General features: G+C 34.6%; 59 protein-coding genes (2 of these 59 cut by a window edge). 46 read left to right on the forward strand and 13 right to left on the reverse strand.

Features of this window, described 5'->3' with window-relative positions:
- On the forward strand, positions 1-21 hold the 3' portion of the coding sequence (locus DMB68_RS18430) for a DUF4386 domain-containing protein (protein ID WP_110348111.1). The gene continues 702 nt to the left of window position 1, outside the view; only the last 21 of its 723 coding nucleotides appear in the window; the start codon falls outside the window, past its left edge; it ends in the stop codon at positions 19-21.
- A 93-nt stretch (positions 22-114) separates the two neighbouring features.
- On the opposite strand, the gene DMB68_RS18435 is transcribed toward DMB68_RS18430, so the two are convergent.
- Together DMB68_RS18435 and DMB68_RS18440 are read right to left on the reverse strand one after the other, a co-directional pair.
- Positions 115-822: a LytR/AlgR family response regulator transcription factor gene (locus DMB68_RS18435; RefSeq protein ID WP_110348112.1), complete on the reverse strand. Its 708-nt coding sequence runs from the start codon at positions 820-822 to the stop codon at positions 115-117.
- On the reverse strand, positions 822-1,856 hold the full coding sequence (locus DMB68_RS18440) for a sensor histidine kinase (RefSeq protein WP_110348113.1): 1,035 nt from the start codon (positions 1,854-1,856) through the stop codon (positions 822-824). The genes DMB68_RS18435 and DMB68_RS18440 overlap by 1 nt, the downstream gene beginning before the upstream one ends.
- A 162-nt stretch (positions 1,857-2,018) precedes the next feature.
- Between DMB68_RS18440 and DMB68_RS18445 the strand changes: the two genes are divergently transcribed.
- From DMB68_RS18445 to DMB68_RS18480, 8 genes are all read left to right on the forward strand, one after another.
- Entirely contained in the window at positions 2,019-3,404 is a 1,386-nt protein-coding gene (locus tag DMB68_RS18445) for a TolC family protein (RefSeq protein WP_110348392.1), read from the forward strand.
- A 12-nt stretch (positions 3,405-3,416) separates the two neighbouring features.
- Positions 3,417-6,710, forward strand: coding sequence for an efflux RND transporter permease subunit (locus tag DMB68_RS18450; protein ID WP_110348114.1), 3,294 nt, complete (start codon positions 3,417-3,419; stop codon positions 6,708-6,710).
- 111 nt (positions 6,711-6,821) lie between these two features.
- Positions 6,822-7,901, forward strand: coding sequence for an efflux RND transporter periplasmic adaptor subunit (locus DMB68_RS18455; RefSeq protein ID WP_110348115.1), 1,080 nt, complete (start codon positions 6,822-6,824; stop codon positions 7,899-7,901).
- A gap of 341 nt (positions 7,902-8,242) precedes the next feature.
- Complete coding sequence (locus tag DMB68_RS18460) at positions 8,243-8,854, forward strand: hypothetical protein (RefSeq protein WP_110348116.1); 612 nt, start codon at positions 8,243-8,245, stop codon at positions 8,852-8,854.
- A 161-nt stretch (positions 8,855-9,015) separates the two neighbouring features.
- Positions 9,016-9,579: a hypothetical protein gene (locus DMB68_RS18465; protein ID WP_110348117.1), complete on the forward strand. Its 564-nt coding sequence runs from the start codon at positions 9,016-9,018 to the stop codon at positions 9,577-9,579.
- 295 nt (positions 9,580-9,874) lie between these two features.
- Entirely contained in the window at positions 9,875-10,255 is a 381-nt protein-coding gene (locus DMB68_RS18470; protein ID WP_110348118.1) for a hypothetical protein, read from the forward strand.
- A 79-nt stretch (positions 10,256-10,334) separates the two neighbouring features.
- Positions 10,335-10,547, forward strand: a complete 213-nt coding sequence (locus DMB68_RS18475; protein WP_124019451.1) for a hypothetical protein — start codon at positions 10,335-10,337, stop codon at positions 10,545-10,547.
- A gap of 51 nt (positions 10,548-10,598) precedes the next feature.
- Complete coding sequence (locus DMB68_RS18480; RefSeq protein WP_110348120.1) at positions 10,599-11,018, forward strand: hypothetical protein; 420 nt, start codon at positions 10,599-10,601, stop codon at positions 11,016-11,018.
- Positions 11,019-11,152: 134 nt separating this feature from the next.
- Here the strand turns inward: DMB68_RS18480 and DMB68_RS18485 are convergent, their stop codons facing one another.
- Positions 11,153-12,181, reverse strand: coding sequence for a hypothetical protein (locus DMB68_RS18485; protein WP_110348121.1), 1,029 nt, complete (start codon positions 12,179-12,181; stop codon positions 11,153-11,155).
- Positions 12,182-12,590: 409 nt separating this feature from the next.
- Between DMB68_RS18485 and DMB68_RS18490 the strand changes: the two genes are divergently transcribed.
- From DMB68_RS18490 to DMB68_RS18505, 4 genes are all read left to right on the forward strand, one after another.
- Entirely contained in the window at positions 12,591-13,205 is a 615-nt protein-coding gene (locus DMB68_RS18490; RefSeq protein WP_110348393.1) for a Crp/Fnr family transcriptional regulator, read from the forward strand.
- Positions 13,206-13,292: 87 nt separating this feature from the next.
- Positions 13,293-14,081, forward strand: a complete 789-nt coding sequence (locus DMB68_RS18495) for an alpha/beta hydrolase (protein ID WP_110348122.1) — start codon at positions 13,293-13,295, stop codon at positions 14,079-14,081.
- Positions 14,065-14,646: a hypothetical protein gene (locus DMB68_RS18500; protein WP_110348123.1), complete on the forward strand. Its 582-nt coding sequence runs from the start codon at positions 14,065-14,067 to the stop codon at positions 14,644-14,646. Before DMB68_RS18495 ends, DMB68_RS18500 begins: the two co-directional genes overlap by 17 nt.
- A gap of 205 nt (positions 14,647-14,851) precedes the next feature.
- Positions 14,852-15,664 carry a hypothetical protein gene (locus DMB68_RS18505; protein WP_110348394.1) on the forward strand — a complete coding sequence of 271 codons (813 nt, stop codon included), beginning with the start codon at positions 14,852-14,854 and terminating at the stop codon, positions 15,662-15,664.
- A gap of 172 nt (positions 15,665-15,836) precedes the next feature.
- Here the strand turns inward: DMB68_RS18505 and DMB68_RS18510 are convergent, their stop codons facing one another.
- Positions 15,837-16,766: a sugar phosphate isomerase family gene (locus tag DMB68_RS18510; protein WP_110348124.1), complete on the reverse strand. Its 930-nt coding sequence runs from the start codon at positions 16,764-16,766 to the stop codon at positions 15,837-15,839.
- Between the two features lie 281 nt (positions 16,767-17,047).
- Here DMB68_RS18510 and DMB68_RS18515 point away from each other — a divergent pair, with 281 nt between their 5' ends.
- The 11 genes from DMB68_RS18515 (at position 17,048) to DMB68_RS18570 (ending at position 25,325) form a co-directional block, all read left to right on the forward strand.
- Positions 17,048-17,824 (forward strand): polysaccharide deacetylase family protein, encoded by a 777-nt coding sequence (locus DMB68_RS18515; protein WP_110348125.1) that lies wholly within the window; start codon positions 17,048-17,050, stop codon positions 17,822-17,824.
- Positions 17,825-17,976: 152 nt separating this feature from the next.
- Positions 17,977-18,354, forward strand: coding sequence for a nuclear transport factor 2 family protein (locus DMB68_RS18520; protein ID WP_110348126.1), 378 nt, complete (start codon positions 17,977-17,979; stop codon positions 18,352-18,354).
- Between the two features lie 183 nt (positions 18,355-18,537).
- Positions 18,538-19,407 (forward strand): TolB family protein, encoded by an 870-nt coding sequence (locus DMB68_RS18525; protein WP_110348127.1) that lies wholly within the window; start codon positions 18,538-18,540, stop codon positions 19,405-19,407.
- An 18-nt stretch (positions 19,408-19,425) separates the two neighbouring features.
- Positions 19,426-20,022 (forward strand): DJ-1/PfpI family protein, encoded by a 597-nt coding sequence (locus tag DMB68_RS18530; protein ID WP_110348128.1) that lies wholly within the window; start codon positions 19,426-19,428, stop codon positions 20,020-20,022.
- Positions 20,023-20,048: 26 nt separating this feature from the next.
- A complete protein-coding gene (locus tag DMB68_RS18535; protein ID WP_110348129.1) occupies positions 20,049-20,405 on the forward strand; it encodes a hypothetical protein in 357 nt (118 codons plus the stop codon).
- Between the two features lie 85 nt (positions 20,406-20,490).
- On the forward strand, positions 20,491-21,294 hold the full coding sequence (locus DMB68_RS18540) for a hypothetical protein (protein WP_110348130.1): 804 nt from the start codon (positions 20,491-20,493) through the stop codon (positions 21,292-21,294).
- A gap of 117 nt (positions 21,295-21,411) precedes the next feature.
- On the forward strand, positions 21,412-21,969 hold the full coding sequence (locus DMB68_RS18545; protein ID WP_110348131.1) for a hypothetical protein: 558 nt from the start codon (positions 21,412-21,414) through the stop codon (positions 21,967-21,969).
- 12 nt (positions 21,970-21,981) lie between these two features.
- Positions 21,982-22,878 carry a cyclase family protein gene (locus DMB68_RS18550; RefSeq protein ID WP_110348132.1) on the forward strand — a complete coding sequence of 299 codons (897 nt, stop codon included), beginning with the start codon at positions 21,982-21,984 and terminating at the stop codon, positions 22,876-22,878.
- Positions 22,879-22,897: 19 nt separating this feature from the next.
- Positions 22,898-23,257 (forward strand): bleomycin resistance protein, encoded by a 360-nt coding sequence (locus tag DMB68_RS18555; RefSeq protein ID WP_110348133.1) that lies wholly within the window; start codon positions 22,898-22,900, stop codon positions 23,255-23,257.
- 97 nt (positions 23,258-23,354) lie between these two features.
- The gene (locus DMB68_RS18560; protein ID WP_110348134.1) at positions 23,355-24,191 is read left to right on the forward strand and encodes an XAC2610-related protein; all 837 of its coding nucleotides are present in this window, start codon (positions 23,355-23,357) and stop codon (positions 24,189-24,191) included.
- 663 nt (positions 24,192-24,854) lie between these two features.
- A complete protein-coding gene (locus DMB68_RS18570; protein WP_110348135.1) occupies positions 24,855-25,325 on the forward strand; it encodes a hypothetical protein in 471 nt (156 codons plus the stop codon).
- 130 nt (positions 25,326-25,455) lie between these two features.
- Here DMB68_RS18570 and DMB68_RS18575 read toward each other — a convergent pair whose 3' ends face one another.
- Genes DMB68_RS18575 through DMB68_RS18585 form a run of 3 tightly spaced genes read right to left on the reverse strand, consistent with a single transcriptional unit; the run spans position 25,456 to position 29,478 of the window.
- Positions 25,456-26,823, reverse strand: coding sequence for a 3-keto-disaccharide hydrolase (locus tag DMB68_RS18575; protein WP_110348136.1), 1,368 nt, complete (start codon positions 26,821-26,823; stop codon positions 25,456-25,458).
- A gap of 18 nt (positions 26,824-26,841) precedes the next feature.
- Positions 26,842-28,050 carry a Gfo/Idh/MocA family protein gene (locus DMB68_RS18580; RefSeq protein WP_110348137.1) on the reverse strand — a complete coding sequence of 403 codons (1,209 nt, stop codon included), beginning with the start codon at positions 28,048-28,050 and terminating at the stop codon, positions 26,842-26,844.
- A 9-nt stretch (positions 28,051-28,059) separates the two neighbouring features.
- Positions 28,060-29,478, reverse strand: coding sequence for a Gfo/Idh/MocA family protein (locus DMB68_RS18585; protein ID WP_110348138.1), 1,419 nt, complete (start codon positions 29,476-29,478; stop codon positions 28,060-28,062).
- A gap of 281 nt (positions 29,479-29,759) precedes the next feature.
- On the opposite strand from DMB68_RS18585, the gene DMB68_RS18590 reads away from it, so the two are divergent.
- Positions 29,760-30,449 carry a YiiX family permuted papain-like enzyme gene (locus tag DMB68_RS18590; RefSeq protein WP_110348139.1) on the forward strand — a complete coding sequence of 230 codons (690 nt, stop codon included), beginning with the start codon at positions 29,760-29,762 and terminating at the stop codon, positions 30,447-30,449.
- A gap of 251 nt (positions 30,450-30,700) precedes the next feature.
- Here the strand turns inward: DMB68_RS18590 and DMB68_RS18595 are convergent, their stop codons facing one another.
- The 3 genes from DMB68_RS18595 to gnd form a co-directional block, all read right to left on the reverse strand.
- Positions 30,701-32,119, reverse strand: coding sequence for a gluconokinase (locus DMB68_RS18595; protein ID WP_110348140.1), 1,419 nt, complete (start codon positions 32,117-32,119; stop codon positions 30,701-30,703).
- 4 nt (positions 32,120-32,123) lie between these two features.
- Positions 32,124-33,443: a gluconate:H+ symporter gene (locus DMB68_RS18600; protein ID WP_110348141.1), complete on the reverse strand. Its 1,320-nt coding sequence runs from the start codon at positions 33,441-33,443 to the stop codon at positions 32,124-32,126.
- 63 nt (positions 33,444-33,506) lie between these two features.
- Positions 33,507-34,406 carry a phosphogluconate dehydrogenase (NAD(+)-dependent, decarboxylating) gene (gene gnd / locus DMB68_RS18605; protein WP_110348142.1) on the reverse strand — a complete coding sequence of 300 codons (900 nt, stop codon included), beginning with the start codon at positions 34,404-34,406 and terminating at the stop codon, positions 33,507-33,509.
- A 465-nt stretch (positions 34,407-34,871) separates the two neighbouring features.
- Here gnd and DMB68_RS18610 point away from each other — a divergent pair, with 465 nt between their 5' ends.
- The 6 genes from DMB68_RS18610 (at position 34,872) to DMB68_RS23810 (ending at position 38,531) form a co-directional block, all read left to right on the forward strand.
- Positions 34,872-35,861 carry a LamG-like jellyroll fold domain-containing protein gene (locus DMB68_RS18610; RefSeq protein ID WP_110348143.1) on the forward strand — a complete coding sequence of 330 codons (990 nt, stop codon included), beginning with the start codon at positions 34,872-34,874 and terminating at the stop codon, positions 35,859-35,861.
- A 318-nt stretch (positions 35,862-36,179) separates the two neighbouring features.
- Positions 36,180-37,016 (forward strand): SMP-30/gluconolactonase/LRE family protein, encoded by an 837-nt coding sequence (locus tag DMB68_RS18615; RefSeq protein WP_231131688.1) that lies wholly within the window; start codon positions 36,180-36,182, stop codon positions 37,014-37,016.
- A gap of 187 nt (positions 37,017-37,203) precedes the next feature.
- Positions 37,204-37,524 (forward strand): ArsR/SmtB family transcription factor, encoded by a 321-nt coding sequence (locus DMB68_RS18620; RefSeq protein ID WP_110348145.1) that lies wholly within the window; start codon positions 37,204-37,206, stop codon positions 37,522-37,524.
- Position 37,525: 1 nt separating this feature from the next.
- Positions 37,526-37,990, forward strand: coding sequence for an SRPBCC family protein (locus tag DMB68_RS18625; RefSeq protein WP_110348146.1), 465 nt, complete (start codon positions 37,526-37,528; stop codon positions 37,988-37,990).
- 7 nt (positions 37,991-37,997) lie between these two features.
- Positions 37,998-38,372: a DoxX family protein gene (locus DMB68_RS18630; protein WP_110348147.1), complete on the forward strand. Its 375-nt coding sequence runs from the start codon at positions 37,998-38,000 to the stop codon at positions 38,370-38,372.
- A gap of 3 nt (positions 38,373-38,375) precedes the next feature.
- Positions 38,376-38,531 carry a glycosyl-4,4'-diaponeurosporenoate acyltransferase CrtO family protein gene (locus DMB68_RS23810; protein WP_394335923.1) on the forward strand — a complete coding sequence of 52 codons (156 nt, stop codon included), beginning with the start codon at positions 38,376-38,378 and terminating at the stop codon, positions 38,529-38,531.
- A gap of 22 nt (positions 38,532-38,553) precedes the next feature.
- Here DMB68_RS23810 and DMB68_RS18635 read toward each other — a convergent pair whose 3' ends face one another.
- Complete coding sequence (locus tag DMB68_RS18635) at positions 38,554-39,102, reverse strand: hypothetical protein (protein ID WP_110348148.1); 549 nt, start codon at positions 39,100-39,102, stop codon at positions 38,554-38,556.
- Positions 39,103-39,157: 55 nt separating this feature from the next.
- Positions 39,158-39,598 carry a cupin domain-containing protein gene (locus tag DMB68_RS18640; protein WP_110348395.1) on the reverse strand — a complete coding sequence of 147 codons (441 nt, stop codon included), beginning with the start codon at positions 39,596-39,598 and terminating at the stop codon, positions 39,158-39,160.
- Between the two features lie 244 nt (positions 39,599-39,842).
- On the opposite strand from DMB68_RS18640, the gene DMB68_RS18645 reads away from it, so the two are divergent.
- The 13 genes from DMB68_RS18645 to DMB68_RS18705 all read left to right on the forward strand — a co-directional run bounded on the left by DMB68_RS18645 (position 39,843) and on the right by DMB68_RS18705 (position 53,169).
- The gene (locus DMB68_RS18645; RefSeq protein WP_110348149.1) at positions 39,843-40,268 is read left to right on the forward strand and encodes a response regulator; all 426 of its coding nucleotides are present in this window, start codon (positions 39,843-39,845) and stop codon (positions 40,266-40,268) included.
- Positions 40,269-40,651: 383 nt separating this feature from the next.
- On the forward strand, positions 40,652-41,245 hold the full coding sequence (locus DMB68_RS18650; RefSeq protein ID WP_110348150.1) for a TetR/AcrR family transcriptional regulator: 594 nt from the start codon (positions 40,652-40,654) through the stop codon (positions 41,243-41,245).
- Positions 41,246-41,556: 311 nt separating this feature from the next.
- The gene (locus tag DMB68_RS18655) at positions 41,557-42,705 is read left to right on the forward strand and encodes an efflux RND transporter periplasmic adaptor subunit (RefSeq protein WP_394335924.1); all 1,149 of its coding nucleotides are present in this window, start codon (positions 41,557-41,559) and stop codon (positions 42,703-42,705) included.
- Positions 42,706-42,716: 11 nt separating this feature from the next.
- Positions 42,717-45,881: an efflux RND transporter permease subunit gene (locus DMB68_RS18660; RefSeq protein WP_110348152.1), complete on the forward strand. Its 3,165-nt coding sequence runs from the start codon at positions 42,717-42,719 to the stop codon at positions 45,879-45,881.
- Positions 45,882-46,010: 129 nt separating this feature from the next.
- Positions 46,011-47,429 (forward strand): TolC family protein, encoded by a 1,419-nt coding sequence (locus DMB68_RS18665; protein ID WP_110348153.1) that lies wholly within the window; start codon positions 46,011-46,013, stop codon positions 47,427-47,429.
- A 153-nt stretch (positions 47,430-47,582) separates the two neighbouring features.
- Entirely contained in the window at positions 47,583-48,935 is a 1,353-nt protein-coding gene (locus DMB68_RS18670) for a hypothetical protein (RefSeq protein WP_110348154.1), read from the forward strand.
- A 214-nt stretch (positions 48,936-49,149) separates the two neighbouring features.
- Positions 49,150-49,836 (forward strand): hypothetical protein, encoded by a 687-nt coding sequence (locus DMB68_RS18675; RefSeq protein WP_110348155.1) that lies wholly within the window; start codon positions 49,150-49,152, stop codon positions 49,834-49,836.
- Positions 49,826-50,431, forward strand: a complete 606-nt coding sequence (locus tag DMB68_RS18680) for a Crp/Fnr family transcriptional regulator (RefSeq protein WP_110348156.1) — start codon at positions 49,826-49,828, stop codon at positions 50,429-50,431. The genes DMB68_RS18675 and DMB68_RS18680 overlap by 11 nt, the downstream gene beginning before the upstream one ends.
- Before the next feature lie 73 nt (positions 50,432-50,504).
- Entirely contained in the window at positions 50,505-51,242 is a 738-nt protein-coding gene (locus tag DMB68_RS18685) for a GNAT family N-acetyltransferase (protein ID WP_110348157.1), read from the forward strand.
- 345 nt (positions 51,243-51,587) lie between these two features.
- Complete coding sequence (locus tag DMB68_RS18690; RefSeq protein WP_110348158.1) at positions 51,588-51,968, forward strand: DoxX family protein; 381 nt, start codon at positions 51,588-51,590, stop codon at positions 51,966-51,968.
- An 11-nt stretch (positions 51,969-51,979) separates the two neighbouring features.
- A complete protein-coding gene (locus tag DMB68_RS18695) occupies positions 51,980-52,189 on the forward strand; it encodes a hypothetical protein (protein WP_110348159.1) in 210 nt (69 codons plus the stop codon).
- 76 nt (positions 52,190-52,265) lie between these two features.
- Positions 52,266-52,655 carry a VOC family protein gene (locus DMB68_RS18700; protein WP_110348160.1) on the forward strand — a complete coding sequence of 130 codons (390 nt, stop codon included), beginning with the start codon at positions 52,266-52,268 and terminating at the stop codon, positions 52,653-52,655.
- 4 nt (positions 52,656-52,659) lie between these two features.
- A complete protein-coding gene (locus DMB68_RS18705; protein ID WP_110348161.1) occupies positions 52,660-53,169 on the forward strand; it encodes a DinB family protein in 510 nt (169 codons plus the stop codon).
- Here the strand turns inward: DMB68_RS18705 and DMB68_RS18710 are convergent.
- On the reverse strand, positions 53,166-54,254 hold the full coding sequence (locus DMB68_RS18710) for a DNA topoisomerase IB (protein WP_110348162.1): 1,089 nt from the start codon (positions 54,252-54,254) through the stop codon (positions 53,166-53,168). The genes DMB68_RS18705 and DMB68_RS18710 overlap by 4 nt on opposite strands.
- A gap of 363 nt (positions 54,255-54,617) precedes the next feature.
- On the opposite strand from DMB68_RS18710, the gene DMB68_RS18715 reads away from it, so the two are divergent.
- Positions 54,618-56,891, forward strand: coding sequence for a glycosyltransferase (locus DMB68_RS18715; RefSeq protein ID WP_110348163.1), 2,274 nt, complete (start codon positions 54,618-54,620; stop codon positions 56,889-56,891).
- Positions 56,892-57,128: 237 nt separating this feature from the next.
- A protein-coding gene (locus tag DMB68_RS18720; RefSeq protein WP_110348164.1) for an MlaE family ABC transporter permease crosses the window boundary here: on the forward strand, positions 57,129-57,671 show its 5' portion. 216 nt of this gene lie beyond the right edge of the window; 543 of the gene's 759 nt are visible here — the first part of the coding sequence; its start codon is at positions 57,129-57,131; the stop codon falls past the right edge of the window.

The following is a 57,671-nucleotide window of genomic DNA, read 5'->3' on the forward strand; positions in this document are numbered from 1 at the left end:
GAAAAGTTAGCCGTTAATTAATTGGAAATAAAATCAAAAAAGCCTGCCGGAAATGAATCTGAACAGGCTTCTTTTTTGAAATAATTGAATTAGTAAGCACTTATTTCTGAACTTTTATATATTGTCTTTATTCTTCAGTCTGTCTGTCAACTCTCTTCGGTAGGTAATACCAACCGGAAGTTTTTCATTTTTTATCACCACAAAATCTTTTTCACTTTCTTCAATTTTATCCAATGCTACGATATACGATTTATGAATACGCATAAAACCTTTTTCAGGAAGGCATTTTTCTAATTCTGTAGTAGTAATTGAAGCCAGATACGTTCTTTTTAAAGTGTACAACTTAACATAATTGCCAAAACTTTGTGCAAACAAAAGCTGGTCTAATTCGATATCCATAAAGTAACCATCCACTTTTACAGTAACCGAATTAATTACTTCCTCTTCCCTGATTTTTACATTTTCTGTTGCAAAAAAACGGTCAATCGCTTTTAGAAATCGGGGAAAATAAATGGGTTTCAACAAATAATCAATTACGCCGTAGTCATAACTTTCTAAAGCGAATTCAGAATAGGCCGTAGTTAAAATCGTTTTGGGATGCGTTGGAATAATCTTAAGTAATTCCATTCCTGAGATTTCAGGCATATTGATATCCAAAAACATGAGATCAACTTTGTTTTCGCGGAGATAATCCATTGCTTCAACGCCATTATAGCCCTGAAAAACAAGTTCAAGCTGTGGATTCTGTTTGATGTAATTAGCCAGAACATAATGCGCTGCCGGCTCATCATCAACGATAATGCATTTTTTAGTCTCCTTCATTATACAAACTTTTTCAGTTGTATTTTCAAATCTGCGATATAAGTATTTTTATCCTCCTGAATATCTAATTTATACTCTTTCCCATAAATCAGATTCAGTCTTTCAATCGTATTTTTTAAGCCAATTTTAGTAGAAACCACATCGGTTTTCTTCGGAATAGAGTTGACGACATGCAGATGCAGCAGTCCGTTTTCAACGGTAATAATAATACGTACATAACATTTTTCGATGGCACAGGTTCCGTGTTTAAAGGCATTTTCTATGAAGGCAATCAGCAGCATTGGTGATACTTTATAGGCATTTTCGTTGTCAATCTTACAATCGTATGTAATATCGCAGCGATAGCCCACACGCTCTTTTTCCAGTTGAATATAACTGTTTATAAATTCCAGTTCTTCTTCCAGGGAAACACATTGTTTGTTATTGCTTTCGAGCTGATAACGCATCAATTGTGACACTTTCATAATCAGATCAGGCGTTCTTTCGGGAAATTCTAAACTGATTCCGTAAAGCGTATTGAAGGTATTGAATAAAAAATGCGGGTTCAGCTGTCCTTTCAGTGAATTAAGCTGCATTTGATTGAACAACAGCGTTTCGTCTGTCTGTTTTTTATTGATTCTGTAAAACTTAAAAACAATTATCGGACTCAAAATACAAACCAAAGTTCCTAATACACTGGCCAACTGATAGATATAACTGCGCTGATGCGAATTCTGATACAGATGACAGTTGCGAAACATGCTCAGGGAAGTGATCTGATATAAAACAATGGAAAATAAAAATACGGCAACAAGAGTCAGAAACACATACGTCAAAGGCCTTTTGCTTTTAAACAAAACCGGAAGTATAAAAAACCGGTTGAACTGAGCATGCATGTACAAAATACAGTAGAAAAAAATCCCCATTAAAATTGAAATGAAAGAACTGAAAAGCATCCAGTCATTTTTTAGGGTATAAACCGTAAATGAAAAAAGAACAACAGCAATTTCCTGCCACCATTTGTTTTCCATCATGTTATTTAACTTTTTATTCATTTTCTGCACTTAAATAGTTTACAAAGTACGAACAATTATTCAAATACTATTTCCAAAAAATGACAAATTCAATTGGTCATTTATTAGTGCAGTACATCACTTAACATGACTTTTATCAATAGAAGAGAAATAAATTTGGGCTATAATTTCACACTTTGGTTTATGTATTTCAAAAAAATTACTTTACTATTTTTTCTGATTTTTGCCCTAAACGGTCATTCTCAAACCTTGTCTTTAAAGGACGCCATAAAAACCGGGCTTGAAAATTACGGTTCAGTCAGAGCAAAAAACAACTATACGAATGCTTCGCGGGAGAGCCTTAAACAATCCCGTCGCGATTACCTGCCCAACCTTAATTTATCAGCGCAGCAGGATTACGGAACCGTAAACGGACAAAACGGTCCTTTGTATGGTTTTGGAGGTCTCGGAGTCGCTTCTTCGGGATTGCCGCTTCCGGAACAAAACTGGAATTCAGCTTTTGGAGCACTTTATTTAGTGAATATGAACTGGGATTTTTTCACTTTCGGAAAAGCAAAGGAAAAAATCAACCTGTCTAAAATTGACGTTCAGGCCAAAGAAAAAGACCTGAATCAGGAGAAATTCCAGCTGGAAATTAAAATCTCAGCCGCTTATCTCAATTTATTGGCAAGCCAAAGATTACTCATTTCACAACAGAAGAATTTAAACCGTGCCGAAGTTTTCAAAAGAACCGCCGCAGCCAGAGTCAAAAACGGATTACTGGCCGGAGTGGATTCGACATTGGCTACAGCCGAAGTTTCGAAAGCTAAAATGGCACTGAATCTGGCTAAAAATTTCGTTAAAGAACAAAACAATAAACTGGTCGATTTAATGGGCGTTGCGCCTCAGGATTTTGTCACTGATACCCTTTTTGTTACGCAGATTCCAAAAGAACTTATAAAACAAAATAGCGTAACTGATAGCCTTCACCCGTTATTGCAATTGTATAAAACGAGAATTGATTACAGCAACCAGCAGGTCAAATTGTACAAACGTTTTTATTATCCTACCATGAGTGCGTTTGGTGTGTTGCAAACCCGGGCTTCAGGATTTGATTCGTCCTATGCGACAGATCAGACTGCTTTTAACCGAAATTACTGGGATGGCGTAAATCCGGATCGTACGAATTATTTATTAGGAATTGGAATTACGTGGAATTTAACCACTCCGTTCCGCTCAAGCAAACAGGTCAGTGCCCAGAAATTTGTTTCTCAGGCTTTGCAGGAAGAATACAATCAGGCCGACAGGGAACTAAAATCACAATTGAATTTCGCCGAAGATAAAATTAGAATCACTCTTGAGAATTATGCTGAAGCGCCAATTCAGGTAAACGCAGCACAAAGGGCATATCTGCAAAAATCGACTTTATACAAAAACGGATTAACAGACCTGACCGATTTGACCCAGACGATTTACACGCTGAACCGCGCCGAAATCGACCGTGATATCGTCAACAATAATGTGTGGCAGTCGTATTTGCTAAAAGTAGCCGCAACAGGCAATTTTGACTTATTTATAAATGAATTTTAATTATAGAGCCTAATGAATTTAATACGTTTTGCACTCCGCAAACCCATCTCTATATTGGTATTGGTGGCCGGTTTATTTTTCTTCGGAATTGGTGCCATCAAAGACATCAAGGTAGATATTCTTCCGAAAATGAATTTGCCTGTAATTTATATTGCGCATCCTTTTGGAGGATATACTCCGGATCAGATGGAGGCTTATTTTGCTAAAAATTACGTAAACATCCTCCCTTTTGCCAATGGTATAAAATCGGTAGAAACCAAGAATATCCAGGGGTTGATGATTATGAAATTAACCTATTACGAAAATACCAACATGGCGCAGGCAGCTGCCGAATTAGGAGCGCTTTCGAACCGAATTCAGGCGGCTTTTCCTCCGGGAACACAACCTCCGTTTATCATTCGTTTTGATGCTTCTTCCCTGCCGATTGGGCAATTGGTTTTGAGCAGTAAAATACGTTCTAACAACGAATTACAGGATTTGGCGAACGTTTATGTACGTGCGTCGTTTACTTCGATTCCGGGTTTATTATCTCCGGCTCCCTTTGGCGGAAGCCCAAGAACAGTAGAGGTTAATGTAGATCCTGATTTATTGCGTTCACACAATATGACGCCCGATCAGATTGTGGAAGCGATTCGTATCAACAACCAGACAGCGCCATCAGGAAACGTGAGAATTGGCGATATCAATTACATTTCGCCAACCAATAATACGATTAAAGAAATTAAGGATTTTGAACAGATTCCGTTATTTAAAGGCGGTGTTCAAAACCTGAAATTAGGCGATGTTGCCACTGTAAAAGACGGTGCCGATGTGACCAACGGATATGCTTTGGTTAATGGAAAACGTTCGGTTTATATCAGTATTGCAAAGGCCGGAGACGCTTCGACCTGGGATGTGGTTCAGAAATTAAAGTCGGAATTGCCTAAAATTCAGAGCACACTTCCTGAAGATGTACAATTATCATACGAATTTGACCAGTCGGTTTATGTAATCAACTCCGTTAAAAGTTTGATTACCGAGGGAATCATCGGAGCGGTTTTAACCGGATTAATGGTTTTATTATTCTTAGGTGATAGACGTGCAGCGTTAATCGTAATCCTGACGATTCCAATTTCGATTATTTCGGGTGTTTTATTCCTGAAGTTATTCGGGCAAACCATCAACTTAATGTCCCTGAGCGGACTGGCTCTGGCGATTGGAATTCTGGTGGATGAAAGTACCGTAACGATAGAAAATATTCACCAGCATCTCGATATGGGCAAACCAAAAGCACTCGCGATTTGGGATGCCTGTCAGGAAATTGCCTTGCCAAAATTATTGATTCTGCTTTGTATTCTGGCGGTTTTTGCGCCAGCCTTTACGATGGTTGGAATTCCGGGGGCCTTGTTCTTACCGTTGGCTTTGGCGATTGGTTTTTCAATGGTAATTTCGTTTTTACTTTCACAGACTTTTGTACCTGTAATGGCAAACTGGTTGATGAAAGCGCATCCAAAACACGATCATACACCCGAAATCACAGACGATGAAGCCGAATTTAACGCCTGCGGATTAACACCGGAATCAGAGAAACAACTGATTACTCAGAAAAAAGATTATGTTGAAAGAACGGATACGGATGGAAACGGAAAAATCAGTGCTTTCGAGCGTTTCAGAATTCGTTTTATGCGAACTCTTGAACGATTGTTCCCATATAAAAAAGCAGCAGCTTTGACGTATTTGGTTCTGGCTACGACACTTGCTATTGTATTTATTTCGTTCATCGGAAAAGATGTTTTCCCGAAAGTAAATTCAAGTCAGTTTCAATTGAGAATGCGCGCTTCTGACGGAACACGTTTGGAACGTACGGAAGAAAAAGCCATTTTGGTACTGAAAGAACTGAAGAAAATGGTAGGCAGCGAACATATCGGAATATCATCTGTTTATGTGGGTCAGCACCCATCACTGTTCTCGATTAACCCAATTTATTTGTTCATGGCGGGCTCGCATGAAGCTGTTTTTCAGGTGAGTTTAAAAGATTACCATGCCGATATGGATGATTTTAAAGATGAATTCAGGGCGAGAATCAAAAAGGTGCTGCCTGATGTAAAACTGACTTTTGAACCGATCGAATTAACGGATAAGGTTTTGAGTCAGGGCTCTCCTACTCCAATCGAAATCCGAATTGCAGGAAAAGACAAAAAACGAAATGAAACCTATGCGAATCAAATCGTTGAAAAATTACAGAAAATAGATTATTTCCGTGATGTACAGATTGGTCAGCCGATACATTATCCGGCGATGAACATTGATATTGACAGAACCCGTGCTGCCGAATTAGGAGTGGATATGAATGATATTTCACGTTCGCTGATTGCTTCGACATCATCATCGCGATATACTGAAAAAAATACGTGGATTGACGAACGAACCGGTTTATCCGTAAACGTTCAGGTTCAGGTTCCGTTAAACCAAATGAAAAGCAAAACCGATATCGGCGAAATTCCGGTATTGAAAAACTCGCTTCGTCCTGTTTTAAGCGACGTAGCCAAAATTACACCCGGCTTTGTGAGCGGTGAAAATGACAATTTAGGGGCGATGCCATACATTACAGTTACAGCAAACATCAATCAAACCGATTTGGGGACGGCAACGAAAGATGTTGATGCTACAATCAGTTCATTGGGCGAATTACCACGTGGCTTATTTGTCACGCCTATTGGACTGAGTAAAGTATTGAGCGAAACATTAAGCAGTTTACAAGTAGGGTTATTGGTTGCTATTTTTGTAATCTTCTTAATGTTAGCCGCTAATTTCCAGTCATTCAAGGTTTCTCTGGTAATTTTAACCACGGTTCCGGCGGTAGTTTTGGGGGCATTGTTGATGCTGACCATTACAGGTTCAACCCTGAATTTACAATCGTACATGGGAATCATCATGTCGGTTGGGGTTTCGATTGCGAATGCCGTTTTACTGGTTACCAATGCCGAACAATTGCGAAAAATAAACGGAAACGCTTTAGAGTCGGCCCGTGAAGCTGCGGCACTCCGTCTTCGTCCGATCATCATGACTTCGGTGGCGATGATTGCGGGAATGCTGCCAATGGCAATTGGTCACGGCGAAGGAGGCGATCAGGTTTCTCCGTTGGGAAGAGCCGTAATTGGGGGATTATTGTTTTCGACCTTTGCCGTATTATTAATTTTACCGTTGATTTTCGCCTGGGCGCAGGAACATACCACAACACAATCTGTTTCTTTAGATCCCGAAGACGAAGAAAGCATCCATTATATCTCATCCTTAAATAAGTCTAAAGTGAAGAGTGAAAAGTAAAAAGTTATAAAGTCGAAAGTCACTTGGTGGCGCAAGTACTTCGATACACTTTCATCCTTTCGCTTATTTATTCAATAAGACATTATATCATATTTTATATAAAATCATAAAATGAAGACTAAAATACTCCAACCAACCGCGCTGTTTTTTGCAGCATTATTTTTCCTGAACAGCTGTAATTCTAAAAAGGAAGAAGTTGCTACGGCAGCAATCGAACCGAAAACGGAAACCTTTCTTCTGGCAAAAGAAAAACTGACTACCGAATTGCGTTTACCTGCCGAATTAACCGGATTCCAACAGGTAGATTTGTATGCCAAAGTGAGCAGTTTCGTAAAAACGCTGAAAGTAGATATTGGTTCAAAAGTAACCAAAGGACAGCTTTTGATCGTTCTGGAAGCACCGGAAATCAGTTCACAACTGGCTGCAGCCGAATCAAGACTGAAATCTATGGAAGCGATTTACGCCACCAGTAAAAGCACCTACAACCGTTTGTTCGAAACGAGCAAGGTCGAAGGAACGATTTCTAAAAACGATCTGGAAATGGCGAGCGGAAAAAAGAACTCTGACTACGCACAATATCAGGCAGCGATTGCAGCACATAAAGAAGTTTCGATCATGAGAGGTTATCTTGAAATCCGTGCGCCTTTTGATGGTGTTGTGGCATCCAGAAACGTGAATTTAGGAACCTTTGTTGGTCCTAGTTCAAGTTCGCCATTATTGACGATTCAGCAGCAAAACAAATTGCGTCTGGCTGTTTCAGTTCCCGAATTGTACACCGGCTATTTACACAATGGCGACGAAATGAGTTTTAACGTAAAATCATTGCCGGAAACGTTTAAAGCAACAATCACCAGAATGTCTGGCGCTTTGGATTTGAAATTACGTTCTGAAAGAGTCGAAATGGACGTTCACAACACCAAAGGCAATTTATTACCCGGAATGGTAGCCGAAGTTTCGTTACCGCTTAACGCGAAAGACAGCACGTTTGTAGTTCCAAAATCGGCTTTGGTGAATGCTGCCGAAGGGATGTTTGTGATCAAAGTAGTCAATCACAAAGCCACAAGAGTAGATGTAAAAAAAGGAAGGGAAATAGACGATAAAATTGAAATATTTGGAGACCTGAACCCGAAAGACAAACTGGTAAAAATCGCCAGCGAAGAAATTAAGGAAGGCGATGTCATAAACGAATAACCTGTACGCTTTAATTAATTATTGATTTGTTCGAAAGTGCTGTAAGACTTGGTTTTATAGCACTTTTTTTATTTAAGGAGCTGATTCCTGCTATACGCTATATCTTTTCCTGGCTAAAGGAGCCAGAAAAAGGATATCGCTGCTATCAGGGCTAGGGGTTTAGAATTCATTAAAATAAATCGGGTATAAGTACGTGGTTGTTTATATTTGTAAAAATGATATTTTTGAAAAAAAATAATACTAAACAAACTTCGTATATGCTCCAAAATTTGGGTAGATTGTCGCTATTTTGTAGCGAGTATATACAAGTTGTACGAAATGTTTAACGAAATCATCAACATATGGGAATAATCTATCAAGCGTCGAACATACATTGGAACTACTTTTTAGCTATCGAAAGTGATTTTGAGAAAATATCACGATATGTCGAATTTTCAGAAGCAAATAATTCTACCTTCTCAATCGAATTGGCAAGGATTATAATGGCTGGCACGCAAGAGATAGATGGTTTGATGAAAAAATTATGCAAATTAATAAGGCCTGGAAGTGATCCTCAAAACATTAAGCACTATAGAGACATTATTAAGCAAGATCTTCCAATCATTACCGAAGAAATTGTACAAATTCCAAGATTTGGAATGTCAAGCGTGCCATGGTTAAATTGGCAATCCAATGATGATAACAACAGTCCAGATTGGTGGATTGCTAATAATAATATTAAGCACAACAGAACTGAGAATTTCGAACAAGCGAATTTGAAAAACGCCTACAATTGTGTTGGAGCATTGTTAATGATTACACTTTATTATTATAAGTATAAAATTGAAAGCGAACAAAATCAACCTATTAATTGGCAAGAGTTAACTTCCATGCTAAAACCAAAAGCGACCCTTTTTACCTTAAGAGATGATTATTACTATGAACCTGGAACTTGGGCTGGAATAGAATGGTAATAACACTTCGCACAACCGCCGCTAACCGCCATTGCAGCATGTTGACAAACGGGAAGAGTTTCGTTCCGATTTCCGTATATTCACAAACCGAGAAAATAATCTCCACATGGCTGCCACGATCGGTTATCGGCCTAACGTTGTAGGCAATTATCAAACAAACTATGAGTGTAAAAAAGAGCGTTTTAGAATCTAAATCGGACAAAGAATTAGAAGAGTATATAAAGAAAGAGAATCGTTTTGTTCCTGAAGCGAATATTTTAGCCTTTGAAATTCTTAAATCAAGAGGAAGAGAATTTTCCGAAATAGAAACACAAAGAATATCGTCGATGATTTCTGAAAAATCAAAAGTTAAAGAGATAATTATTCATCCAAATCATAAAAAGGCAGCTAACCTTATTTATACATCTGCAGCTTTAGGTGTAATTAATGCATTTTTAAGTCCAGAAATATTTAATAATAATTTCGCAATTGTGGTAGCTGTATTTACTTTAGGAATAATAACTGGAATTGGTTATTTAGTAAGCAAAGGCAACGACTGGATAAAATATGTTTTGTTAGTTTTAATGATTTTTGGAGTGATTGGAATTCCATTTATAATTTTGAACATTTTAAATAATCCAATTGTTGGTGTAGTTAATATATTTCAGACAATACTTCAAATTTATGCAATCATTTTACTTTTCAGAATCCCATCTGGCGCTCGTTTGCAACGAGTGCCAGCATAAATTAAAAGATAAATTATAGCGTTTGTAACGCGGCTATTAAAACAAAAATTTCTTACAAAAATAATTAGCCAATCTACCTGAAAAGCCGCGTAAACGCTTTATCCTGTTTTCATAAATAAAAGACAGATACTCGTTGCAAACGAGCACCAGAGGGATTTAGAAAATGATTTAGATTTAGTGTGTGTTTTTAGATTTATTTTGATATTTTCACACAAACTAATGACAAATTATTTTGCTTTACTTTACGAGCACAAAATGTAATTCTGCGCTACGGTAAACAAAACACAATACAAAAATGGGAAAACTTGGTTGTATCTGCGGACATATTATTGTTGATCGAACTGATAACATTAGCTATAAGGCACATTTTATTCGTGACCAGGATCTTGACGCTATAAATTATAATGAGGATATCAATAGTTTTATAAATGCAATTAAAAATAGTGAGCGGGAAAAATGGTTAAAAAAATATTTTGACTCTGAGCTATATCAAAACTTACCAGACTCTGATGTTATCAATGATATCATTTTAAGATATAAATTGAAATACGAAAACGAAATGTTTTTATGTGAGAAATGTGGTCGTATTAAAATCCAAAAAGGAACTGAAAATAAATTTATTTCATTTTTACCTGAAGACAATCAATGGATAGATATTTTTAAAGGGCTTTCATAGAGGCTTGCATAAATTAAGAGATAAATTGTAGCGTTTGCAACTCGGCTCTACGAAGTCTTCTAATGAAAAGCTATCTGATTTGCCTGAAGTAAAACATCACGTTTCCAGAGGCGGTACGCCGAGAAATATAGCCGAGAAAAAAATTATTGCTTCATTAGATTATCTCATAAATGATATTGTTAACGACACACATGACAATGACACAGGCGGTTCAATATGCAAAAGCTGGAAAGAAAATTTAAAACAATTAATACTACAAAACAAATTCAAACTCCAACAATTTTTAACCTAATCAGTGAGAAATTCTTATCTTCGGAAAAACTAAAATATCGAATTAAAAATAATGGAGTTAATTGATGTAATGGTATTTATACCTTCATTCTCAAAAGACAAATTAATCTGCTTTAAGGAAAAGTTTCTTCAAGGGTATATTTCTTCTGATGAATTTTATGAATCACCAAAATATAGTTTGCCAGTTCTTTTTGAGACAGAAAACTTTCCGGAAATGTGGAATTATGTTTTGGACAAACAAGGCAGATCTTTTACTTTTTATTTTGAAAACACAAATAAAATATTTTGCCCAAAAGCAGCAATTCAGGTAAATATTGATGGTTCTATATGTTTAGTTCTAAGTGTTGTTGATTTAGATTGTGCAGAAGAATATGAGTCAAAACTTAAAAATAGTTTTCCAGATGATAAATGTGTTACTAGCTATTCTTATTTTATGCCTTCTTCAAGAGAAGATTTTTATAAGTCTCTCTAATAATAACCTTGATTTTTGTAAAATCGAATCTTAAATTTCATTTCTAATTTTAAAAAACATATTTATCCGTTCAAATCTGCACAACGTTAGTACAGAATTGCATTTAAAAATATATTGGAATACCCCCCTTCCAATTATAATTTATTTATCTGTCGTTTATTTTCTTCAAAGTATTTTTCAAATTGTTTCCATCTCGCCATATCAAAATCATTTCCATTCAAGTCATTTTTTTTAATGATAATCGCAATGTATTCATTTATAGCTTTAACCATGTCAGTAACGGTACTTTCATAACGATATATAAGATTATAACTTTTTGGTTCTGTAGCAAGTCCTTTGAAAATACTAAAAATGATTGAATTAAATTCATCATCAGAAATTTTATAATTATTACATAATTCAGCTGAAGTTTCGACCGTTCGAGTTAATAAATTATTCCAATTGTCATCATTCCTATAAGAAGTTAAAATATAATCAATATGCTTTTGAATTTCTGAAAAATTCTTCAGTCGCACCTGCAAATTACGATTCTTTAAATACTCCAGAAGGTGTATTCTGAGTAATTCGCCTCCTTTTGAAATATTTAAATATATATTATTATCTCTGATATTTTTTAAAGATAGTGTAAGCATACCCACATTTAATAATTCCTCGCCATCGTTTATCGTATAGTATCGCTTTATATCGTTATTTAAAAAAACTAACAAATCGTTAATAACACACTTTTCAATTATAGAACAACATCGGAGAAATTCATCATAAGCCATTTTTCTTTTCAAAAATTCTTTAAATAAATATCCGATTATTTCCGCTTTTTCGTGGTCGTCACATTTATCTACAATAAACAATAGCTTTTCACCAATTTTAACTCTATAATTTTTTGATTCATCTATTTCACTAATTACTTTTCCACGTTCTTCTGCTGGAACATCATTTATTTGAGCAATCAAGTGTAATATTTTTTTGAAAAATAATGCATCATTGATTTTGATTCCGGCTTTTACAAAACCAATAATTGTACTGATTATTGGAATATCCTTTAAAATTCCATCCTTAAATGATTTGTCGAGAATAACTTCCAATAAGTCACCTGTAACTCCATGTATATCAGAATCTTTTATGGTGGTGGTTAACGCAGTAGATATGTTGCTAAGATTAGACATAATTTGTTAATTTGGTTTATACAAAAAAAAAATAAATTCTTACATTTATCACAAAAAAAATTGATATCAAGCTTAATTAGATAAAACAGAATTCACACAAAAAGATATAGATGATATTATATCTTCAAGAACAGACGATTCATAAACATTGATTTAAAGATGTCTCCCTCTCTGGCGCTCGTTTGCAACGAGTACCTACATAAATTAAAAGATAAATTATAGCATTTGCAACGCGGCTATTAAAACAAAAGTTTCTTATAAATTTTATTATATAGTAATCTATCTGAACAGCCACCCCACTCCCGCATTTCTTAACACACCACTTTCACTTACATCAATACAATCATTATATTTGGGCAAAACTAACAGATTTTTTTCCAAAACATTTTTAGCGGACTATATAAACGAAATGAATCACAGCGACATTCAATCATCAGAAAAGGAAATTTTATTTAATTTTTTTAATCAGGTTCATTCTATTTCAAGCAAAAATTTTGAACCTATTGCAAATATTTGTAAAAAGAGAACCTATAAAAAAAATGAAATAATTTTAGATTTTGGGCAAATTGAAACTAAAACCAGTTTAGTATTAAAAGGAGTTGTTCATCAATATGTAATTGTAGATGACAATTTATGTACAATCGATTTTTCGCTTGCAGGCATGAGCTATAACTGTTTTACAAGCTATGTAGAAAATACCCCTTCAAACCAAATACAAGAAGCCCTTACCGATGTAGAAATCATATTTATAGAAAAATCTGATGCTGAAAGATTGTTACTGGAAAATCATGATTTCTGTTATATCTACACTAAATTATATGAACAGGTTCATTTGGAACGAGAAAAAAGATCCTTAGTACTACAACATAAAAATGCTTATAAAAAATTTGAGTTATTTTTACTTTCAATCGCAAAATCGGAAGATTTTTTAAAAGAAGTTCCTCAAAAACTAATTGCCAACTATCTCAGCATAACCCCGGAAACATATAGCAGAGTTAAAAAAAAGTACCTGAAAAAGACTTAGCATCTGATCTGAATTTCTTGATTTCGAATAAGTTTTACTGTATAAAGTTACTCTATGTTTGTAAAAAAAATATTAACTTTTATACACATGAAACACATTTCATTATTATTATTTTTATTAATCAGCTGCAGTAAAGCTGACGATTTTGAGATTACTGGGACAACTGAGCAGTTTGTCTTAAAATCAACTATACATAAAGAAGATTACGTTATTTATGTATATCTGCCACAAAATTACAGTCCGGAGCCAATTAATCAATTAGTAATTGGTTTGGATGGTGATTTGCATTTTAATACTATTTCTCAGTTAATTTCAAAGAAAGTGGTTAATGGCAGTATGCCGCCATCTGTATTTATTGGTATCGGTAACAGTAAAAAACGGAATAGAGATTACACACCCACAGTATATGACAAAGGTTCTGGTGGAGCTGACAATTTTTATTTGTTTTTAAAAGATGAATTAATTCCTGAATTAGAAGCAAGATATAATATAGACAAGTCTAACAATAAAACATTAATTGGTAACTCATTTGGCGGATTATTTACTCAGTATGTTATGGCTAAGGACAGAATATCAAACCCTTTTGACAAATTTGTGGCTATTGGAACATCCTACTGGTATGATTCAGGCATTATTTTCGAATACGAAAAAAAATATGCAGATACACATACTGATTTGCCCGTAAAATTTTTCAATGGTATGGGAACTCTGGAAGGAGGTGTTTCATTGGGATCGTTTGAGCAAATGAATAAAATATTAGACAGCCGGTCTTTTTCAAATTTTAAACACAAATCAGAATATATAAAGAAGAGTGGTCATTCAGGTGCAGCTAATAAAGGATTTAAAAAAGGATTAGATTATGTGTTTAGTAATTAGAAAAAGCGTTCTTGTTATTTTTACTTTATTGTATTGTAATTTTACTTTCTCTCAAAACGACAGAAAAAACAATAATTCACTAGAGGGCGGGGCAATTATTGCCGGTGATGAAGCCATCTATTATGGTGTGTATAGTAAGTATACGGTGCCCTTATACCAAAGCAAACATTATTTTACATTAGGAATGTCTCTTGCTGCTTATTTTGATTTTAAAGGTGAATCGGAACCATTAGCTTATTTAAAGAATGATGTTGACATGCGGTTAGTGCCTACAATAAACGTTGGTTATTCTTTAAATTTCTCCAAAATACAATTGAATTTCGAAGTTCCTGTAGGTGCCAGTTTTGCATATACAAAGGGAACCCTCGTAAATAAACGTGCAGGATTTGAAATAGATTACTCTAATCGTGAAGTTTTTATAAACTATGGTTTACTTTTTGCTCCAAAATACAAGATCAATCATGCCAATTATATAGGAGTATATGGTTTTTTACCTTTAATAGCTGACAAAGCGCAATCAGGTTATCAATTTGGAATAGGCTGGACTAAAACGTTGGCTAATTAATATTCTGATCCAAATTTCCTCAACATATCAAAAACAGGAACTTCCCCGCTCCTGCACGAATCCTTTCGTGTGGGAGCATATGTATTGTCTCTCAATCAGATTGAATGTACATATGCAAGCAAGAAAATTATATTCAATTTTATATTTTAGCCATTTTACGCAACCTTTTATAAAAAAAATCATCTATGTAAATAAACCAGTTATTATGAAAAAAATTACATTACTGATCCTGATTGGATTTATGATGAATGCCTGCAGTTCTGATGACAACAAGAACAATAGCTCCGATTATTATAACTATATTACCAAAAAGTCTGTTGTCTCAGCTATTAATTTTATGCCGGAGGAAATATATCCCGGTGCAGACGCCTCAAAATCGCCAGTTTTAAAATTAAAACTAATTACCGAAGAGGAATTTCCATGCATCAATTTTGGTATAAGTACGACTCAGTTTGCAAAAGGAAACGAACTCATCGTGCGAATTGACAAAATAGCAGAACCGGGTGGCTGTTTTACTGCAATTGGACCAGCAATATCTTATATTGACTTACCGGAAAACACAGATAAAATTACGTTTATAAACGGCGATAAAATTGATCAGTATTCCATAGACATTACTGCCCAAAAAATAGCTATTGCACTCATTGAAAAGCACTTTACAACCTCACTGTACAACAAAACTTTTAGGATTCCGACAAATTCATTTGCCTATGTGTGCGGAACAAATAAGAACAATACAGAAATTTATAATGCTTTTTATACGTTGGTAAAGCAAAACCCGGATTTTACAGAATTTGAATTCGAGGGCGAGGGAAGAATACCTTATCCTGAAACAACTAACGGAAACTGGGTCAATCATCCTTCGAAATTTTTTAAATATAAGGATGTTAAGGAATTCAACAAACTGGCGGCTATTTTAAACAATTATTCTGCTGCAAACATTGAAAAAAATTCTGGTGTCAGTATTTCCATTTATGGCTGGAATAATATCAAATTTCATAGCTGGCTTGAAAATTAGAGATTTTCATCGTTCGTCACTTCGAGTAATTTTTATTAATAATGCAATAGCTTTTTTAACAAAACACTCGAACTGACGAAATGTCCCGTAACTTAATGATACCGCCCAAACGAATGCTTATATTCTGGCTTTGAAACAAATTGACAATAAATTACACTAACCCTCCTCTATATTAAACACCTAAATTAGGCAATACGAAAGATCTGGCATTACCATGTAGCCTGATCCATAATCCCGGATTTGAATTTAATTGCTGTAACGCTTCCTCTTTATCTGAACTCAGGTTTGTTTTAAGGACATTAGCATACGTTTGAATTTTAGCTGGTGCAGAATCGGCATCTACTACAGACTGAACAATCTTTTTGGCTTGCAATATAGCAGCCGGTCCTAAAGTGAGAATATACTCTGCAGATCGACATTCCTTTTCATCGTTTTCATTTATAAGGCTTCCACCCGCTTTAAACTTATTAATATGATGTTCTAAAATACTGCCCGATATTGGAATTAACCCTGCAATATGATGATTCTTAGCTCCCGAGAAAGGTTTAATGTAAGCAAGGTGTGATGCCTGATTTTCTTCCGGGCCATGGCCGATGAAAAAGATATCCAAACCACCTAATTCTTCCAGTTTGGTCAAATATGCCACAAGCTTTGATTCTAAATCTTTTATATCTGTGCTATCGGTACGCATTGGTGTAAAACTTTTTATTTTTTTGAAAAAAGCATCACCTAAAATACGCTCAAAATCCCTGACAAAACTTAAACCATTATTCATGCTTAAAGGAGCAAGCGCATCCTGAGTAAACACGTTTAGCCTTGAAAGAAGCTCATCCTGATCGGCTGACTTGGCTAATTCACCCAATAAACGGTGCAACTCCTGCGCTCCTCGCCCGCCAAGAAGGGCAATATTAATATCACCTTCTTTTAATGCCGCAGTGCTGTAAAGCTCATTTAGCATTGCCTGGCCAACCTCAGCTTCACTGCTAAGAATAGTGGGTGTTATCCCATAATCTGTAAAATTAAATTCCTGGTCACTGTTTTGAGACAGCCACACATTATTGTTGTCTTCGTATCTTGTAAATTTTGAGTTGATTTTATTCATTCTAATTACTTATTTATTCTGATTTATTATTATCATATATCATGAGTGCTTAAAAATGGTCGTTTTAAATACAAAAACTTTCAGTTGAGCACTAAAAATCAAAAGTACAAAAAACAACTTTCAAATTTAGTTTTAAAATTCCATGCCAACCGCCCTGCACTAATTCTTTCGTGTAGCTGTTGAAAAGGGATATACAATTCTTTTGTTATATTTGCCGGCCATAAAACGGACGTTTTAGCAGACTGAAGTTGGCAGAATCGTAGGAAAACGAAAAGAATAATTTGAATACAAAAAAACACCTTCTATCAATTTTAAGTATAATACTATTTTCCTGCAGTGAAAGTGATGATAGTCCTATTGAACAATCAAATTTACAATCTGGCGTAGTTATAACTTTTGATGATGATTATGTAGATGAATGGTCTGACGTTAATCATATTTTAGAGTCATACGATTGGAAAGCAACATTTTTTATAACCCGATTTAATCAATTGTCGGCTGATAAAATTAATAAATTAAAAGATTTTAAAAGTTACGGACATGAGATTGGTGCACACGGTTTAAATCATTTAAATGCAACAACATTTGTTTCATCAAATGGAGGAAGTGCATATCTGAATCAGGAGATTTTTCCAATGGTTACTTTAATGAATAAAAGCAACTTACCAACTACCTCGTTTGCATACCCATACGGTTCAAGAAACACAACAACCGACAATTTACTTCTTAATGAATTTCAAATAATCCGGGGAACAACTTATGGTAAATCTGCTCCGTCTTCGCAAAATTGTTTTTATAATTATGACAGGATTGTGTATGGATTGGGAATTGATAAAAGTTATCCACATTTTAGTAATTCGTACTTTTTATCGCTTTTGGAATATGCAAAAAACAAAAATAAAATAGTTGTTTTTTATGGTCATAAACCAGTAACTGTTTGTAAAAATAATTATGAAACAGAATATCAGACACTAATTGAAATTTGTAAATATGTAAAAGATAACAATATGAAATTTTATACAATATCCGAATTGTATAATTTACAGAACGGCGTTTAAAGATGCCCCCTAAACTTTTCTTTTTACCACATTTTCAAACGATTACATTACAAAAACAACTATACATCGTTTTCTAAATCTATGTTAAAGTTCACTATATCTTTTCATTATTAGTTGAACTTTGTAAGACTGTTTAATCTAAATAAGTCATTATGGAAACGCAAATAATTGAATTAGAGAAAAAATATTGGCAGGGAATGGAAAACCACAACTATGAAGTTGTCAAAGAACTTACTCGTTTTCCGTGTATTATTGCAGGCAAACATGGTGTGCAAAATGTAGATGAAGCTTCTTTTAAAAAAATGTTTGAATCTGGTGAAGGAGCAAAAATAAAAGTTATAAATATCTCCGGAACCGAAACCCAGATGATTGGCGAAAATGCCGCAGTAATTGCCTATCTGATAGAGTTAGGAATAGCTGGCGATGAACAAAAACCTCCCATGAAATGTGCCTGCACTTCTACCTGGGTCAAAGAAAACGAAAACTGGGTTTGTGTACTTCATACAGAAGTTGAATTATCGCAGCAGTAAAACTAAATGTTGACAGAAAAAAGCCAGAGGGAAATAGAGCTTCTGGCATTTTTCATATAAGTTATTTTTTTCATCTTCCTTATTAAGATTAATAAGATAAAATTTGTTTATCTTTAAAACTAAATCATAAATATGGCTATGATTCAAATTCACAAGCAGTTGGTCTTTTAATACTTAACAAAAATGAAACTCACTTTTCCTTTTATCCTCTTATTTTTGACATCTTACATAAACGGACAGCAAACACCCGTCATATTTGAGCCTCACAATATCTCTAATAACGGTGAATTCGGTTTGACAATTTCACCGGATTCTAAAACCGCATTATGGGTTATGTCTAAAGGAAAAAGAGATACATTGACCATAATGGAATCTATTAAAGAAAATGGGAAATGGATTAAACCTCGTATTGCTTCTTTTTCGTCAGCTTCAGGTCAATGGAAAGATATTGATCCTATGTTTTCTCCTGACGGCAAAACAATCCTTTTTCAATCAAACAGAAACATAAACAGACCATCCGACAGAAAAGATTTTGATATCTGGGCAGTACGTCTTACTAATAAAGGCTGGTCACAACCATACAGGCTTGAAGGCAATATCAATTCTGAAGCCTCTGAGTCGTATGCTTCAATGACGAAAGACGGCACGATTTATTTCATGAAAGAGAACGACAACAAGACAGGATTGTCTGATATCTATTATTCTATATTAAAAGATGGAAAATACCAGGAACCTCAAAATATGGGCTTTCCGATTAACACCAAAGAAAGAGAATCTAATCCGTATATTTCGCCAGATGGAAAATACATTATCTATTTTTCTTCAGATAAATCCGGACTTGGAGAAGTTGACCTGTACATCTCATTTAAAAGAAAGGGTAAATGGACAGCTCCAAAAAATTTAGGCAGTCCCATTAACTCAAAATTTGCGGAGTTCTGTCCGTTTGTTCATGAAAAAGAGAAAAGGCTTTACTTTTCAAGGCAAGAAAAAGATGCTGATCGATTTAAGGAAAATCTATACTTCATTGACTTTGACACCAACAAATACAAATAAAACTGTAATAAAACCCGTATGACAAATAGATTAAACGTTGGAATATTTATTTTTAATGAAGTTGAAGTTCTTGACTTTGCCGGGCCATTTGAAGTTTTTTCAATCGCCGAAAATGAAAATGAAAAATTATTTAAAGTAATCACTATAACCGAGAACGGAGAAATGATTGCCGCAAGAAACGGTTTAAAAATACAGCCTAATGTCAGTTTTAATGAAACTCCTGATTTGGATATTTTGATTATTCCGGGAGGATACGGTGCAGAAGAAATTGAGATTAAAAATAAAAAAGTCATTGAGTGGATTAAAACACAAAATCAGAAAGTTAAAATTCTGGCTTCTGTCTGTACAGGTGCTTTTCTCTTAGCCGAAGCCGGCTTACTTGACCACAAAAAAGCCACCACACACTGGATGGACATTCCAAGACTGGAAAAAGAATATCCTAATATTACTGTAGTTAAAGATGTGAGATTTGTTGATCAAAATGTTATAATTACTTCAGGAGGAATTTCTTCAGGTATCAATATGTCTTTTCACATCATTAAAAAGCTTTACGGACTTGAAATTGCCGAAACTACAGCAAAGAGAATGGAATATGATATTGCTATTACAGCATAAATCATTTCATTTAGAATAGTAATCACATGGGGATTTTTAAAAACATTTTTGGACACCGTTCCAAACCAACTTCTACTTCTACACTTATAGCTTGCAGAGCTCGACATGAGCTCAATGCTTCCGGAGATTTCTATGTAGAAAAAAACGGCTGCACTTTATGCGGGGCACCTGAAGCTGAAGCAGAAGGTTTAATTGGACATTCTGAGAATGGCTGTTATTTCATTAGGCAGCCCCAAACAGAAGAAGAAATTGAACAGGCAATAAATGCAATTGCTGTTTCTTGTGTTTCTGCCGTTAGGTATGGCGGAACAGACCAAAAAATAATTAAAAGACTGTATGAACTTGATTTGGCAACTGAATGCGATCATAAACTAAAGGTATAAAATCGTATTTTCGTTTAGCAAACACTTACACAAGGCTGCAGAACGTTGACAAAAGCACAAAAAAAACTCTTAACTTATTAATTTTATGAAATTCACATTCTGTTGTCTTTTTACTGTATTATTTGGATTTAGCTGTCTGGGGCAATCAAAAATTGACAGTAAAACCACTGCTATTATTGAAGAAGGAAAAATGTTGTATAAATCCGAAATGGCCTCATGGTACGGAACCGATATTTTCATGGAAAAATATAGCGAAAAAGAAAAAATAGGCGGTTATCTCTCTTACACCCAAAATGAAACCTCAACCTGTATTTTCTATTCAAAAGATGAAAATCCAAAAGTCTTAGGAACAATCAGCTTCGATGCCAATTTTAAGGTTGAAACTGCAAAAACAGATTTGGCCGAAAGGGAGCTGACAGGAAATGAGCAGGATCTCTATAAAATAAGAACAGAAGCTTTAAAAATTATCAACTCAGACACATTATACAAAAGATATGATAATACTAACCTTAATTTGATTCCTCTAATAATCAATAAAGAGAAAAAAGTATTTGTTTTAACTGGTCCAAAAAATAATGGCGTTATGATTTTTGGAAATGATTATTTATTGACATTTGACAAAAACAGTAAATTAATAAAACAAAAACAATTACATAAAAGTCTCATCCCAATCGAATTTGGCAGTAAAGACGAAATAGAAGCTACAATCCACAGCCATATCATAGATGATTTAATAACATCGACAGATATTTGTACATTAATGTTATATGGAAAATTTGCAAAAATGAAAACTCATTATGTCATGTCAAAAAAGTATGTTTCTATCTGGGATTGCAAAAAAGAAATGTTAGCAGTAATGACAAGAGAAGACTTTGAAAAAATCAAATAGGAAATTGATGCTGCATAAGTGCCGGACTGTCACTCAATAGCAACTTACATAAAAACCGAATTGAACAAATATAATCAACTGAATATCTAAATAATTAAAAACCAACGTTTTACCAAAATGAAATATTTCCTTTTTATAATCTTTTTAGCAGTAACCTATTCTTGTTGTCCACGCTATAATAATTATCTGTCAATCAAACCTACGAATACCAGTTTAAAACAAGGAAAATGGCTTATTGATGAGCCTTTATTAGAAAGGTTTTATTTAAATACAGAAAGCGTAGTTTCAGAAATTTATAAAAATAAACTCACATCAAAATATGATAATATTAAGTATTTATCTGATTTGAACGAGGTTCCTTCATTTAACAAAGCGTTGGATAAATCTGTAAAAGCACTTGACTTTTATAAATCTAAAACCGGATTCAATTATTTAATTTCAACAAAGCTGGAAATTACAAACAGTAACTTCTCTGATAAAAAAATTTTGACGATTAGATTAATTGTTTACAATCTAGATACAAAATGTATAATATTAGACAAAGATTACTATTCCGCAAAAAGAATCAATAATTTCAATTCCAATATGTTTAAAGAATTTGTAGAAAAATCAATGAAAAAAGTGATTAAAGATTTTACAAAAAATGATAACTGGAAAGCAATCGAAGCTGTTTAAAACATTGATAACATGGAGAAACGAGTAAAATTTGATTTTGAACTGTACTTTACTAACGGAGGAAGCATAAAAGGCCAGGATTTTAGGCTTGATATTTTGGGCGATACTATCTCAGATAAAGAACTTGAAGACTATATTGTCGAAGATTTAAGACTCCTTATGGTTGGAGAAACCAAAATTCTGAACAAGGAAATAGTAACAGAACCTCATAAAAGAAAACCAATCAATCTTAATACCGAGAATGATATACTGATTGATTTAAGTCATACAATAGAACATGGGCTCATAACATACAAAGGTTTGCCCGCTCCAATTGTTTGTGATTATTTGAGCAGAGAAAACTCAAAACAGTTTTATGCAGAAGGAACTGAGTTTCAAATTGGAAAAATTGAAATGGTTACCAATACAGGAACTTACATTGACTGTCCGTTTCATAGATTTGAGAATGGTAAAGATCTTTCAGAAGTGGGGCTGGAATGTTTTACAGATCTTGACACAATTGTAATTCGCGTGCCGTTTTCAGAAACATTAGAAATAACAGAAGAACATTTAAAAAACTACGAGATCAGGAATAGGGCAGTTTTAATTCATACAGGCTGGGACAATAATTGGAATACTGAAAAATATTATGAAAACCATCCTTATCTTACAGAAGGTGCTGCCCAATATTTAAGGGATTGTTCAGTTAAATTAGTTGGGATTGACTCTCATAATATAGACAATACATCAGGCAAAACGAGACCTGTTCATACTATTCTTTTAGGTGCGGAGATATTGATAGTTGAACATCTTTGTAACCTTTATTTACTACCAGAAGATGGTTTTACGTTTAGTGCAATTCCGCCAAAATTTAAAGGTGTTGGGACATTTCCGGTAAGGGCAATGGCAAAATTGAAAAAAATGGATTAATAAACAAAAAAGAATAATTATGCTTACAGATGTTAACCCCAAATTACCTATGCGTGATAAAACTGCCTCCAGAGAGTTTTACATCAATAAACTTGGCTTTCATGAATTTGGAAATGCTGATTTTGATCATTATCTAATGCTGCAAAAAGATAGTATTCAAATTCATTTCTTTGAATTTAAAGAACTTGACCCAAAAGAAAATTACGGACAGGTTTACATTAGAACTGACGATATTGATTCTTTATATCAATCCCTTTTAGATAATAAAACAAGCATACATCCAAACGGCTATTTACAAGTTAAGCCCTGGGGTCAAAAAGAATTTTCACTGCTTGATCCTGATAATAACCTGCTTACTTTTGGACAGAGTATATCTTGATTACAGTTAAAAGCTTAAAACACTCAACTACTCTGTTTCACATTCCACAACCCCATCAATCACAACAACTTAAATTTATCATTTGGCCAAACAGAATATGAAACAACTAATTTATTTCATTATAATTTTTAGTTCAAAAAATTTATTTGGACAAATTAACTATTCAGGATTTATAGGTAAATATCCTATTGAATTATCTGCAGAAATCAACACTACCGGAAGTTCATACGGAGTTTATGTTTACTCTGCTTTTGATAGTCCAATAATTTTGGAAGGAAATCTGGAAAAAGAAAAACTAATTTTGTTTGAAAAAGATTCAAAAGGAAAGAAAAGTGCAAGCATGACTTTTGAAAAATTTAATTCTGAAAGTGAATCAATAGAAGGAATTTGGAAGGATCTTAAAAATGAAAAACAGTTAAAAATTACTTTATCCAAAAAAGCGAAAATTGATGATGGTATTATTCAATATGCTACTGTTGGCAATCATTATTTTAGAATAGTAACAGATTATCAGGCTGTGAGTGAAATTAAAATTTTTCAAAAAAAGACAGATAAACTCATTCAAAAATTTAATGTTGATTGTCAATTTAGGGGTTTATATTGTATTTCATCCGGAGATTTTAATTTTGACGGATTTACCGATTTCTCGATATTTGAATCCAGTTATGTAGGTCCAAATACTTCAAGTTTATATTTTCTTTATAATCCAAAGACAAAAAAATACTTTGAAAGTGCATTTTCCGGCACATCCTTAGAATTTGATCAGAAAAGAAAAAGAATTATTGAAACAAACCAATGCTGCGCAGGATCAAGTGTTACAACTGCAGAATACAAAGTCATTAAAAACAAAATGGTTTTAGAAAAAGAACGCTGTTTTAAATGGAGTGAAAAAAAACAAGCATTAGTCGAACAAAATCCGAGCAAGTGCAGATAATTCAGAAAGAAATGACATTCTGATAAACAGAAATCAAACATAAACAACTTAATTAAAAAAGGACTCATATGGCAAATTAATCGAAAGACATAATCAAAAAAGCATATACCGCTTTTAATGAGAGAAATATGACAATGCCCTATCAACAATGCAGGCAAATGTGCAATGGTCAAAAGCATGGGAAGGCGGCTATATAATTGGCCACGATGAAATGAAGGAATACTGAACAAGACAATAGGACAGAAATAAATCCAAATGTAGAACCTGTTGGTTTTGCCGAAAGAGAAAATGGAAGCTTAGAGGTTAAAGTGCATCAAAATGTAAAAGATTTACAAGGCAGCTTAGTGTTTGACGGAATAGTAAAGCACATTTATACGTTTCAGGATGGTCTGATCAAAACGATGAATATTTAACTGGTTAAAAATTAATTAGTTACATTATTCATTCAGGTGCTGTAAGACTTATGTTTTACAGCACTTTTTATATTAATCCATTTGCAACGATTTAAAACGTTTTATTTTAATAATCTTCTATCTAAAAAACTATTATTAAAAATCACTAAATATGGTGACAAATATTATTTGTTTTTGATTTTATATTTGTAGAACAAATCTTAATTATATAATTTCTTAAAACATTTAAAATTTATAAAACATGATAAATATGACTAAAAAAGTATTCTTAATTACAATGTTGACGCTCTTCGCTTTTATTACAGTATCAGCAAAAGTGAGGATTCCGTTTGGTAAAATTGATAAAATTGAAATCGTAGCAGATTTACCAGACAATGAAAAATATGCCGCTGCCGAAGGCTCAAAAGAATATCTGGATTTAGCAACCCTGCATCAGGAATACAATATAGCCTGGGTAATTCCGGCCTGGATTACACAGGAACCCAAATTAGTACTGGCTAAAAAAGATTCTGATGTATATTATGAACTTACAGATCAACAGCTTGCTGAAATTATAAAAGACAACAAATTAGACAAAGAAAGTCTCCTGCAATTAGGTCTTTATACCAGATATGGAGGAAAAGTAATTTTACTTTTGGTTATTGGCCTTATTATTTACGGTATTATTCCGGGCAAAGACGATGAAGAAGAAACCGAAAGAGTACAGCCAACTAACGTTTAAATAATAAGCGTAAACTACATCGCTCCATATTGTAACAATATTGTCAAATTAAGAGATGCAACTGAATTTAAAAGCCAACCCGAAAAGGTTGGCTTATTTATGTCTATAAAACCTGACACCAAATGATTTATTATTGCAACTCCCGGATTTTAATACTTCTAAAACTTACTTCATTGCCATGGTCCTGAATTAAAATATGCCCTTCCGGTGCTTCTCCAAAGTTAGGCCATACTTTATATTTACTGATAGCCACCAAATCACGGAAAGCCTGAGATCCACGGTCATATTCCAATACTTTAATTCCATTAAGATAGTGCTCGACATGATTATTAGGATAAACGACAATGCGTGCCGTGTTCCAATTGCCCGGCTGTTTGAAGAACCGTGCTGATTTTTGCGATTTTATAAGGTCGTATAATGAAGCGAGTGTCCTGTTTCCATCACGTCCTAATTTTGCATCTGGATGCAGTGTATCATCAAGCAATTGATATTCCGGACCAATAGCTGAACCGCTGCTCTTTTCATTAAGTGTTACGAAGTACTTTATACCACTATTTGCTCCTTTCGATAGCTTAAAATCAACTGACAAATCAAATGCTTTAAATATCTCTTTGGTCACAATATCTCCTCCGTTTGTAGATTCGCCACCCGATGATGGCAATACTTTCAAAACGCCGTCTTTTACTTCCCAGCCTTTTTCCGGAAAAGTAGTTTTGTGAGCTCCTACCCAGCCTGTTGTACTTTTACCATCAAATAATAATTTCCAGCCGCTTTCCTGTTCATACGAAATAAGCTTATTAGGTACCAAATTAACAACATACACTCCTTTTGGAAAAGGAAGTGGTTTTATATTTTTTGTCTGAATACGGATATTCTTCCAGCATATTTTAATACCCGCATGTTCCGGTTTTCCAATAGAATGTACCTGTAAAGCAAGAAGCCCCTCATTAACAGTTAAAGAATCAACCAGATAAGAAACCGGTACACCATCTAACCATGTTTTTACTGAGTTACCAATACATTCGATACGCATTTTATGAAACACATTCAAAGTAAAAAGCTGTTGCCCTTTTGGGTTATAAGACCCCGGATACAGCCATTCTCTTCTTCCTTCATCATAAATTCCCCCGCTCCATTTACGTTCTGACGGATCTAATTCATACTGGTATCCATAAACACGTCCTTTTCCATTATTTGCCTTAGGATCAAAATTACTTTTGAACTGTACACCAGAATTGGTATTGGCATCGGACAACATGGTTTCCATCTCCAATACAAAATCTCCGATAAATTTTTGATCGCTTACTAAAAATGAATTAGGTGATTTATCAATCGTTGTGCCCACAATCATTCCGTCTTCTACCTTGTAAGGTGCAGATCCTGTTACTTGCTTCCACCCGGTGAGTGTTTTTCCGTCAAATAAGGATTTCCATTCTTTGTTTTGTGCAACGCCAGTTGCTGCAATAAATAATAAAACTAGTATTGTGATTTTTTTCATAGTCGTTTTTGTTTTTCTTTATATAAGATTATATTCAGGTTTCCATTTTTCAATATCATCCTTATAAATTGCTTTATTCATCATATGTACGCAGCATGCTGTCCTGGCACCGGTTATAACATTTGATACCGGTTTAGAATTGGTTGTAATCGTTTTATAAAACTCTTGTAAAGCATACCAGCTGCCGTCTTTTGATTTTTCTTTAAGAATGGGAGTACCGCCATCTTTGTTCCATTCAATTTTTGAAGCACCGGTAACGCCATCTACCGTTTCAAGTTCTTTTCTGGTTTGTTTTTCAGGAAAAAAAAGCCCTTCATCCATCAATAATTCTATCGTTCCTTTTGTGCCTTTTAATTTAAAAAGATATCCGTCTTTTTCATTCGCGCAGGTAGCACCAAAATTCCCAATCATTCCTTCCTTCTTATAACGTAGAATAGTCTGTATGTTGTCAAAAGTTTCTCTTCCGTCCTTGTAATAATCAATACCGCCGGTTCCGTAAATTTCATCAGGATGGGTATCAAAAGCCCAATTAATAAAATCTACCTGATGTGATAATAACTCAGCCGGTAACCCTCCTGAATATTCTTTATACATCCGCCAGTTCACTTGTTTATCAGTATAACCGGAAGGTACCGGTCTTCGCCAGTTTGCATTACGGTCCCATCGGCAGTCAATCTGCGTTACTTTTCCCAGATAACCATTATCAATCATCTGTTTCACTTTGAAATAAAGAGGTGTGTACCGATATTGATGTCCTACCTGTAAAATTTGATTGGGATGCTGTTGCGCCAATTTAACCAAAGCAAGTGCCTGCTCTGCATTATAGGTCATTGTTTTTTCTAAATACACATGCTTTCCTGCCTGGATGGCCGCCGCTGCAATTTCGTAATGATTGTATAGTGGTGTAGCAATAATTACTGCGTCAATAGTCTTGTCATCGAGCAGCTTGCGATAGTCTTTTTCATAACTGATATTATTGTGTATATCCAGTCTCTTTGCCTGATCCAAACGGAAAGGCAATACATCACAAACGACCTTCAGTTGAAACTCTTCCGGCATACTGTTAATGACACTTCCAAGCCCCTTACCCCTGTCTCCGCAGCCAATTATTCCAACTGAAATAATTTTTGCAGTTTCACTAAAAGAATAGGCATGCAGCATCTGCTGATGCAATAACAGCCCAGCGGTAAATAATCCTGATTGACGGATAAAATTTCTGCGTTTCATAAGTGAAAATTAAACTTTATAATATTCTTCCCATCCTTTACGTGGTGGAGGTCCCATCAACAGTTGATTAGCCTTTTTACTGCTTGTAATCACTTTTTTTGTTCTGTCAAAAACAATTTTTTCACCAGTCCATTGTGCAAGAACACCAAGACAAAACACCTGGCTTAATGGTCCGGCAATTGCAAAAGGTGAACGTGTTTGTTCTTCACCTTTACATGCTTTGAGGAAGTTAGCGAAGTGATTAGAAGGACTTAAAGGAACATTGGGTAATTTAGAAGCCATTTCCTTTGCTTTTTCTTCAGGTATGATCGACAATGCACTCCCATGAGAACCTCCTTTGAAGGTTAGCTCTTTGCTGTAAATTATTTTGCCCGGGTTGAGCTTTGCCGGTTCAATCGCACCTGTACTCGGCGGCGGAATATTTGGATCAAGACCTTGTACGCCATATCCTTCCGGTATCGGAGGAAAGTTATCTAATCCATCATACCATTTTACTTCTACCGGAGGCATATCACCGCGTTTTGGAAATTTGAAGGAAAGCGTGGTGGACATCGGATAAAAGAAATTATTATGTCCCTCTAATTTCAAAGGATCAACTTCGTAGGGAAGTCCGAGATCCAGAAACTGATGCGCTGTATCCAGAATATGTGCCCCCCAATCGCCTAGTGCCCCCATTCCAAAATCGTACCAGCAGCGCCATTGCCCGTTTACAAAATCTTTGTTAAACTCATGTCCTTTTGTCTGCGCCTGCCAAAGATCCCAATCGAGAGTTGCCGGAATAGCTTCGGCCGGCGGGAACGAAGTAATCTTCGGATCCCATTTGTGCCAGCGTCTTGGAGAATTCATATGTGCGGTAATAGCGGTAACATCTTTAATGATGCCTGCTTCTTTCCATGCTTTAAACTGGAAATAATTTTCTTCTGAGTGTCCCTGATTTCCCATTTGTGTAACCACTTTAGGGTGTTTTGCAGCGGCCTTCATCATCAATTCTACTTCGTTAAAAGTACGTGCCATTGGTTTTTCTACGTACACATGTTTTCCTAAATTAATTGCCATCATCGTAATGGGGAAATGAGAAAAATCAGGCGTTCCAATAGACACAGCCTCAAACTGACTGCCCATTTTATCGAACATCTGTCTAAAATCCTTAAATCTTGGAACGTTCGGAAACATTTTTAATATATCCAATGTATGAGGCGCTTCCATATCCACATCACAAAGAGCTACTATATTTACTAATCCTGTAGCGTATAATGCTTTAATAATTTCTGCGCCACGGTTGCCAATACCAACACAGGCAAGGTTTACTTTATCAGCACTTGCAAAAGCCCGTCCTGCAGCCATTACCAAATCAGGTGTAGCAACAGCAACGGATGCCAGTAATGCATCCCTTAAAAATTTTCTTCTTGAATAATCATCATTAATCATATGTGTAAATTATTGAATTGAGAATTGTTTTTGCCTAAATATAGGAATTAATACTTTTGAAAGAATAAACCGTAAAAATATTTCACAAAAGAAACTAAAACGTTAAACTAATCATGTTTACAAATAGAAATGCTAAAAAACAATATTCTTTACATTCCAATCTAAATTTTTATTGAACAGTATAGTGTGACGATTAATTGATACATATTCGTCATCTTTAAATCTTAGTAATTGCTGATCTGTAAAAAATAAATAATACTTTTAAGCTTTAAAATCCAATAATGAAAAAGAAAAAATATCTCATACCCGCTATTTCCTTTTTGCTAAGCTTTTGTTGTGCGCTTTATATAACGATGCAGGTTTTTCCGAAGAACCAGAATCCATTTATAGCATCCGGAACAAAAGAAACAACAGGTTTACCTGAGAAAATTCAGGATGGAGATATTATCTTTCAAACATCAGAATCTCCTCAGTGTGAAGCAGTACGAATTGCAACCAATTCCAAGTTTTCGCATTGCGGGATTATTTATAAAATTAACGAAAACTTATTTGTTTTTGAAGCCGTTCAACCGGTAAAACTAACCCGTTTAGACGATTGGATTGCGCATGGAAGAAATCAAAATTATATGGTAAAAAGATTAAAAAATGCTGCTAAAGTATTGACTCCGGATACGCTTCAAAAAATGAAAGACTACAGCCAGCAATTTATGGGCAAAGAATACGATGCCTTTTTTGAATGGACCGATACCCGAATTTACTGCTCTGAATTAATCTGGAAAATCTATAAAAATGGAGCTAACATCCAATTATCGAAACTACAGCAACTGAAAGATTTCAATTTAACAGATGAAAGGGTTGAAAAAATTCTGAAAGAAAGATACGGTAATGACATTCCATTGGAAGAAAAAGTGGTTTCGCCTTCTAATTTGGCAGATTCTGATTTGTTGGTAACGGTGGTTGATACTTATTAAATTCAGAGCTATAAACTTTTTATTCAGCATTTAAAGAATTCTTAAAATTTAATTCTCTCAAAAAAGAAAGTCGCTCGAGTCATATTGTCATCCCGACAGAGGAGGGATCTCCATTAGCATATCCTCTATTTAATCATATAAAATGCCGAGTTTCTTGTGGGGATGCTTCCTTCGTCAGCATGACAAATTTGTGTGATTAACTGTGTTGTAAAACTAGATTCTGCCGATTCAAAATTAATCAGATCAAATCACTACAAATCCTTCAATACAGGATAAACCTTTTTAAACTTCACAAAAGCATCTTCATACACCTTTTTATGCACAGCATTCGGTAGAAAAGTCTTTCCGGTTTTGTTTTCGGTGGTTATATCAATTCCTAAAGATTTCATCCCTATCAAAACAGCTCCCCAGGCAGAACCTTCAATGGTTTGCGAAGTTTCTACTGCCATTTGAAAAATATCTGCAACCATTTGAAGCCACAATTCACTTTTTCCGAATCCGCCGCTTGACATGACTTTGGTTTGTTTTCTTTTTTCGGGATCAGGAAGCAAAATTTCTGTAATTTGGAATAATCCAAACAAAATACCTTCTAAAGTTGCCCTTACCAAATGTGCCTGTGTATGGGTAATCTGCATTCCTAAAAGAGATCCTTGTGCCGAAGCATCCCAGATTGGTGCTCTTTCGCCTAACAGATAGGGTACAAAAAGCAAACCTTCAGAACCGGCAGGGATTTTTTCTGCTTCTTCAAAAAGTACTTCAAAAGATTGATCTGTTTTTAATAACGTTTCTCGAAGCCATTGCAAAATAATAGCACCATTATTAACCGCTCCCAAAGTAAGATATTGATCATCCATTAAATGGTAACATTGGGTACGCATTTGTTCATCTACATACGGTTTGTCAATAGGTAATCGTACTGCACCGCTTGTACCAATGGTCAGCGCCATACAATTTTTGTTCATCGCTCCGGTTCCTAAATTGGCCAAAGCACCGTCTCCGCCTCCAATCACGTACAGAAAGTTATCTGAAATACCTTTGCATTGATGTGTGACTTCACAGACTTTCGATAATTGTTGAGGTTTTATGTTTAAAAAATCAAGTACTTCATAATCCCATTGCAAAGTATGGATATTCAACAATCCGGTTCCCGAAGCCATTGAAGTATCTATAGCATATTCCCCGGTCAGATGATGCCAGACATATTCTTTAATGCTAATGAATTTATATGTTTTTGAAAAAATATCTGAATCAAATTCCTTAAACCACGCTATTTTGGTCATGGGTGAAAAAGGATGAATAGGAATTCCGGTTTTCTTGTAAAAATGCTTTCCTTTTTCAGTTTTTTTTAGTTCTTCAGCAATTCCGCTGGCCCTGTTATCGGCCCATAAAACAGCATCTGTCAATGGGTTTCCGTTTTCATCAATGGCGATAATACTTTGCATGGCCGAACTAAAACTGATAAACTCCGGATGAATTCCTTTTGTAATTTCTTTGATGCATTCTAAAACCGTTTCTAAAATTTCCTGTAGATGCTGCACACTCCAATTCGGTTTTGGATGGTACATCTCATATGAGTGTGAAACCTGACTGATTACATTTCCGTGTACATCAAAACAGATTGCTTTTGTAGCGGTGGTGCCTATGTCGATTCCTATATAAAGTTTTTCCATTTTTTTATTTAATCCATAAATTCAGCAGTAATACGCCTATTAGTCCCATTACCCCAATAATGGTTTCCATTACGGTCCAGGTTTTAAAAGTATCTGAAACACTGATTCCGAAATATTCCTTGAACATCCAGAATCCGGTATCGTTGACATGCGAACACATCAAACTTCCGGCTCCAATCGAAAGTACCATCAATTCCGGATTTACACCCGAAGCGACTACCAAAGGCTGTACAATTCCTGCTGCTGTTAATCCCGCAACCGTGGCAGATCCTAAAGCAATCCGAATTATTGTCGCAATCAGCCAGCCCAGTACCAGCGGAGAAAGCGATGACTTTTCGAAAAACTGACTCAAATCTGTTCCCATTCCGCTATCAATCAGGACTTGTTTAAAAGCGCCTCCTGCCCCAATAATCAAAATAATCATCGTAGCAGAACTCATGGCACTACCCGACTTATCCATGATATCCTGCATTTTTCTTCCGCGAAAAATACCCAATGAAAATACAGCAAAAAGTACCGCAATCAGCATAGAAGTGGTTGGGTTTCCTATAAAAAGCAAAACAGAATGAAAGGAACTTTCTTCCGATAAAGCCAATTCGCTAAAGGTTGCCATTCCCATTAAAAACACCGGAACCAATGCAGTCAGAATACTGATTCCGAAAGAAGGCATCTCGGCTTCTGTAAATGTCTTGCTTTCGAATAATCCTTTTGGCGGAAAAGCATTGATCTTTTTGATGAATTCAGGAAACACAATTCCGGCAGTGAAAAGCGCAGGTAAGGCAACCAAAAGTCCGTATAAAAGTGTTTTGCCGATATTGGCTTTAAAAATTATCGCAATGGCTGTTGGTCCGGGATGCGGCGGTAAAAAACCGTGTGTAATCGAAAGTGCCGAAGCCATCGCAATACCGAGATAAATAATAGGCTGTTTAGTACTTTTCGCAACAGCAAAAACCATCGGAATCAAAATGATGAAACCCGCATTGTAAAACATCGAAATACCAACTGAGAAACCGGTAATAACCATCGCCCATTTGATGTGCCTGAACCCAAAAGAACGAATCATAACCGAACTTATTCGTTGTGCAGCGCCACTGTCTGAAAGCAGATTTCCTAATACAACACCAAAGGCAATAATCAAAATCAAAGAACCCAACGTGCTTCCAACTCCCTGCTGAATGGAATTAATCAAATCCGTAAAAGGCATTTCTTTTGCGATTCCCACAAAAAAGGCCGAAATAACCAAGGCAATAAAGGCATTAAGTTTAACCCCGGAAATCAGGATTAATAATAAAAAAATACTGGCAATCAGAATCAGTAATGACATGGTTTCAAATTAGAATGATAGTTAAACTCAGGAAATCAAGCTGTAATCTTTAAAAGCAGACCATCATTCGCTTTTTTCAACAGCATGTCCTCCAAACTCGTTTCGAAGTGCTGCTACGACTTTTCCTGAAAACGTATCCGACATTTGAGAACGGTAACGCATCATAATCGAAAGGGCAATTACCGGAGTTGGAACGCCTAAATCCAGGGCGGTTTCGAGTGTCCATTTCCCTTCGCCTGAGGAGTGCATAATTCCTTTGATTCCGTCTAGTCTGGCATCTTTTGAAAAGGCATTTTCTGTAAGTTCCATCAGCCAGCTGCGTACTACTGAACCATGATTGAAGAGTTTTGCCGTTTTTTGAAAATCGATATCAAATTCGGAATGTTCAAAAACCTCAAATCCTTCCGCAATAGACTGCATCATACCGTATTCGATACCGTTGTGAACCATTTTGGTAAAATGCCCGCTTCCGGCAGCTCCAGTGTACAGAAAGCCGTTTTCAACGGAAATATCCTTAAAAACGTTGGCTACATAATCAAACACGGCAGCATCTCCGCCAATCATGGTGCAAGCTCCGTTTAAAGCTCCAGAAGTTCCTCCCGAAGTTCCGCAGTCCAGAAAATCAATTCCGTGTTCTTTTAGTTGGACATATCGGCGTTTTGAATCGTTATAATTCGAATTTCCACCATCAATGATAATATCGTTTTTGGACAAATACGGAAGTAATGAAGTAATAACCCCATCAACGATTTCACCAGCCGGAACCATGAGCCAGATGACTCTTCTTTCAGTGAGTTTTTGGCAGAGTTCTTCAACAGTATAAGCGGTTTCAATTCCCTCCTGACCTATTTTTGAAACAAAATCGGTGTTGACATCCTGTGCCACAACCTGATAGTTGTTACGTTTTAAATTTAAGGCGAGATTAAATCCCATTTTTCCCAGTCCTATTATTCCTACTTGCATGTGTGTGGTTTTTGTATTTGTTTCGTAAAAATATTACTTTCAATTAATTATGGGTTGTTATTTGGGATTTTAATTTTTGTGATTTGGGGAAAAATATGTTAAATAATGTTTTTTAGTTGGTTAGTAGAATCAGGATAGTCGCAAGACGAATACAATTTAAACTCAAAATTCATAAATAAAATCATTCCCATTTTTTACCCATTAAAAAAACCTAAGAATAATCCTAAAACAACCTTGTAAATCACAAAAATATTTCAGATTCTGCATTTATTTACTTGATTATATGCTGGCTTAAGTTGTATTTTCGCCTACAAAAATTACGTTTTCATTTTTATTCTATAAAAATCCAGATTTTCAGCTAACAAAAACCTGAATTCATCTGTAGATTTTTATGCGTAAAAATTTAAAAGCGTTTGAAAAGCAAAATCATATCCTAATTACATTAAAATTAAAATTCTAAAATTTATGAAACAAAATTACATTTTGGCATCATTAGTCATGCTGCTATCTGTTACTCTACATGCACAATCGGGCAACGCAATAAATTTTGACGGTGTTAATGATGTTATTGCTATTAATAATGTCACAACTTCATCATTTACATTAGAAGCTAACCTTAAACTATTAGGCAATTCGCCTTCAGGCAGTGTTGCTTACCATGGTGCCGGAATCCTGGACTCAGATGTTGGAGGTGTTCATAACGATTTCATTTTCTCTGTTCTAAACAATAAATTAAGTTTTTGGGACGGAAGTATTAATGAAAACGTAAACGGTAATACTAATCTTTTTGATGGGAACTGGCATCATGTTGCAGTGGTCAGAGATGCCAATACTGGAGTAACTCTTTATGTTGACGGCGTACTGGATAATCAAAGAAGTATCCCCAGTTCGGTTGTTTTAAATGCAAATCCTAAAATATATATAGGATCAGCATTTGTGGATAACAGATTTCTGAATGCAGATATAACCGAAGTCCGTATTTGGAGCACAGCCAGAACATCAATTGAAATCAATTCCAACAAATCTAACCAACTGGCTCTGCCACAGACTGGTTTAATCTCTTATTATAAGTTCAATCAGGGAATAGCTAATGGAAATAATACTTCAGAAACTACTTTGATTGATGAATTGGGTTCTAATAATGGAATACTTAATAATTTTGCTTTGACCGGAATATCCTCAAACTGGGTAGGAAATAGTACAGTAACATTGTCAACAGACAAGTTTAACACAGCAAATAACACTTTACAATTATATCCAAATCCATCATCAGATTTTATTCAGATTTCAGAATTAACTCAAACTGGAAGTTATAAAATATATACTGTTTCTGGTACCGAAGTAAAAACCGGAACTGTTGACAGCAGTACAAAAATCAACATTCAAAGTCTGACTAACGGAGCTTACTTCTTAAAATTGAATAGTGGCAATACTCTCAAATTTATCAAAAAGTAAACGTTTATAAACAACAAAAAAACAGCCTCATTTAAGAAATTAAATGGGGCTGTTTTTTATAATGGTTCAAAAAACAGCTATTTTAATTTTTTTTACAACTAAGCTGTTCTCCCGGATTCTGATTTGTATTTTAATATGAAAACACTTTTCATTCTTTCTCCATGTTTTCGAATGACTTTAGTATATTTAGCAGATGAAATTATTTTCATTTCATAATAAACCTTTAAAAATTTCATTATGAATCACTCCAAACTTAAAATAAAAACACTTCCTTTCTTCGTAATCTGTTTCGCCTTTACAAATTTTATATACCCTCAGATGTCAAAAAATCACAACTTAATAGCAAAGGGGGCTGTTCTCACAAAATTATCTGATCAGTACAGTTTTACAGAAGGGCCTGCTGCAGACAAAAAGGGCAATATTTATTTTACCGACCAGCCTAATAACCGAATCATAAAATGGTCGGTTGATGGTGTACTTTCTGTTTATATGGAAAATGCGGGAAGAGCGAATGGTTTGTATTTTGATCGTGAAGGAAATCTTTTGGCCTGCGCCGATGAAAAAAATGAAATCTGGAAAATTGATCCTAACAAAAAAGTTACGGTATTGTTAAATGATTTTGAAGGCAAAAGACTTAACGGTCCTAATGATCTTTGGGTTGACCCTAAAGGCGGGATTTATTTTACAGATCCCTTTTACAAAAGAGAGTACTGGAAACATACTTCGAAAGAAATAGAAAAAGAATCTGTGTATTATTTATCTCCTGATAAAAGTAAAATTACCAATGTTGCCAGCGACCTCATAAAACCCAACGGCATTATTGGAACTTCGGATGGAAAAATACTATACGTTGCGGATATTGAAGCAAACAAAACCTACTCCTATAAAATCAATAATGACGGTTCTTTAGAAGAGAAAACACTTTTTACCGAATCAGGTTCTGATGGAATGACGATTGACGAATCCGGAAATATTTACTTGACCGGAAAAGGCATTTCAATTTTTAATCCAAAAGGAGAAAAAATTGCTCACATTGATGTAAATGAACCCTGGACAGCAAATGTGTGTTTTGGAGGAAAAAAATTTAAAACCTTATTTATTACTGCCGGGAAAAGTGTTTATACGCTAGAGATGAATGTTAGGGGAATGAAATAATTTATAAGACAGGCATTCAGTACTTTTTATTACTTTTAAGTAGCTTCCCTCCTTTCGAAATTTCAAACAGATCTTATCTTCTAAACTTCTGTAATTATTGAACTTATCCAAAAATTACATAAAATTTGCTGTAAAAATTTGCGTAGTCAAATAACTACACATATATTTGTAGTCAAATAACTTCATAATGAATTTAAGACGAGACGTATTTCAAGCCATTGCCGACCCGACAAGAAGGTCGATCCTGTTGCTGCTCACCACACAATCAATGACAGCCGGAGCCATTGCTTCTAATTTTAATACAGCAAGACCTACGGTTTCTAAACATCTGCAAATTTTAACCGAATGTGAATTACTAAGGCAAGAGCAGCAGGGCAGGGAAATTTATTATCATTTTAACCCCAATAAAATGAAAGAAATAGCCGAATTTATAGAGCCGTTTCGCAAAATGTGGGATACCAAGTTTAACAAATTGGAAGAAGTCATGAAAAATTATAAAAAAGACTAACATGGAAGAAAAAACAAAAGTACATGCCGAAGACGGCAAACAGGAATTAACTATAACCCGTGAATTTGATCTTCCTGTCGAATTAGTATTCAAAGCCTATTCAGAAGCTGAACTATTTGAACAATGGATGGGTACAAAGGTGCTGAAACTCGAAAGTAAAAAACACGGCAGTTATGCTTTTGAGACTTCATACGACGGAAATGTAGTATTTAGGGCAAACGGTGTAATTCATGAGTTTGTTTTAAACGAAAAAATCACAAGAACCTTTGAAATGGAAAACACACCGTTTCCGGTTCAGCTGGAATACCTCGAATTTGAAAAACTGACCGACACTACCAGCAAACTTACCATGCAAATTGTATTCAAGTCCATTGAATTTAGGGACCAGCTGCTTAAAATGCCGTTTGCTCAGGGAATCAATATGGCGCACAACCGACTTCAGGAGATTGTATCATCACTAAAATAATATTCTAATGACAAAAAGAAACAAAATTATTTACTGGATCGCTACCATTTGGTTAGCATTAGGAATGGTTTCAACCGGAATCGTACAGCTTATTAAACTGAAAGAGGAAGTAGATAAAACGACTTTGCACTTAGGTTACCCGGCTTACTTTTTGACTATTATTGGAATCTGGAAATTACTGGGCTCGGTTGCAGTACTTATTCCGAAAACAGGATTATTAAAAGAATGGGCTTATGCCGGATTTTTCTTTGTTATGACAGGAGCTATTTTCTCTCATTTTGCGGTTGGCGATGTTGCTATGGAATATTTTGGATCAACGTTACTTTTACTGCTTACCTTTTTATCCTGGCATTTCAGACCTGCTGACAGAAGAGTGATTTAGTTATTGATAAAATTCACATTTGCTGAGTCCTTATGGTTGTTAGTTTTAAATATAATTTTCAACGTTTATCCAATTCTTTTGCAGCGTTACAATCGGCCAAGGCTTCGGAGAGCTTTAGCGCTATTTCGGTATAAAGCAGAACAATCTGCCAATAATTAATAAACTTGATTTTTAGAGTATCTTAACTTTGGCTTTTATATTTTAAAATACCACAATCATGATTAATATCTAAAAAGAGTTGCCAGTTAGAAATACCTGACCATCTTTTTAAATTAAATACACTATAAAAACTGAATTTACTTAATTTTATTCGTAAATCATTTTTAGTTAATTTCTCTTTCAATCCAATAATTAATGAAAAATTAAACATTACAAATAATTCATAAAGTAAACTTTCATTCTTTAGAAAATCTTGTTTATCAATTATAAAATAGTATTCCACATAGGGCACTTTTTCGTTTCTAATTAATACATCTTTTAAAACATCAATTATTGTATCTATTGAAGATTCATACTCCAAAGTCCCTAAGTATTTTTTATACCCTTCATTTTCAGAAGATATAATAATTAAAATGGAATCTGAATAAATACATTCTCCAGATAAGAGGTATCTTTTATTTTGTAAATACCTCTCTAAATCCAAAATTTTGAAATAATTCTTTACAACAGAGAAGCTTTTCTTCTGAACTATTTTAGTTGATAAAATATTGGTATTATCTGATAATTTCATTTGAAATTTTGTTTTTGTATTTTTTCAAATTTGATTTAATGTGTTGATCAACTATTTACCTCAAATCCTTCTTAATCACCAAATATTTCAAATCTGTTTTTCCAACGTTGCTGATTCCGTGTTCCGCATTTGGCGGGCAATAAAAACTCGTATTTGGCCCAGCAACCACTGTTTTTCCGTCAAGAAAGAATTCGGCAGTACCTTCCAGTATATAGAAGAATTCTTCTTCAGGATGATGATGTGGAGCGTGAGTTGATTTTCCGGGTTCGACGATACTCATTTTGAGTGTGTTTTCCTGAGTGAAATTTTTATCGGCAAACCAATATTGATAGCCCACTTTTGTTTTTGTCGCCTTGTTTAGGTCAAAATGATTTACACAGTTTTCGATTGAATATTTTATTTCAGCAGGGGTTGTTTCTTTTTTTGTTTCCTGAGCTTGTGCTGATTGTATAATTAAAGTAACAATCGCAATTTTTATAATTGATGCTGTTTTCATTTTATTTTTTTTGTAATAATACAAAAAAATGAAATGGATAAATCCAAAACTTATAATACTGAAGCCAAAAGTTTTTTTAATCACTACAAAACACTACAACTTTTGAAGTCAGAAGCCTGGCAAAGCAAAATAAATAAAATCTCCCAGTATCATATAAAGCTATGAAAGTGATGATTAAATATATTCTTCAAAAAATTTAAAATTGAATACCAATTAATTGAACTACCTTTATCAAAAAACATAAATGAACAAAGGCGGCCCCATCATCATTATTGAAGACGATTTAGATGATCAGGAGATTTTAACTGACATATTTAATGAACTCAATTATAAAAATGAAATTATCTTTTTTGTTGAAGGTGAAAAAGCTTTAGAATATTTAATATCTACAGAAATTGAGCCTTTTATCATTTTTTCAGACATTAATATGCCTAAGCTAAGTGGAATTGAACTGCGGGAAAAAATCCATCAAAATGAAGATTTAAGACTGAAGTCCATTCCGTACTTGTTCTTTACTACAAGCGCAGAACAAAGGCATGTTGTGGATGCTTATTCTAAATCTATTCAGGGATTTTTTGTAAAGCCTACTGATTACAATGAAATCAAACAAACAATTAAAACAATTGTAAGCTACTGGGAAGCATGTGTATCCCCAAACTACGTTAAATAAATGCACCACAAATAAATAGAATACTAAAAATTTTATATTCCGAAGTGATTCATTTAAAGATAATGGATTGGATAGTTATTTTCTGTGTAAAATTATGAAAACAACAAGTCCTTTACCTAGTCCCGATCGAAATGGCATCCTTTTGTGGTGGAGTTCACCAGAAAAGATATAGTGAGGAGCGGGACAAAACGCCTTAAAAACGCCAAAATCTTTCTGCTTCAAAAAAAAATAAAACCCTAGACTTCAAACAATTCAATACCTCACAAGCTTTTTCAAGATCACTTATTGTACGATAAGAAAAAATTATGATAAAATTATAGCGTAATTCGAAAAACCACCATACATTTGCCTAACAGTGTTAAACAATTTAATACTTATTCAAAATGGCTAGTAAAGATCGTATTTTAAGACAGAAAGAAGAGACAAGAAATAATATTCTTGGCGCTGCTTATGATATCGTCAAAGAAGAAGGCTGGACTGGTTTGAGTATGCGTAAAATTGCCGACAGAATCGAATATACTGCTCCCATCATATATGAGTACTTTTCAAATAAAGATGCAATATTAAGAGAGCTAACAGGTAAAGGTTTCCTTAAATTAGGTAAAGAGCTGGAAGATGCCAAAGCTAAATTTGACAAACCGGAAGACCAGATTGAAGCCATGTGGATGGCCTATTGGGATTTTGCCTTTACAGATACCGAAATGTATCAGGTGATGTTTGGAGTACAAATGAATTGCTGTTCTGAACAATGTGATGCTGCAAAAACACCTTATAAATTATTTACTTCGGTCATTGCAGAAATAATGAAAAAAAGCAACCCGACTGAAGAAGTTATCAAACAAAAGTATTTTACTTTCTTTTCGGTCATTCATGGTTTGATTGCGATTAATATTATCAACAAAAGCATCTCGCTGGATACTATTAACGGACAGATTCTAAAAGATGCTATTGGCGGTATCATAAAATCAATACAATAAAAAAAATTTCATTTTAACTTAACAGTGGTAAATGATTTAATAGGTAATTTAGCAAATCCTTTTTTTTACTCTTTTACTTAACAGTGATAAATAATTTAATTAACATAAAAACGGGCTTCTTTAGCCTATTACTTAACACCGATAAATAATTTAATACCGATTTATGAAACAGAATTGGAACGCATTATTATTTGAATTTTTGCATCAATTTACTTAACGACGTTAGAAAATTTAATAGACTTAAAATGAATCTAGAGCATACCAGAAATAAAAATTTTAAAAACGAGAATGTCCAACAAATTAAAACCAATATGAAAATGAAAAATGTAATTATAACCAGCTTTATTCTTGCACTTGTACTAAGCAGTTGTGCAGATAAATCACAAGCTCCTGCTCCACCACCACCTCCTGTTTTACCTGTTGCAGCTATAACAAGCGAGAATACAACCACTGATAATGAATATCCGGCTTCGATACAAGGAACTGTAGATGTTGAGATTCGTCCACAGGTAAGCGGAAACCTTGACCGTGTTTTGGTAGATGAAGGAGCTTATGTAAGCAAAGGCCAGACTTTATTCAAAATAAACGAACGTCCTTTCCGCGAGCAGTTAAACAATGCTTTGGCCAGTCTTCATGCTGCTGAAGCTGCTTTAATTAACTCACAATTAGAAGTTGATAAATTAACTCCTTTAGTACAAAACAAAGTGGTTTCTGATTATCAGTTAAAAACGGCTAAAGCTTCTCAAAAAATTGCTGCTGCTAATATCGAGCAGGCAAAAGCGATAGTGGCTTCTGCAAAAATCAATTTAGGATATACCAATGTTACTGCTCCGGTAAGTGGCTACATCGGAAGATTGCCTAAAAAACAAGGAAGTTTAGTTTCTGCTTCAGATATTGAACCTTTAACTACACTTTCAGACGTTCATGAAGTTTTTGCTTATTTCTCTTTGGGAGAAACAGATTTCATCAACTTCAAATCACAATATGCAGGAAACAGCATTGGGGACAAAATCAAAAAATTACCTCCGGTTTCATTAATATTAGCTGATAACAACGCTTATCCGCAAACGGGAAAAATTGACATGGTAGACGGTCAGTTTGATAAAACTACAGGTGCTATTACGTTGAGAGCAACTTTTCCAAATGCAAACGGAACTTTACGTTCCGGAAACACAGGAAGAATCCGTTTGGGATTACAGCATGACGATGCCATTCTGGTTCCGCAATCGGCTACGATTGAAATGCAGGATAAAGTATTTGTCTTTACAGTAAGCAAAGACAACAAGGTTACCAAAATGCCAATTACAGTAGTTGGAAAAAGCGGTACAAACTATCTTATTAAAGATGGTGTAAAATCAGGCGACCAAATCGTATTAAGTGGTATTGACAAACTTCAGGAAGGACAAGTGATCCAGCCTGAGAAAGCTACTAAGGTTGCTCAAATAACTAACAAAAAATAATTTTTACGAAAATGTTCAAAATATTTATACAAAGACCCGTACTGGCAACCGTAATCTCCATCTTACTGGTGATTCTGGGAGTACTTGGACTTACGAAATTGCCTTTACAACAGTTTCCTGATATTGCGCCACCATCGGTTTTGGTAACGGCGGTATATCCCGGAGCTAACGCAGAAACGGTTTTACGTTCTGTGGCACCATCTCTGGAAGAATCTATAAATGGTGTTGAGAATATGACTTATATGAGTTCAACTGCCAGTAATGATGGTACGTTAGCTATTACTGTTTTCTTTAAATTAGGTACAGATGCCGATCAGGCTGCTGTAAACGTTCAGAACAGGGTTGCTCAGGCAACAAGCCAGTTGCCTGCAGAGGTTGTTCAGCAAGGTGTAATTACGGCAAAACAACAAAACAGTTTTATCATGGCAATCGGTATGTATACCGAAGATGAGTCTAAATACGATCAGACATTTGTTGCCAATTATGCACAAATCAATATTATTCCGGAGATTAAACGTATTCCGGGTGTAGGTTCTGCCGCTATTTTTGGTGGTGTAAAAGATTACTCTATGCGTGTTTGGCTGAATCCAACACAAATGTCAACTTATAATGTTACGCCAAACGAAGTTATGGCAGCAATTCAGGACAAAAGTCTGGAAGCTGCTCCGGGTAAATTTGGTGAAAGAAGTAAAGAGGTTTTCGAATATGTAATTAAATACAAAGGAAAACTAACCAAACCGGAAGATTACCAAAATATTGCGATTCGTTCTAATGCTGATGGTTCTATCCTTCGCTTGAAAGATGTGGCAAGAGTTGAATTGGGTGCTTACTCTTACAACAGTTTAACGCGTCTGAATGGTAAAAAAGGAATTGTAATCGGAGTTATTCAGTTAGCGGGTTCTAACTCAAATGATATTCAGATTGCGATCAATAAAATGATGGAAAAAGCTTCAAAAGATTTTCCAAATGGCATTAAACATAACATTTTCTATAGTACAAAAGTATCTTTAGATCAATCTATTGAGCAAGTAGAACATACCTTACTGGAAGCCTTTATCCTGGTATTTATCGTGGTATTTATCTTTTTACAGGATTTCAGATCAACATTAATCCCGGCTATTGCTGTACCTGTAGCAATTTTAGGAACGTTCTTCTTCATGCAGTTATTCGGATTCTCGATCAATCTTCTTACGCTTTTCGCATTAATTCTGGCGATTGGTATTGTGGTTGATGACGCAATTGTAGTCGTCGAGGCCGTGCATGCGAAAATGGAGCACAAACATCTGTCTCCAAAAGTCGCCACGCATGAAGCAATGCACGAAATAACGGGTGCTATTATCTCGATTACGCTGGTAATGGCTGCTGTATTCCTGCCGGTTGGTTTTATGGAAGGCTCAACAGGAGTTTTCTATCGTCAGTTTGCTTTCACAATGGCAATTGCAATTGTTATTTCGGCTGTAAATGCTTTGACTTTAAGCCCTGCCCTTGCCGCTTTATTCTTAAAAGATAATCACGGCGCACACGATGGTGAAACTCCATATGTAAAACAAGGTTTTAAACAAAAGTTCTTTAACGGATTTAATAACAGTTTTGAGAATTTGACCAACCGTTATGTTGGCGGATTAAAATTCTTAATCCGTAACAAATGGGTTAGTTTAGGAGGTTTGGCTTTAATTGCTTTCGCAACGGTTGTAATGGTAAAAACAACTCCGGCTGGATTTATCCCAACAGAAGATCAAGGGTTTATTGCAATTGCAGTTAACACTCCATCTGGAACATCTTTAGACGGAACTCAAAAAGTAATGACTGAAGCAGAAAATACTTTAAGAGGTTTAAGTTCATCACGATTTGTAACTGCAATTTCAGGTTTCAACTTATTGACGAATTCTACAAGTCCATCATCTGCAGTTGTTTTCGTATTGCTTAAACCAAACGAAGAGCGTGGAGACGTTAAAAATATTGACGAAATTATGAATGAAGTCCGCGGAAAATTAGGTGCGATTTCAGGAGGAAGTTTCTTCGTATTTAGTTTCCCAACTGTTCCCGGATTTAGTAACGTTGAGGCTTTAGATTTGGTTCTTCAGGATAAAACCGGAGGCAAACTGGATAAATTTAGCGGAATTTCTCAAAACTTTATTGGTGAAGTAATGAAACGTCCGGAAATTGCTGTAGCCTTTACCAGTTTCAAAGCCGATTATCCTCAATTGCAATTGGATATTAATGATGAAAAAGCAGATCAGTTAGGTGTTAAAGTAAAAGATATTTTGCAAACGATGCAGGCTTATTTTGGTAGTGCACAAGCTTCTGACTTTAACCGATTTGGTAAATATTACCGAGTTGTAGTTCAGGCAGATATTGCTGACAGGGCAGATCCTACTGCTATTGACCGTGTGTTTGTAAAAAACAAAGATGGCGAAATGGTTCCGTTAAATACTTTAGTAAAACTAAGTCGTATTTATGGTTCAGAAACCGCTTCGAGATACAACTTGTTTAATTCGATTTCGATTAATGCGATTCCGAAACCTGGATTTAGTTCCGGAGATGCCATTAAAGCAATTGAAGAAGTGGCAGCGCAACAATTACCTGCAGGATATAGTTATGAATGGTCAGGACAAACTCGTGAAGAAATTTCTTCCGGAGGTCAATCGGCAACTATTTTCTTACTGTGTTTGGTATTCATCTATTTCTTACTTGCTGCACAGTACGAAAGTTACATCTTGCCTCTTGCTGTAATCTTATCTATCCCTGCAGGTATATTTGGAGTTTTCGTAGCCATTGGATTAACTGGTATCGAAAACAACATTTATGTACAGGTTGCCTTAGTAATGCTTATTGGATTGCTGGCCAAAAATGCGATTCTTATTGTAGAGTTCGCAGTACAAAAAAGACGATCTGGTCAGGCGTTGGTAAAAGCTTCTATTGAAGCTGCAAAATTACGTTTGCGTCCTATTATCATGACGTCACTGGCTTTCGTTGTTGGATTGATTCCGATGATGAGTGCCAAAGGTCCATCGGCTCAGGGTAATCACTCTATTAGTATTGGTGCCGCCGGAGGAATGGTTTCGGGAGTAATTCTTGGGTTAATGATTATCCCGGTTTTATTTATCGTATTCCAACATTTACAAGAAAAAGTTTCCGGAAAACCGGTAGCTGTAATTCATAACGAAGAAAAATAAATGGAAAACTATATAACGACAATTCTGATGACAATCATCGGAACCCTAGCATACATATCGTATAAAGTTTCGAAAGACCTCGAAGCTAAAAAAGATAAATGTCCAGAAATTTAATTACGACAAAGTAAAATGAAAAATTATATAACCAAAATCGTGATGATTGCCATTTTGATCGTCACATTCATATCCTGTAAAGTTTCTAAGGATATTGAAACTCCAAAAGATGCATTTCCTGAAAATTTCAGGAGTGCATCGGTTTCATCCGACACCACTAGTATCGGAGATGTGGAGTGGAAAAAATTCTTTACAGAACAGGATATTGTCAAATTAATTGATAGTGCTGTAACACGTAATAACGATTTACAAATTGCACAGAAAAACATCGAGATTGCGCAATACAGATTTACACAATCAAAATGGGGAAATGTGCCGCAGGTAAATTTATTTGTAAATGCAAGCACCAGCAATCCGTCTGACAATAGTTTTACAGGATTAAATCTAAGTCAGGCGATTGGTGCCAAACATATTGACGATTATTCTGCAGGCGCTTCACTTTCGTGGGAAGCAGACATATGGGGAAAAATCAGAAATCAGAAAAAAGGTGCTTACGCCAGTTATCTTCAGTCATCAGAAGTAAAAAAAGCATTGCAGACTACTATTGTGGCAAATGTTTCTAAAGGTTATTACAATCTTCTAATGCTTGATGCACAATTGGAAATCGCTAAGAAAAATGTTCAGTTAAATGACAGTACAACCAATATCATCAAATTAAAATATGATGCAGGACAGGTTACTTCATTAGCCGTACAACAATCTGAAGCACAAAAATTAACTGCCGCTCAATTGGTTCCTTTATTAGAACAAAATATTGCGATTCAGGAAAATGCATTGAGTGTTTTAACAGGATCTTTTCCGGGTGCGAAAGAAAGAAATACACTTTTGACCAGTATTACGATTGAAAACAATACTAAAATCGGAATTCCTTCTTCTGTAGTAAGCAGAAGACCTGATGTAAAAAGTGCTGAATTGGCTTTGAAAGCTGCCAATGCCAATGTTGGAATCACAAAAGCAGATTTATACCCTGCTTTAAGAATCACAGCTCAGGGCGGATTAAACTCTTTTGAAACAAGTAACTGGTTTAATATTCCGGCTTCTTTATTTGGAACTGTAGCCGGTGGTCTGACTCAGCCAATATTCAATAATAAAAAAGTAAGAACGCAATATAATATTGCTGTAGCAGAAAGAGAAAAAGCAGTTTTAAACTTCAGACAACAGGTTTTGGTTGCTGTAAGCGAAGTAGCTGATGCTATGGTTAAAGTAGAAAAATTGCAACAACAGCAAACGCTGCTGCAGGAACGTGTAAAAACATTGCAAACTGCTATCAGAAATGCCAATTTATTATTTAAAAATGGTATGGCTGAATATCTTGAAGTAATTACTGCACAATCAAATTTGTTACAAAGCGAATTGGAGCTTGCCGACATAAAAAGACAACAGTTATCTGCTAATACCGATTTATATCGCGCATTGGGCGGGGGTTGGAGATAATACCCGTTTTTTTAATTATTTATTTCTGAAAGCGCTGTGAGACTTTTGTTTCATGGCGTTTTTTGTTGATAATCTACAAATAAATTTGTAAGATTATTATTTCTTATTTTTAAAAATCGCTATATTTGTAAAAAATTAATTACAAATATAAAAATGAAACATTTATTAACGCTACTTTTTCTACTAACAACATTATTTCAGGGCTATTCTCAACAAAAAGGCAAAAAAAAGCCAATATCTAAAGCTAAAACTACAGCTGTTCAGGAAGCACCAATGGCAGCACCAACTATTGAAAAAATAATACCCGATACTTTGCAAATAAAAAAAGGTAAAAAATATATTTTCTTAGTCGATGTAAACGAATATTCTTCACTGGGAAATACTGTGTATGCAGGCAATGATGACAATTCTGAAAAAACAGAACTCAAACGTAATTTCCCAAAAGAAAACCTTGAAATCATAAATATTACCAAATATACATATGTCCTTTTCGAAAACAAACAGACATTAGATATTACGGGACAAGGCCAATCTTTTCAGGCATTTGCTTACTGGAGTGGAAAATTGGATGACAAAGTACAGGTTAAGGAAGGCACAAGAATGGCAACTGAATTTGTAGCAGAACAATTGAAATCGAAAAAAGAATCTTCATACGTTGTTAATACCAAAAAGTATAGAAAAGAAGTTGCTTCATTGCAAGGCAAAAACAAAATTACTTCCAAATCCAAAGAAGTTATAAAAGTGTTGTTGAGCGAGCACTCTCTTCCTATTCCTGATATTAAATTAGATGATGAAGCCATTTTTAAGCAGGGAACAGCAAAATTAAAAACACTGGATTCTTATTTCCTTAAAAAGAAAGGTATCCGAATTCCTTTAAAAAGTGTTTCTTTTAATAACGAAGGACTTCCCACAGCCATAACATACTACGATGATGAAGGAAAAAACAGAAGTAAAAAAGAGTTCATCTACAAAGATGGCGTGCTCACAAAAATCATTAAAGAAGATCAGACTACCTCTTCTATTAACTATGATGATAACAAAGTAATATTTACCGCGAATATTGGCGATGCCAATGAAACAACAGTATATTGGCTTGAAAATGGTAAACTGCTACAAAAATCATATACCCTTATGGCAGATGACAAGTTTTCTTATATGAATACTTTTACAGAAGAAAAATATGAAAACAATTGTATCTCGTATTATATCAATAATGTAGTGTGGTCAAATAACTGTGGAGGTACAGAAAACAAGTTTCCGTTTATTCATACCTACACCTCCTATCAGGATAAAGAAGTCCTACAATACAGAAAATCCAAAATAGAGAAAAAAGACAACAGAACCTTTGAAAAATATTATTCCGCGGCAGAACGCGCCGATCAAAATGATGATTACAAATTGTTTGGAACCATTCATTTAGATGACTTTAATTTAGTAGACTCTTACAGTTTCACAAAAGATAATGAAGCCAAAACCATTAAGGTAGATTACACCTGTTACGAATAACACATTCAGATAAAAATTTAAAAACGCTGTGGGACTTTTAGTTTCATGGCGTTTTCTTTTAGGAGCTGTTTCCTGCTATCCGTTACAATATTTTGTGCCGAACCCCGGCACAAAATGATTTTCACTACTATCAGGGCTATGGCATTAGTTTTATAACGAAGTTTGCTTTTTATATATTTACACATGGAAATTGACTAATTTATTATCATAAAATATGAAAAAACTTTCTGTCCTTATATTACTTTTCACTTTTAATTTTTGCTTGTCCCAATTTGCCATTATAAATGATAAAGATGGATTTGTTAATGTTAGAAGTTCCGCAGAAAAAGCGAATAATATATTAGATAAATTAGAAAACAGCTTTGTTGTTTACTGTTTTGACCCCAAAGTAAACTGGATAAATATTGATTATATAAAAAACGGAAAATACCTAAACGGATATATTTACAAAGACAGAATAAAATACATAACAGATTTCAAAAAAATTGCTTTAAAATCAGTTAGGAACGGTATTGCAAAATTAGAAAATCATTCAATAATATTAGAAATTAGTGAAACTGATTTTGTAAAAACAAAACATCAATTAAAATTTCACAACAATAATTTAACCCAATTAAATACTATTGACAATTTACATTTTTTTGGCACAGACGGAGATATTCCTAAAAGAGAATACAAATCAATCAAAGTAGTAATAAACAATGTACTATTAGAGTTACCAAATAGTGCGCTCAAAAATCTTTATGAACCTAATTTATTTAATTCAAAGGCAAATTATGATGAAGCAAATGATATTTTATATATTCATTCTTCAAATAGTGACGGAGCTGGAGGATATGAAATAATATGGATTATTGAAAAAAAGAAATTCAAATCTAGAATTGAAGCATATGGTTTCTAATCATAATAAGCACCTCCAAGCGTTAAAATCAAAATTCAAAAGTTACTCCCCTATTTCCGAAAAATCCTGGAAATTTATTGAGGAAATCGCAGAATTCCAGACTTTAAAAAAAGGTCAAACACTTTTGCAAAACGGCGAAATCGCTAAAAACCTTCATTTTATAGCAAAAGGAATTCTGAGAGCATTCATTACAGACCAACAGGGAAATTTCTACAACAAAAATCTCTTTTTCGAAAATTCATTCGCAGGTTCTAAAGTTTCATTAATGCTACAAACCCCTTCAGATTTTACAATTGAAGCTTTGGAAGACTGTATTTTAGTCAACATCAATTATAAAAAATATATGAGGCTGATTAGTGAAAATGACGATCTCAAAAATTTCTATATCGCTCATATGGAAAAAAACTGGATCATAGAAAAAGAGCAAAGAGAAGTCGCACTCGTTATGCAAAATGCTACCGAAAGGTATGTTAAGCTTCTGGAAAAACATCCTGACATTGCTCACCGTATTCCGCTATTACATATTGCATCGCATTTGGGAATCACACCCACTCAATTAAGCCGAATCAGGAAAATTTTGGAAAAAGATCTATAAATCAACATATGTAAAGGTTTTCCTGAAAAGCTAAATTTATCTTTGACCTATTATTTAAATTCATCCTCTCAAAATGAAAAATATAAACCTCATCAAAGATAATATTGACAATCTAACCGGCTTCTGGAAAACTGTAGGCATTACTTTTCTCTCCTGTCATAAAAAAAATGCTTACGAATATTGCAAAATCAATAACTCAGGCTGGCCTGATAAATTGTGGTTTAGAGAAGATCTCACCGCTGAAACTCTTCCGGAAATTATTAAAACAGTAGAAAATAATCCGGGATTGGTGATTCCGTATTGGGATATTTTTGATAGTAATTCTAATCAGCTTCTGGAACAAAACGGGTTTGAAATCAAAACAGAACAGGTTGGGATGTTTTTAAAATTGGATCAGAAATTTATACTTCAAGGCAATTTGAAATTCACAAGAGTTTTAAACAAGGAAGATGCAAAAGCTTGGTCTGATGTCTATCCGAATGCTTTTGGTTATATAATCAGTGAGGAAATCCTGATTCAGGATTATGAAAAAACTTCTTTTTACTTAGTTTTCTTCCAGCAAAAACCAATTGGAACCTTCATGCTTTTCGAAACCGAAAATAACATCGGAATTCATGGCGTAGCTGTAATTCCTGAAATGCGAAGAAAAGGTTTTGCTGAAGAAATCATGAAATTTGCACTTAACCTGGCAATAGATTCCAATCTTGAATATGCGCATCTTCAGGCATCAGTAATGGGAAAAGACATTTACACCCGATTGGGTTTTGAGGATTTGTTTGTGATTAGAAATTATATTTTGAAAAGCGAGTGAATGGGAAACAGGTAATACGGATTCGCTAAGCAAAAAAACGCGATAAAAAACGGATTTTTTGTCATTTCGACGAGAGTAGAAATCACTGAGGGAGAGCAACGCACTGCTGTCGAGTTACTAGTGTGATTTCTCGTTTCGTCGAAATGACATTCTTTGTCTAAAATTTCACGCAGATGATACAGATTTAAGCACATCTATTGTCTTTCTTCTTTCTTCTAAAAAATAAAAAAATCATCAATATGTCTTAAATGACCCTAAAATAGGCAGAAATACGTATTTCATTAAAAAAATAACAATGGTAGATTTGTCTGAATAATTAACTAATAACTATTTTAAAACAAACCTATGAAAAAAGCAAAAATTATCTTTTGGACCACCACCATTCTTATTTTTCTGTTTGAAGGTGTTATGCCTGCACTGACCTCACAAACTGAACTGGCTAAAGAAGGAATCAGACATTTGGGATATCCTGAATATTTCGGAAATGCATTAGTCGTTTTCAAAATTTTGGGCGTATTGGCATTAGTAATTCCGAAAGTACCAAATCGTATTAAGGAGTGGGCTTATGCCGGTTTTGCTTTCGACTTTATATTCGCATCAATAAGTCATTTTGCAGTTGACGGAGTTGATTTTCAGGGCTTCTTTCCTTTAATCGTTTTGGCTATTTTAATGACTTCTTATATCTATCACCATAAAATAGAACATTATAAAAACAATTCCATATAATTAATATTGTGATGATAGAGGTTTTTAAAACAAATGTTCAGGAAGCAGCGCATTCAGAGATGATTGTAGGGAGGCTTCTTGAGCATTTCCCAAACAGCGTCATCAGTTTTGATTTGGAAGACTGCGATAAAATTCTGCGAATTCATGCCGCAGTAATTTCAAATCACAAAATAATTGAAGTTTTAAATTCACATGGTTTTCATTGTGAAGTACTTCCATAAATAGTTATTTCACTGATTAACAAAACAATAAAATAAAAAATCGTATTTTTAAGATTCAACTTTTAAAATATCAAAAATGAATATACCTGCACAACATCAGACTATAATGCCTTATTTGATTTTACAGGGCGCATCAAAATTCATCGATTTTACAAAAAAAGTTTTTGGCGCTACTGAAACCAATACAAAATCTCTTCGCGAAGACGGAACTATTATGCATACCGAAATTACACTGAATGGCAGCACGATAATGGTAACTGATGAAACTACAGACTGGGCAAAACAAACCGCTAACTTGTTTGTATATGTCCATAATACAGATGAAACCTATAAAAAAGCAATAGAAAACGGTGCAGTTTCTTTAATGGGATTAAGCAATCAGGATTACGGAAGAACCTGCGGAGTGACAGATCCTTTTGGAAATGTCTGGTGGATCACTTCTGTAAATAACTCACATTTAAATTGAAATTATGACAACTGAACTTCAAGCCAATATTGTCGGGACATTTAAAAAATTAAATGAAATTGTTTTAAAGTTTTCTGAAACCGGGTTTAATACTATACCCTCCCAAGGTCGGTGGACGGCCGGACAAACTGCTCAGCATATCATTCTTGCCTGTTCCGGTTTCCCTAAACTATTTAAAGGAAGAACCGAAAAAACTACCAGAAAACCTGATGAATACATTAAACAACTTAAAAGTATTTTTCTTGATTTTAATACCAAAATGGATTCTCCTGAGTTTTTAAAGCCTGAAATTACTGATTACAATAAAAACTCTTTAACGCTGAAGCTGCTTACTATTGAGTCTGATTTATTACTGGCAGCCGAAACTTATGATGTAACTCTCACATGCCTGGATTTTGAGCTTCCGGGTTTTGAAAAATTCACAATTTTAGAATGGATAAATTTTGCACTTATCCATACGCAAAGACATACAAAACAGTTGAATGATATTTATCGTTATACAAACAATCTTTAAACAGATAAAGGTTGATAATCCTGAATTAAATCTAAAAATGCTCGCTCTGTATGTGAGAAATATTGTTCGTTGCTGCGGCATTTTTTTATCTTTTCAAAATATTCTTTAATAGTTCCCTCTTCATACGTGGAAATTAATAAAGGATGTACATAATAATTTTTACAAACATTTCGGGTATTTCCTAAAGCTTCTGCGGTAATATCAAAAGCGGTTAAAATGTTTTTTTTGATTTCTTTTTCGTCCTCTGTACTTCCTAATTCCATTAAAGCCTCAAAGAAAATAACCGATGCAGACCATGTCCTGAAATCTTTGGCACTGAAATATTCACCCGAAATTTCATGAAGGTATACATTGACCATATGACTGTCCAGAATTTTCCGCTCTCCATTTTCATCATAATATTTAAAAACTTCCCAACCCGGAATTTCCTCGCATTTACTGACTAATTTAATCAGCTTTTTATTTCTGATCGTAATGGTATGCTGTATGCCTTTTTTTCCGGTAAATTCAAATTTTATAGCATCTTTATTAATGTTAATGTGTCTTTTTCGCAAGGTAGAAAGTCCGTAAGATTTATTGTCTTTGGCATATTTTTCATTACCTATCCTGATGTGGGTTTCTTCCATTAGACGAATTACCAGTGCTACCACTTTATTTTTTGACCATCCTTTTTCCTCTAAATCAGCATCTACCTGTTTTCTTATCGAAGGCAATTTTCTTCCAAAATCGGCTATTTTGTAAAATTTGGTCTGATTCCGAATTAAATTCCATTTTGGATGGTATCGGTATTGTTTTCTGTTTTTCTGGTCTAATCCAACCGCCTGAAGATGTCCGTTCGATAATTCAGAAATCCTGACATTTTCCCATGCAGGCGGAAGCACAAGACTATGTATGCGTTTTAGTTCGTTTTTTTGTTTAATACATCTTCCATTTTTTTTATAAACAAAAGCATCTCCTTCCTTGCATCTTTCTATTGGCATCGATTTATCACTAACATAAACCAGATCCAGCTTTTCTATAGCCAATTGAGGTTGTGTAATTAAAAGTTTCATCAATCTTTCCTGAGATTTTACTTTTGTATTCATATTACTTCTATAATAAAGGGGTGCTGTTTTTCAAGTATACTCAAAATTCAAACTATTGATTTACAGTTTTTTAAACTAAACACAAAAATCATCAAATAAAAAATACAGTATTAATCCTATTGATTTTTTTTTTAACTTTAAAACACTTCCTCAAATCATATTTCCTTATATAATTCCCACATATAACCTTTTGAGTTAACTTTTTAACCGATTGGATTAAACGCAGCTTTGCTTCTGAAATAATTTTATACAAAATAAATTAAGTAAAAAAATCTGGTCACAAAAACATGTTTTGAAACCTTAATATATTTCTTATCCATATAAACCGAAAATGATTTATTAAACGAAATAAAAATGATCCCAATGAAAACGCTACAAACTATTAAATCGAAAATTATTTTTATGTCCACTTATCCGCCAACTCAATGTGGTATTGCCACTTATACGCAAGATACCATCAAAGGGATTATGGATGTTTACGGAAATTCCATAAGCTGTGAAATTTGTGATCTGGTAAAATCTCCAAAAGAAAATCCAACTCAGGCTTTTACCTTAAATACAAGCGATAAAGATGATTATGCAAGGGTTGCCGAAGAAATCAATAACGATGATTTGGTTAAACTAGTGCATATTCAGCATGAATTTGGCTTATTTTCCGGTAACTACGGAGACTATTTATTAGAGTTTTTGAATGTAATAAAAAAGCCGGTAACCTTTACTTTTCACAGTGTTATCCAAAATCCAAATAAAGAATTAAAAACTTTTGTAAAACTATTGCTTTCATACAGTAATTCAGCTTTTGTAATGACAAATCAATCTCAGGAAATCCTTGTGAAAGATTATGACATTCCACAAGAAATGATTACCTGCGTTTCACACGGAACCCATGTTGTTATTTACGAAACTCCTGCACAGGCAAAACAAAAATTTAATATTGAGAATAAAAAAGTACTTTCAACTTTCGGGCTTTTAGGCGAAGGAAAAAATATTGAGACGGGTTTACAGGCTTTGTCTAAAATTGTAGAAAAAGAACCCAATGTTCTTTATCTGATCATTGGCAGAACACATCCAAATTTAATTGTTGATGGTGTCGATGCATATCGTGATAAATTAGAAGCGCTTGTTGACGAATTAAATTTGCGTGACAACGTTCGTTTTATTAATCAATATTTAGACACAAACGAACTTTTGGATTACCTGAAGGCAACAGATATTTATCTGTTTACATCAAAAGATCCAAATCAGGCTGTCAGCGGCACTTTTGCCTACGCAATGAGTTGTGCATGTCCGCTTGTTGCATCAAAAATTCCTCATACAGTAGAAGTTTTAACTTCAGATTGCGGTGTTTTAGTTGATATTGGAAATGTAGATCAATTTGCTGAAGCTGCCCTAAAATTGCTTTCTGATGATGATTTAAGAGAAGAAATGGGTAAAAATGCTTTCCGTAAAATGAGAGCATCGTCCTGGGAAAACGTAGGTATTACTCATATGAATACTTATAAAGATCTAATTGAAAGCGATACTGCAATTGACTTTGATTATCCTGAAATTCAATTGTCACACGTTAAAAAATTAACTACAGAATTAGGAATGATTCAATTTAGCAACATTTCTATTCCGGATTTATCTACCGGTTATACTTTAGATGATAATGCGAGGGCTTTGGTAGCTGTTGGAATGCATTATAAATTAACCGGAGACAAGGATGATTTGCCTTATATGTTGATTTATCTTGATTTTATTCATCGTTGTCAAAAACCGGACGGAAGTTTCATTAATTATGTTGACGAACATAACAGAGAACATATTGAGCAAAATGCAGAGGTAAATCTGGAAGACTCAAATGCCAGGGGTATCTGGGCTTTAGGAAGTGTAATTGCGATGAAAGATATTTTGCCTGAGAATATTGTTCATACAGCTTCAGAATGTTTTCTAAAAAGTCTCCCATGGGCAGAAACAATTCAATCACCCCGTTCAATCGGATTTGCTACAAAAGGCTTGTACTTGTATAATTCTGTACTTCCAAACTTATATGTATCGGCAATTATCAATAAGCTAAATGCCAAATTAGTTTCGAATTACGAAATTCATGCCACCAAAGACTGGAAATGGTTCGAGAATTATTTAACCTATGGAAATGGCATTCTTCCGGAATCTATGCTGTATGCTTATTTAGTAACCAACAAACCGATTTACAAAAAAATTGCATTAGAATCTCTTGATTTTCTTCTTTCAAAAATGTTTACTAAAAATGGCTTTAAGGTAATTTCTAATAATGGATGGTGTCATAAAGGTCAGGATGCTAAGGAATACGGGGAACAGCCAATAGATGTTTCATACATTATTCAAACTTTGAATAGCTTTTACAATGCATTCAAAAATCCATTATATAAAGAGCATATGAAAACAGCTTTTAACTGGTTCTTAGGTAAAAATCATTTAAATCAGATTATGTACAATCCTGTTAGTGGCGGTGGTTATGATGGTCTTGAAAAAGAAAATATAAACCTGAATCAGGGAGCAGAATCAACAGTTTGCTATCTGACGGCCAGATTAATCATGGAAAATTTTAAAGATGCAGAATGTAAGGTAATCGACCTTATTAAAACAAAAGCAGATCTGATCATAAATTCTTAAAGTGCTTACATATCTCACCCAATCCCTTTTTAACGAAAGGGATTTTTTTTGATTTGCATTTACCTCAAACGTCAATCTTTTATAAATAGTATGCGAATGAAAATTATATAAGGTTGAAAAAAAGTTGTGTAAAGAATTTTAACAAGTATAGAATTAACTTTAAACTATAATTAAAAAAGAGACTTAAACTGTTAAAAAACTGACTTTCAGCCTATAATCAACTAATACTTAAACATTTTGATACTCACCTTAAAAAATACATTCGAAGATATCGGAAATGCAACTGTATTTGCAACTCGGTTTTTTAAAGAGGTCTTTATACCTCCTTACGAAACCAGACAATTTCTGAAACAATGCTATATTATTGGCTATAAATCATTACCATTGGTAGCTATCACCGGTTTTATTATGGGTTTGGTCCTCACTTTACAGTCAAGACCTACTTTAGTGAAATTTGGTGCTGAATCATGGCTGCCGGGAATGGTCGCACTTTCATTAATTCGCGAAATTGCTCCGGTAATTACCGCTTTGATCTGCGCGGGAAAAATATCCTCCGGAATCGGTGCCGAACTTGGATCGATGAAAGTGACTGAACAAATTGATGCCATGGAGGTTTCCGCTGTTAATCCTTATAATTATTTGGTGGTAACACGAATTTTAGCGACGACTCTAATGGTCCCGCTTCTTGTAATTTTTGCTGATGCTATCGGAATCCTCGGCGGTTATTTTGGCATTAATATTCATGGAGATGTTAGCTTTTACAGATATATAACCAAAATT

Origin of the sequence: Flavobacterium hydrophilum, assembly GCF_003202405.1 — a bacterium.
GTDB lineage: Bacteria > Bacteroidota > Bacteroidia > Flavobacteriales > Flavobacteriaceae > Flavobacterium > Flavobacterium hydrophilum.

Excerpts from the sequence above, each read along its gene's own strand:
- DMB68_RS18575 (WP_110348136.1), bottom strand. The coding sequence starts at position 26,823 with ATGAAAAAAATCACAATACTAGTTTTATTATTTATTGCAGCAACTGGC.
- DMB68_RS18695 (WP_110348159.1), top strand. The coding sequence starts at position 51,980 with ATGATAGAGGTTTTTAAAACAAATGTTCAGGAAGCAGCGCATTCAGAG.
- DMB68_RS18650 (WP_110348150.1), top strand. The coding sequence starts at position 40,652 with ATGGCTAGTAAAGATCGTATTTTAAGACAGAAAGAAGAGACAAGAAAT.
- DMB68_RS18630 (WP_110348147.1), top strand. The coding sequence starts at position 37,998 with ATGACAAAAAGAAACAAAATTATTTACTGGATCGCTACCATTTGGTTA.
- DMB68_RS18525 (WP_110348127.1), top strand. The coding sequence starts at position 18,538 with ATGAAACTCACTTTTCCTTTTATCCTCTTATTTTTGACATCTTACATA.
- DMB68_RS18485 (WP_110348121.1), bottom strand. The coding sequence starts at position 12,181 with ATGTCTAATCTTAGCAACATATCTACTGCGTTAACCACCACCATAAAA.
- DMB68_RS18670 (WP_110348154.1), top strand. The coding sequence starts at position 47,583 with ATGAAACATTTATTAACGCTACTTTTTCTACTAACAACATTATTTCAG.
- DMB68_RS18595 (WP_110348140.1), bottom strand. The coding sequence starts at position 32,119 with ATGGAAAAACTTTATATAGGAATCGACATAGGCACCACCGCTACAAAA.
- DMB68_RS18640 (WP_110348395.1), bottom strand. The coding sequence starts at position 39,598 with ATGAAAACAGCATCAATTATAAAAATTGCGATTGTTACTTTAATTATA.
- DMB68_RS18710 (WP_110348162.1), bottom strand. The coding sequence starts at position 54,254 with ATGAATACAAAAGTAAAATCTCAGGAAAGATTGATGAAACTTTTAATT.
- gnd (WP_110348142.1), bottom strand. The coding sequence starts at position 34,406 with ATGCAAGTAGGAATAATAGGACTGGGAAAAATGGGATTTAATCTCGCC.
- DMB68_RS18625 (WP_110348146.1), top strand. The coding sequence starts at position 37,526 with ATGGAAGAAAAAACAAAAGTACATGCCGAAGACGGCAAACAGGAATTA.
- DMB68_RS18460 (WP_110348116.1), top strand. The coding sequence starts at position 8,243 with ATGGGAATAATCTATCAAGCGTCGAACATACATTGGAACTACTTTTTA.
- DMB68_RS18645 (WP_110348149.1), top strand. The coding sequence starts at position 39,843 with ATGAACAAAGGCGGCCCCATCATCATTATTGAAGACGATTTAGATGAT.
- DMB68_RS18715 (WP_110348163.1), top strand. The coding sequence starts at position 54,618 with ATGAAAACGCTACAAACTATTAAATCGAAAATTATTTTTATGTCCACT.
- DMB68_RS18610 (WP_110348143.1), top strand. The coding sequence starts at position 34,872 with ATGAAACAAAATTACATTTTGGCATCATTAGTCATGCTGCTATCTGTT.
- DMB68_RS18510 (WP_110348124.1), bottom strand. The coding sequence starts at position 16,766 with ATGAATAAAATCAACTCAAAATTTACAAGATACGAAGACAACAATAAT.
- DMB68_RS18555 (WP_110348133.1), top strand. The coding sequence starts at position 22,898 with ATGCTTACAGATGTTAACCCCAAATTACCTATGCGTGATAAAACTGCC.
- DMB68_RS18655 (WP_394335924.1), top strand. The coding sequence starts at position 41,557 with ATGAAAATGAAAAATGTAATTATAACCAGCTTTATTCTTGCACTTGTA.
- DMB68_RS18690 (WP_110348158.1), top strand. The coding sequence starts at position 51,588 with ATGAAAAAAGCAAAAATTATCTTTTGGACCACCACCATTCTTATTTTT.
- DMB68_RS18505 (WP_110348394.1), top strand. The coding sequence starts at position 14,852 with ATGAAAAAAATTACATTACTGATCCTGATTGGATTTATGATGAATGCC.
- DMB68_RS18540 (WP_110348130.1), top strand. The coding sequence starts at position 20,491 with ATGAAATTCACATTCTGTTGTCTTTTTACTGTATTATTTGGATTTAGC.
- DMB68_RS18520 (WP_110348126.1), top strand. The coding sequence starts at position 17,977 with ATGGAAACGCAAATAATTGAATTAGAGAAAAAATATTGGCAGGGAATG.
- DMB68_RS18470 (WP_110348118.1), top strand. The coding sequence starts at position 9,875 with ATGGGAAAACTTGGTTGTATCTGCGGACATATTATTGTTGATCGAACT.
- DMB68_RS18495 (WP_110348122.1), top strand. The coding sequence starts at position 13,293 with ATGAAACACATTTCATTATTATTATTTTTATTAATCAGCTGCAGTAAA.
- DMB68_RS18585 (WP_110348138.1), bottom strand. The coding sequence starts at position 29,478 with ATGATTAATGATGATTATTCAAGAAGAAAATTTTTAAGGGATGCATTA.
- DMB68_RS18480 (WP_110348120.1), top strand. The coding sequence starts at position 10,599 with ATGGAGTTAATTGATGTAATGGTATTTATACCTTCATTCTCAAAAGAC.
- DMB68_RS18465 (WP_110348117.1), top strand. The coding sequence starts at position 9,016 with ATGAGTGTAAAAAAGAGCGTTTTAGAATCTAAATCGGACAAAGAATTA.
- DMB68_RS18615 (WP_231131688.1), top strand. The coding sequence starts at position 36,180 with ATGTCAAAAAATCACAACTTAATAGCAAAGGGGGCTGTTCTCACAAAA.
- DMB68_RS18550 (WP_110348132.1), top strand. The coding sequence starts at position 21,982 with ATGGAGAAACGAGTAAAATTTGATTTTGAACTGTACTTTACTAACGGA.
- DMB68_RS18600 (WP_110348141.1), bottom strand. The coding sequence starts at position 33,443 with ATGTCATTACTGATTCTGATTGCCAGTATTTTTTTATTATTAATCCTG.
- DMB68_RS18580 (WP_110348137.1), bottom strand. The coding sequence starts at position 28,050 with ATGAAACGCAGAAATTTTATCCGTCAATCAGGATTATTTACCGCTGGG.
- DMB68_RS18500 (WP_110348123.1), top strand. The coding sequence starts at position 14,065 with ATGTGTTTAGTAATTAGAAAAAGCGTTCTTGTTATTTTTACTTTATTG.
- DMB68_RS18530 (WP_110348128.1), top strand. The coding sequence starts at position 19,426 with ATGACAAATAGATTAAACGTTGGAATATTTATTTTTAATGAAGTTGAA.
- DMB68_RS18545 (WP_110348131.1), top strand. The coding sequence starts at position 21,412 with ATGAAATATTTCCTTTTTATAATCTTTTTAGCAGTAACCTATTCTTGT.
- DMB68_RS18440 (WP_110348113.1), bottom strand. The coding sequence starts at position 1,856 with ATGAATAAAAAGTTAAATAACATGATGGAAAACAAATGGTGGCAGGAA.
- DMB68_RS18535 (WP_110348129.1), top strand. The coding sequence starts at position 20,049 with ATGGGGATTTTTAAAAACATTTTTGGACACCGTTCCAAACCAACTTCT.
- DMB68_RS18450 (WP_110348114.1), top strand. The coding sequence starts at position 3,417 with ATGAATTTAATACGTTTTGCACTCCGCAAACCCATCTCTATATTGGTA.
- DMB68_RS18435 (WP_110348112.1), bottom strand. The coding sequence starts at position 822 with ATGAAGGAGACTAAAAAATGCATTATCGTTGATGATGAGCCGGCAGCG.
- DMB68_RS18680 (WP_110348156.1), top strand. The coding sequence starts at position 49,826 with ATGGTTTCTAATCATAATAAGCACCTCCAAGCGTTAAAATCAAAATTC.
- DMB68_RS18675 (WP_110348155.1), top strand. The coding sequence starts at position 49,150 with ATGAAAAAACTTTCTGTCCTTATATTACTTTTCACTTTTAATTTTTGC.
- DMB68_RS18665 (WP_110348153.1), top strand. The coding sequence starts at position 46,011 with ATGAAAAATTATATAACCAAAATCGTGATGATTGCCATTTTGATCGTC.
- DMB68_RS18490 (WP_110348393.1), top strand. The coding sequence starts at position 12,591 with ATGAATCACAGCGACATTCAATCATCAGAAAAGGAAATTTTATTTAAT.
- DMB68_RS18635 (WP_110348148.1), bottom strand. The coding sequence starts at position 39,102 with ATGAAATTATCAGATAATACCAATATTTTATCAACTAAAATAGTTCAG.
- DMB68_RS18445 (WP_110348392.1), top strand. The coding sequence starts at position 2,019 with ATGTATTTCAAAAAAATTACTTTACTATTTTTTCTGATTTTTGCCCTA.
- DMB68_RS18455 (WP_110348115.1), top strand. The coding sequence starts at position 6,822 with ATGAAGACTAAAATACTCCAACCAACCGCGCTGTTTTTTGCAGCATTA.
- DMB68_RS18620 (WP_110348145.1), top strand. The coding sequence starts at position 37,204 with ATGAATTTAAGACGAGACGTATTTCAAGCCATTGCCGACCCGACAAGA.
- DMB68_RS18570 (WP_110348135.1), top strand. The coding sequence starts at position 24,855 with ATGACTAAAAAAGTATTCTTAATTACAATGTTGACGCTCTTCGCTTTT.
- DMB68_RS18700 (WP_110348160.1), top strand. The coding sequence starts at position 52,266 with ATGAATATACCTGCACAACATCAGACTATAATGCCTTATTTGATTTTA.
- DMB68_RS18705 (WP_110348161.1), top strand. The coding sequence starts at position 52,660 with ATGACAACTGAACTTCAAGCCAATATTGTCGGGACATTTAAAAAATTA.
- DMB68_RS18685 (WP_110348157.1), top strand. The coding sequence starts at position 50,505 with ATGAAAAATATAAACCTCATCAAAGATAATATTGACAATCTAACCGGC.
- DMB68_RS18660 (WP_110348152.1), top strand. The coding sequence starts at position 42,717 with ATGTTCAAAATATTTATACAAAGACCCGTACTGGCAACCGTAATCTCC.
- DMB68_RS18560 (WP_110348134.1), top strand. The coding sequence starts at position 23,355 with ATGAAACAACTAATTTATTTCATTATAATTTTTAGTTCAAAAAATTTA.
- DMB68_RS18590 (WP_110348139.1), top strand. The coding sequence starts at position 29,760 with ATGAAAAAGAAAAAATATCTCATACCCGCTATTTCCTTTTTGCTAAGC.